The sequence below is a fragment of the Actinacidiphila cocklensis genome, assembly GCF_907177275.1.
In the GTDB taxonomy this organism is placed as follows: Bacteria; Actinomycetota; Actinomycetes; order Streptomycetales; family Streptomycetaceae; genus Actinacidiphila; species Actinacidiphila cocklensis.
In genome coordinates, this window is the sequence record NZ_CAJSLV010000074.1 from 1 (window position 1) to 56,531 (window position 56,531).

At 73.3% G+C, this 56,531-nt stretch carries 50 protein-coding genes and 2 pseudogenes (1 of these 52 running past the window's edge); 28 read left to right on the forward strand and 24 right to left on the reverse strand.

All coding sequences use genetic code 11. The features are described from left to right. Window positions 1-1,371: FAD-dependent oxidoreductase (locus NFU81_RS27405; protein ID WP_251495247.1), on the reverse strand; the 1,371-nt coding region annotated here is incomplete at its 3' end. Window positions 1,372-1,735: 364 nt separating this feature from the next. On the opposite strand from NFU81_RS27405, the gene NFU81_RS27410 reads away from it, so the two are divergent. From NFU81_RS27410 to NFU81_RS27450, 9 genes are all read left to right on the forward strand, one after another. Beyond that, window positions 1,736-2,863 carry a SchA/CurD-like domain-containing protein gene (locus tag NFU81_RS27410; protein ID WP_251495250.1) on the forward strand — a complete coding sequence of 376 codons (1,128 nt, stop codon included), beginning with the start codon at window positions 1,736-1,738 and terminating at the stop codon, window positions 2,861-2,863. Between the two features lie 79 nt (window positions 2,864-2,942). Continuing rightward, window positions 2,943-3,404, forward strand: coding sequence for a cupin domain-containing protein (locus NFU81_RS27415; RefSeq protein ID WP_251495253.1), 462 nt, complete (start codon window positions 2,943-2,945; stop codon window positions 3,402-3,404). Then, window positions 3,401-4,666 carry a beta-ketoacyl-[acyl-carrier-protein] synthase family protein gene (locus NFU81_RS27420; protein WP_251495256.1) on the forward strand — a complete coding sequence of 422 codons (1,266 nt, stop codon included), beginning with the start codon at window positions 3,401-3,403 and terminating at the stop codon, window positions 4,664-4,666. The genes NFU81_RS27415 and NFU81_RS27420 overlap by 4 nt, the downstream gene beginning before the upstream one ends. Beyond that, window positions 4,663-5,919: a ketosynthase chain-length factor gene (locus NFU81_RS27425; RefSeq protein ID WP_251495259.1), complete on the forward strand. Its 1,257-nt coding sequence runs from the start codon at window positions 4,663-4,665 to the stop codon at window positions 5,917-5,919. The genes NFU81_RS27420 and NFU81_RS27425 overlap by 4 nt, the downstream gene beginning before the upstream one ends. A gap of 65 nt (window positions 5,920-5,984) precedes the next feature. Continuing rightward, window positions 5,985-6,242, forward strand: coding sequence for an acyl carrier protein (locus NFU81_RS27430; RefSeq protein WP_251495262.1), 258 nt, complete (start codon window positions 5,985-5,987; stop codon window positions 6,240-6,242). Between the two features lie 3 nt (window positions 6,243-6,245). After that, window positions 6,246-6,716: an SRPBCC family protein gene (locus NFU81_RS27435; RefSeq protein WP_251495265.1), complete on the forward strand. Its 471-nt coding sequence runs from the start codon at window positions 6,246-6,248 to the stop codon at window positions 6,714-6,716. Window positions 6,717-6,783: 67 nt separating this feature from the next. After that, window positions 6,784-7,113 (forward strand): TcmI family type II polyketide cyclase, encoded by a 330-nt coding sequence (locus tag NFU81_RS27440; protein ID WP_251495370.1) that lies wholly within the window; start codon window positions 6,784-6,786, stop codon window positions 7,111-7,113. A gap of 188 nt (window positions 7,114-7,301) precedes the next feature. Beyond that, entirely contained in the window at window positions 7,302-7,778 is a 477-nt protein-coding gene (locus tag NFU81_RS27445; RefSeq protein WP_251495268.1) for a hypothetical protein, read from the forward strand. 155 nt (window positions 7,779-7,933) lie between these two features. Beyond that, entirely contained in the window at window positions 7,934-8,677 is a 744-nt protein-coding gene (locus NFU81_RS27450; RefSeq protein ID WP_422665300.1) for a class F sortase, read from the forward strand. 86 nt (window positions 8,678-8,763) lie between these two features. Here the strand turns inward: NFU81_RS27450 and NFU81_RS27455 are convergent, their stop codons facing one another. The 4 genes from NFU81_RS27455 to NFU81_RS27470 all read right to left on the reverse strand — a co-directional run bounded on the left by NFU81_RS27455 (window position 8,764) and on the right by NFU81_RS27470 (window position 15,122). Next, a complete protein-coding gene (locus NFU81_RS27455; protein ID WP_422665301.1) occupies window positions 8,764-9,837 on the reverse strand; it encodes a methyltransferase in 1,074 nt (357 codons plus the stop codon). 88 nt (window positions 9,838-9,925) lie between these two features. Further along, window positions 9,926-11,614: a right-handed parallel beta-helix repeat-containing protein gene (locus NFU81_RS27460; RefSeq protein ID WP_251495271.1), complete on the reverse strand. Its 1,689-nt coding sequence runs from the start codon at window positions 11,612-11,614 to the stop codon at window positions 9,926-9,928. Window positions 11,615-11,938: 324 nt separating this feature from the next. Then, window positions 11,939-13,312 carry a cellulose binding domain-containing protein gene (locus tag NFU81_RS27465; protein ID WP_251495274.1) on the reverse strand — a complete coding sequence of 458 codons (1,374 nt, stop codon included), beginning with the start codon at window positions 13,310-13,312 and terminating at the stop codon, window positions 11,939-11,941. Between the two features lie 205 nt (window positions 13,313-13,517). Continuing rightward, complete coding sequence (locus tag NFU81_RS27470; RefSeq protein ID WP_251495277.1) at window positions 13,518-15,122, reverse strand: cellulose binding domain-containing protein; 1,605 nt, start codon at window positions 15,120-15,122, stop codon at window positions 13,518-13,520. A gap of 223 nt (window positions 15,123-15,345) precedes the next feature. Between NFU81_RS27470 and NFU81_RS27475 the strand changes: the two are divergent. Then, window positions 15,346-15,771, forward strand: a pseudogene (locus tag NFU81_RS27475) (helix-turn-helix transcriptional regulator); the annotation flags it as partial. 48 nt (window positions 15,772-15,819) lie between these two features. Beyond that, window positions 15,820-16,245 (forward strand): SRPBCC family protein, encoded by a 426-nt coding sequence (locus tag NFU81_RS27480; protein WP_251495280.1) that lies wholly within the window; start codon window positions 15,820-15,822, stop codon window positions 16,243-16,245. 248 nt (window positions 16,246-16,493) lie between these two features. Here the strand turns inward: NFU81_RS27480 and NFU81_RS27485 are convergent, their stop codons facing one another. Continuing rightward, complete coding sequence (locus tag NFU81_RS27485) at window positions 16,494-17,432, reverse strand: LysR family transcriptional regulator (RefSeq protein WP_251495283.1); 939 nt, start codon at window positions 17,430-17,432, stop codon at window positions 16,494-16,496. 84 nt (window positions 17,433-17,516) lie between these two features. Here NFU81_RS27485 and NFU81_RS27490 point away from each other — a divergent pair, with 84 nt between their 5' ends. The 7 genes from NFU81_RS27490 (at window position 17,517) to NFU81_RS27520 (ending at window position 24,484) form a co-directional block, all read left to right on the forward strand. Further along, window positions 17,517-18,431 carry a serine/threonine dehydratase gene (locus NFU81_RS27490; RefSeq protein ID WP_251495286.1) on the forward strand — a complete coding sequence of 305 codons (915 nt, stop codon included), beginning with the start codon at window positions 17,517-17,519 and terminating at the stop codon, window positions 18,429-18,431. A 14-nt stretch (window positions 18,432-18,445) separates the two neighbouring features. Continuing rightward, window positions 18,446-18,994 carry a GNAT family N-acetyltransferase gene (locus tag NFU81_RS27495; RefSeq protein WP_251495289.1) on the forward strand — a complete coding sequence of 183 codons (549 nt, stop codon included), beginning with the start codon at window positions 18,446-18,448 and terminating at the stop codon, window positions 18,992-18,994. Between the two features lie 91 nt (window positions 18,995-19,085). Next, window positions 19,086-19,613: a DinB family protein gene (locus tag NFU81_RS27500; RefSeq protein ID WP_251495292.1), complete on the forward strand. Its 528-nt coding sequence runs from the start codon at window positions 19,086-19,088 to the stop codon at window positions 19,611-19,613. A 79-nt stretch (window positions 19,614-19,692) separates the two neighbouring features. After that, a complete protein-coding gene (locus NFU81_RS27505) occupies window positions 19,693-19,965 on the forward strand; it encodes a hypothetical protein (protein WP_251495294.1) in 273 nt (90 codons plus the stop codon). A gap of 463 nt (window positions 19,966-20,428) precedes the next feature. Then, on the forward strand, window positions 20,429-22,273 hold the full coding sequence (locus NFU81_RS27510) for a coagulation factor 5/8 type domain-containing protein (RefSeq protein ID WP_251495296.1): 1,845 nt from the start codon (window positions 20,429-20,431) through the stop codon (window positions 22,271-22,273). Between the two features lie 258 nt (window positions 22,274-22,531). After that, window positions 22,532-23,539, forward strand: a complete 1,008-nt coding sequence (locus NFU81_RS27515; protein WP_251495297.1) for a hypothetical protein — start codon at window positions 22,532-22,534, stop codon at window positions 23,537-23,539. 126 nt (window positions 23,540-23,665) lie between these two features. Next, window positions 23,666-24,484, forward strand: coding sequence for an SAM-dependent methyltransferase (locus NFU81_RS27520; RefSeq protein ID WP_251495299.1), 819 nt, complete (start codon window positions 23,666-23,668; stop codon window positions 24,482-24,484). 49 nt (window positions 24,485-24,533) lie between these two features. Here the strand turns inward: NFU81_RS27520 and NFU81_RS27525 are convergent, their stop codons facing one another. The 4 genes from NFU81_RS27525 to NFU81_RS27540 form a co-directional block, all read right to left on the reverse strand. Continuing rightward, window positions 24,534-25,436 carry a helix-turn-helix domain-containing protein gene (locus tag NFU81_RS27525; RefSeq protein ID WP_251495303.1) on the reverse strand — a complete coding sequence of 301 codons (903 nt, stop codon included), beginning with the start codon at window positions 25,434-25,436 and terminating at the stop codon, window positions 24,534-24,536. Window positions 25,437-25,519: 83 nt separating this feature from the next. After that, window positions 25,520-25,759, reverse strand: a complete 240-nt coding sequence (locus tag NFU81_RS27530; RefSeq protein ID WP_251495305.1) for a DUF397 domain-containing protein — start codon at window positions 25,757-25,759, stop codon at window positions 25,520-25,522. A gap of 265 nt (window positions 25,760-26,024) precedes the next feature. Then, complete coding sequence (locus NFU81_RS27535; protein ID WP_251495307.1) at window positions 26,025-27,380, reverse strand: M20/M25/M40 family metallo-hydrolase; 1,356 nt, start codon at window positions 27,378-27,380, stop codon at window positions 26,025-26,027. A 123-nt stretch (window positions 27,381-27,503) separates the two neighbouring features. Further along, window positions 27,504-29,684: an alpha-galactosidase gene (locus NFU81_RS27540; protein WP_251495309.1), complete on the reverse strand. Its 2,181-nt coding sequence runs from the start codon at window positions 29,682-29,684 to the stop codon at window positions 27,504-27,506. Window positions 29,685-29,834: 150 nt separating this feature from the next. On the opposite strand from NFU81_RS27540, the gene NFU81_RS27545 reads away from it, so the two are divergent. Together NFU81_RS27545 and NFU81_RS27550 are read left to right on the forward strand one after the other, a co-directional pair. Beyond that, window positions 29,835-30,998: an ROK family transcriptional regulator gene (locus NFU81_RS27545; RefSeq protein ID WP_251495312.1), complete on the forward strand. Its 1,164-nt coding sequence runs from the start codon at window positions 29,835-29,837 to the stop codon at window positions 30,996-30,998. A 47-nt stretch (window positions 30,999-31,045) separates the two neighbouring features. Then, the gene (locus tag NFU81_RS27550; RefSeq protein ID WP_251495314.1) at window positions 31,046-31,693 is read left to right on the forward strand and encodes a DinB family protein; all 648 of its coding nucleotides are present in this window, start codon (window positions 31,046-31,048) and stop codon (window positions 31,691-31,693) included. Window positions 31,694-31,777: 84 nt separating this feature from the next. On the opposite strand, the gene ligD is transcribed toward NFU81_RS27550, so the two are convergent. Further along, window positions 31,778-32,674 carry a non-homologous end-joining DNA ligase gene (ligD, locus tag NFU81_RS27555; protein WP_251495316.1) on the reverse strand — a complete coding sequence of 299 codons (897 nt, stop codon included), beginning with the start codon at window positions 32,672-32,674 and terminating at the stop codon, window positions 31,778-31,780. Between the two features lie 38 nt (window positions 32,675-32,712). Between ligD and ku the strand changes: the two genes are divergently transcribed. From ku to NFU81_RS27580, 5 genes are all read left to right on the forward strand, one after another. Further along, the gene (gene ku, locus NFU81_RS27560) at window positions 32,713-33,666 is read left to right on the forward strand and encodes a non-homologous end joining protein Ku (RefSeq protein ID WP_251495319.1); all 954 of its coding nucleotides are present in this window, start codon (window positions 32,713-32,715) and stop codon (window positions 33,664-33,666) included. 76 nt (window positions 33,667-33,742) lie between these two features. Further along, on the forward strand, window positions 33,743-35,353 hold the full coding sequence (locus NFU81_RS27565; RefSeq protein ID WP_251495322.1) for a DHA2 family efflux MFS transporter permease subunit: 1,611 nt from the start codon (window positions 33,743-33,745) through the stop codon (window positions 35,351-35,353). Beyond that, window positions 35,350-35,961 carry an acyl-CoA-like ligand-binding transcription factor gene (locus tag NFU81_RS27570; RefSeq protein ID WP_251495325.1) on the forward strand — a complete coding sequence of 204 codons (612 nt, stop codon included), beginning with the start codon at window positions 35,350-35,352 and terminating at the stop codon, window positions 35,959-35,961. Before NFU81_RS27565 ends, NFU81_RS27570 begins: the two co-directional genes overlap by 4 nt. Window positions 35,962-36,109: 148 nt before the next feature. Continuing rightward, complete coding sequence (locus NFU81_RS27575) at window positions 36,110-36,841, forward strand: GNAT family N-acetyltransferase (protein WP_251495328.1); 732 nt, start codon at window positions 36,110-36,112, stop codon at window positions 36,839-36,841. 23 nt (window positions 36,842-36,864) lie between these two features. After that, window positions 36,865-37,785, forward strand: a complete 921-nt coding sequence (locus NFU81_RS27580) for an NADP-dependent oxidoreductase (protein WP_251495331.1) — start codon at window positions 36,865-36,867, stop codon at window positions 37,783-37,785. A 32-nt stretch (window positions 37,786-37,817) separates the two neighbouring features. On the opposite strand, the gene NFU81_RS27585 is transcribed toward NFU81_RS27580, so the two are convergent. The 9 genes from NFU81_RS27585 to NFU81_RS27625 form a co-directional block, all read right to left on the reverse strand. Next, on the reverse strand, window positions 37,818-38,852 hold the full coding sequence (locus NFU81_RS27585; protein WP_251495334.1) for an aldo/keto reductase: 1,035 nt from the start codon (window positions 38,850-38,852) through the stop codon (window positions 37,818-37,820). Next, on the reverse strand, window positions 38,849-42,772 hold the full coding sequence (locus tag NFU81_RS27590) for an ABC transporter ATP-binding protein (RefSeq protein ID WP_251495336.1): 3,924 nt from the start codon (window positions 42,770-42,772) through the stop codon (window positions 38,849-38,851). Before NFU81_RS27590 ends, NFU81_RS27585 begins: the two co-directional genes overlap by 4 nt. Continuing rightward, window positions 42,769-44,154, reverse strand: coding sequence for an LLM class flavin-dependent oxidoreductase (locus NFU81_RS27595; RefSeq protein WP_251495339.1), 1,386 nt, complete (start codon window positions 44,152-44,154; stop codon window positions 42,769-42,771). Before NFU81_RS27595 ends, NFU81_RS27590 begins: the two co-directional genes overlap by 4 nt. Then, window positions 44,138-44,986, reverse strand: coding sequence for an ABC transporter ATP-binding protein (locus NFU81_RS27600; protein ID WP_251495342.1), 849 nt, complete (start codon window positions 44,984-44,986; stop codon window positions 44,138-44,140). Before NFU81_RS27600 ends, NFU81_RS27595 begins: the two co-directional genes overlap by 17 nt. Then, window positions 44,962-45,861, reverse strand: coding sequence for an ABC transporter permease (locus NFU81_RS27605; RefSeq protein ID WP_251495345.1), 900 nt, complete (start codon window positions 45,859-45,861; stop codon window positions 44,962-44,964). The genes NFU81_RS27600 and NFU81_RS27605 overlap by 25 nt, the downstream gene beginning before the upstream one ends. Continuing rightward, window positions 45,858-46,925 carry an ABC transporter substrate-binding protein gene (locus NFU81_RS27610; protein ID WP_251495347.1) on the reverse strand — a complete coding sequence of 356 codons (1,068 nt, stop codon included), beginning with the start codon at window positions 46,923-46,925 and terminating at the stop codon, window positions 45,858-45,860. Before NFU81_RS27610 ends, NFU81_RS27605 begins: the two co-directional genes overlap by 4 nt. 74 nt (window positions 46,926-46,999) lie before the next feature. Beyond that, the gene (locus NFU81_RS27615) at window positions 47,000-47,503 is read right to left on the reverse strand and encodes a flavin reductase family protein (RefSeq protein ID WP_251495350.1); all 504 of its coding nucleotides are present in this window, start codon (window positions 47,501-47,503) and stop codon (window positions 47,000-47,002) included. Window positions 47,504-47,930: 427 nt separating this feature from the next. Then, the gene (locus tag NFU81_RS27620; RefSeq protein ID WP_422665302.1) at window positions 47,931-49,202 is read right to left on the reverse strand and encodes an ROK family transcriptional regulator; all 1,272 of its coding nucleotides are present in this window, start codon (window positions 49,200-49,202) and stop codon (window positions 47,931-47,933) included. A gap of 320 nt (window positions 49,203-49,522) precedes the next feature. After that, the gene (locus NFU81_RS27625) at window positions 49,523-50,143 is read right to left on the reverse strand and encodes a TetR/AcrR family transcriptional regulator (RefSeq protein WP_251495378.1); all 621 of its coding nucleotides are present in this window, start codon (window positions 50,141-50,143) and stop codon (window positions 49,523-49,525) included. Between the two features lie 114 nt (window positions 50,144-50,257). Between NFU81_RS27625 and NFU81_RS27630 the strand changes: the two genes are divergently transcribed. Beyond that, window positions 50,258-50,965, forward strand: a complete 708-nt coding sequence (locus NFU81_RS27630) for an SDR family oxidoreductase (protein ID WP_251495354.1) — start codon at window positions 50,258-50,260, stop codon at window positions 50,963-50,965. A gap of 159 nt (window positions 50,966-51,124) precedes the next feature. On the opposite strand, the pseudogene NFU81_RS27635 reads toward NFU81_RS27630, so the two are convergent. The 3 genes and pseudogenes from NFU81_RS27635 to NFU81_RS27645 all read right to left on the reverse strand — a co-directional run. Beyond that, a pseudogene (locus NFU81_RS27635) lies at window positions 51,125-51,298 on the reverse strand (cytochrome P450); the annotation flags it as partial. A gap of 223 nt (window positions 51,299-51,521) precedes the next feature. After that, window positions 51,522-52,196 (reverse strand): uracil-DNA glycosylase, encoded by a 675-nt coding sequence (locus tag NFU81_RS27640; RefSeq protein ID WP_251495358.1) that lies wholly within the window; start codon window positions 52,194-52,196, stop codon window positions 51,522-51,524. 49 nt (window positions 52,197-52,245) lie between these two features. Next, entirely contained in the window at window positions 52,246-53,682 is a 1,437-nt protein-coding gene (locus NFU81_RS27645) for a dihydrolipoyl dehydrogenase family protein (protein ID WP_251495361.1), read from the reverse strand. A gap of 168 nt (window positions 53,683-53,850) precedes the next feature. On the opposite strand from NFU81_RS27645, the gene NFU81_RS27650 reads away from it, so the two are divergent. After that, window positions 53,851-54,447, forward strand: coding sequence for a histidine phosphatase family protein (locus NFU81_RS27650; protein WP_251495364.1), 597 nt, complete (start codon window positions 53,851-53,853; stop codon window positions 54,445-54,447). Window positions 54,448-54,619: 172 nt separating this feature from the next. Next, a complete protein-coding gene (gene lnt / locus NFU81_RS27655) occupies window positions 54,620-56,143 on the forward strand; it encodes an apolipoprotein N-acyltransferase (protein ID WP_251495367.1) in 1,524 nt (507 codons plus the stop codon). On the opposite strand, the gene NFU81_RS27660 is transcribed toward lnt, so the two are convergent. Beyond that, a protein-coding gene (locus NFU81_RS27660) for a Gfo/Idh/MocA family protein (protein ID WP_251495381.1) crosses the window boundary here: on the reverse strand, window positions 56,115-56,531 show its final stretch. The gene runs 483 nt beyond the window's last position; 417 of the gene's 900 nt are visible here — the last part of the coding sequence; the start codon falls outside the window, past its right edge; its stop codon occupies window positions 56,115-56,117. The two genes, lnt and NFU81_RS27660, sit on opposite strands and share 29 nt — an antisense overlap.

The window sequence follows — 56,531 nt, forward strand, 5'->3', positions numbered from 1 at the left end:
CGTCGGGACCGCGGGGCCGCCCGGGGGCGGCGCGGACGGGGTGTCGTCGTGCTCGGGGACGGCGGGGACGGCGGGAACGGTGGGGACGACCGGGCCGCCCGTGCCGCCGGGGCCGGGCGGGGGCGTGGGGACGACCGGGCGGTCGGGGTCGACGCCGACGACCGCACCGGCCGGGTAGCGGTAGCCGAGCGCCACGGTCAGCACCCCGCTCTGCCGGTTGCCGCCGACCGGGGCGGCGTCGTAACCGGGGTGGCTGTGCTCGGCCGAGCGCTCCGAGGCGCGGGCGCTGGTGGCGACCGCGACGGGCCGCCGCTCGGCGCCGTAGGTCTCCAGCAGGCCGGGTCCCGCCCAGCCGCTGAGGATCGCGGCGAGCTTCCAGGCCAGGTTGTGGGCGTCCTGGATACCGGTGTTGGAGCCGAACGCACCGGTCGGCGACATCTCGTGGGCGGAGTCGCCGGCCAGCAGCACCCTGCCCTGCGAGTAGCGCTCCGCCACCCGTTCGGCGGCATGCCAGGGGGCCTTCCCGGTGATCTCGACCTCCAGGCCCGGCACCCCGACGGCGGTGCGGATGTGCGCGGCGCACCGCTCGTCGCTGAAGGCTTCGAGCGGCTCGCCGCGCTCGGGGTGCCAGGGCAGGTGGAAGACCCACTCGGCCTCGTTGTCGACCGGCAGCAGCGCCCCGTCGGCGTCCGGGTTGGTCAGGTAGCAGGCGATGAAGTGCCGGTCGCCGACGACCTCGGCGAGCCGCTTGGCCCGGAAGGTGACGCTCACGTTGTGGAACAGCTCGCCGGCACCGGTCTGGCCGATGCCGAGGCGCTCGCGCACCGGGCTGCGCGGCCCGTCCGCGGCGACCAGGTAGTCGGCCCGCACCGTACGGGTCTCGCCGGTCTCGCGTTGCAGCACCTGCGCGGTGACACCGTCGGAGTCCTGCTCGAAGGACAGCAGTTCGACGCCGAAGCGGATGTCGCCGCCGAGCGCGCGGGCCTCCTTGAGCAGCACCGGCTCCAGGTCGTTCTGGCTGCACAGGCACCAGCCCGACGGGCTGAAGGCGGCCAGCCCGCCGCCCGGGTCGATCTCCCGGAAAAGCCAGCGCTGGTTGTCGCCGGTCAGCGACTCGGCCTGCAGGATGCCGTGGTTGCGGGACAGCACGGACGCGGCCGTGCGGATCGCCGGCTCGATGCCCGCGGTCCTGAACAGTTCCATCGTGCGCACGTTGTTGCCGCGGCCGCGCGGGTGGTGGGAGGTCGCGGCGTGCTTCTCGACCAGCAGGTGGTCCACGCCGAGCCGGGCGAGGAAGAGGGAGGTCGACAGCCCCACCAGGGACCCGCCGGTGATGAGGACCGGTACCCGGTCGTCTGACGTCGGTTGCATCTGTTGCTCCAGCCTGTACGGGCACGCGAGGCGCGGCGGCGGTCGGCCGCCGGTGCGGCGGGGGCCTGCCGTCGGGTGCGACACGGCCCAGGGGGCCGGCACACCGTCGTCCGGTCCCGCTTTCCTCCATGCCCGGTCGGCGCCGTACGGCGGTGTCCTGGCGGAGCATTCGCCCGCATGGACCGCAGATCTCGCGGCGTTGGTGGGATCGAAGCACGATCAGGCTCAGGGGCACCGGAAGCGCACATGGGTGCGTATCGGGCGTCCCTCGCTCTCCCGGCCGCGGCAGCGCGGACGGCTGGTGCTCACCGATCCCATATCGACATCGCATGTCCGACGTCGGAAGTCGAAGGAGAAGTACACGATGACGACCCTGTCCGAAGACCCGGGGCCGGCCGGTACCACGGCGGGCGCACAGGACACCGAGTCCGCGCGGCTTCGCGTGGTCCTGCTGCTCGACATCCAGAAGGGGGCGCAGGAGCGCTTCCTGGACGCGTACGAACTGCTGCGCAGCCAGGTCGCCTCGGTGCCCGGTCACGTCAGCGACCAGCTCTGCCAGTCCATCGAGGACCCGTCGCAGTGGCTGATCACCAGCGAGTGGGAGAGCTCCGAGCCGTTCCTGGCCTGGGTGGACAGCCCGGAGCACCGCGAGATGGTCAAGCCGATGCACTCCTGCGTCAACGACACGCGCTCGCTGCGGTTCGACATCCTGCGCGAGACGTCGGTGGCCGGCCACACCGGGACCCGGGCGCCGCGTCCCGAGCGGGCCGGCGACGGCCGCATCCGGCACGCGATCACCTTCACCGTCCGGCCGGGCAGCGAGGACAAGGTCGCCAAGCTGCTGGCCGACTACGCCTCGCCGTCGGCGCGGGTCGACTCGGCCACCCGGCTGTGCAGGACGTCGCTGTTCATGCACGGCAACCGGGTGGTCCGCGCCGTCGAGGTCAGCGGCAACCTGGTCGCGGCGCTGCGGCACGTGGCGCAGCAGCCCGAGGTGCGGGCGGTCGAGGAGGCCATCAACCCGTACCTGGAGGAGGAGCGCGACCTGACCGACCCGGAGGCCGCCCGGGCGTTCTTCACCAGGGCCGGGCTGCCGTCGGTGCACGAGGCGGTGGCCGAGGCGGAGCGCACCGGCCAGGTCAGGCGGTACGCGCTGCACTACCCGGTACGCGGCGGCAGCGGCGCCGCTGCCGCCCGGGTGCTGGCCAGGTCCGACGAGCTGGCGGCGGCCGACCCGACCGGCTCGCTGGTGCGCAGCACGATCTTCCAGCGCGACGACATCGTCGTCCGGGTGATCGACCTGGCCGCGGCCGCGGACAAGGACCTGGCCCTGACCACCGGCACCGCCGACCACGACCTGGCGGCGGAGCTGGGCCGGCTGCTCGACCTGCCGGGCGCCGACCGCGACCTCGGCGACGACCGGGGCCGCAAGGAGCTGCTCGCGCACCTGGAGATGACCCTGGTCACCGACCGCCACGCACAGGACGCGTGACCCGGTTCCGCTTTCCCGCACGTGCGGGCCGGCCGCTACTCCCCAGCGGCCGGTGTGACTTCACCTGGAGGCACCCGTCATGACCGCTCAGCCCCCTCGGATCGTGCACGTCGATGAGATCGAGCCCAACCGGCGCCGCGGTGGTGATCTGCGCGCCATGCTCACCCCGACCCTCAGCGGATCGACCAGCGGTTTCATGGGCGTGGCGATCGTGCAGCGCGGTGAGCGCATCGCCGAGCACTACCACCCCTATTCGGAGGAGTTCGTCTTCGTCGTCAACGGCGACCTCGAAGTCGACCTCGACGGCACGCCCTACACCTTGAGCGCCGACCACGGGCTGCTCATCCCGAAGGACGTGCGCCACCGCTTCCGCAACGTCGGCGACACCGAGGCCCGGATGGTCTTCCACCTCGGCCCGCTCGCCCCGCGCCCCGAACTGGGCCACGTCGACACCGAGGACGCCGCCGGCAACCCGCTGGTCGCGGACGGCGCCCGGCCGAGCGCGGGACGGCCGCCGGAAGCGGCGGGGGCGGTCTCATGACCAGGCGGGTGGCGGTGACCGGGGTCGGCGTCGTCGCCCCGGGCGGAGTGGGCGTGCCCGCATTCTGGGACCTGCTCACCGCCGGGCGGACGGCGACCCGGGCCATCACCCGGTTCGACGCCTCCGGCTTCAGGTCCCGAATAGCTGCCGAGTGCGACTTCGACCCGGCCGCCTGCGGCCTGGACCCCGGGCAGCTGGCCCGCGCCGACCGCTACGTGCAGTTCGCGATGGCGGCGGCCGACGAGGCACTGCACGACGCGGGGCTCGACACGCGGGCCGAGGACCCCTGGCGGATCGGGGTGTCCCTGGGCACCGCGGTCGGCGGCACCACCCGGCTCGAACAGGACTACGCCCTGGTCAGCGCAGGCGGCGAACGCTGGGATGTGGACGACAGGCAGGCCCTGCCGCATCTGCACCGGGCGTTCACCCCCAGCGCGCTGTCCGCCGAGGTCGCCGAGCTGGTCGGCGCGCACGGCCCGGTGCAGACGGTGTCCACCGGCTGCACCTCCGGGCTCGACGCGGTCGGCTACGCCTTCCAGAGCATCGAGGAGGGCCGGGCGGACATCTGCATAGCCGGCGCGTCCGACTCGCCGATCTCGCCGATCACGGTGGCCTGCTTCGACGCCATCAAGGCGACCTCCCCGAACAACGACGACCCTGAGCACGCCTCCCGCCCCTTCGACGCCGACCGGGACGGCTTCGTCCTCGGCGAGGGCGGCGCGGTGCTGATCCTTGAGGAGCTGGAGCACGCTAGGGCGCGCGGCGCCCGGGTGTACTGCGAGGTCAGGGGCTACGCCTCGTTCGGCAACGCCCACCACATGACCGGGCTGACCCGTGAGGGTCTGGAGATGTCACGGGCCATCGACCGTGCACTGGCGCACGGCAGGATCGACCGGACGGCCGTGGACTACGTCAACGCGCACGGCTCCGGCACCAAGCAGAACGACCGGCACGAGACCGCGGCCGTGAAGCGGTCGCTGGGCGAGCACGCCCGCAAGACCCCCATGAGTTCGATCAAGTCCATGGTCGGGCACTCCCTGGGCGCGATCGGCGCCATCGAACTGGCCGCCTGCGCAATGGCGATGGAGCACGGCGTGGTGCCTCCGACCGCCAACTACGAGACCCCCGACCCCGAGTGCGACCTCGACTACGTGCCGAGGACCGCGCGCGAGCTGCCGCTGCGGACCGTGCTGTCCGTCGGCAGCGGCTTCGGCGGATTCCAGTCCGCCGTGGTCCTCAACCGGGAGGAGCCGAGCCGATGACCACCAAGCCGAGCAGGCCGGACGAGCGCCGTACGGTGATCACCGGCATGGGCGTGATCGCCCCCACCGGGATAGGCGCGGACGCGTACTGGAAGGCCACCAAGGAGGGTGTCAGCGCGCTCGGCCCGGTCACCAGGGAGGGCTGCGGCGACCTGCCGCTGGCCGTCGCGGGCGAGGTGCACGGCTTCGACCCGGCGGCGCTGGTCGAGGAGCGCTTCCTGGTGCAGACCGACCGCTTCAGCCACTTCGCGATGGCCGCGGCCGACATGGCGCTGCGTGACGCGGCCCTGGACGCCGCGGGCGCCGGCGAGTTCGCCGTCGGCGTGGTGACCGCGGCGGGTTCGGGCGGCGGCGAGTTCGGCCAGCGCGAGCTGCAGCAGCTGTGGGGCCGCGGACCGAAGTTCGTCGGGCCCTACCAGTCCATCGCCTGGTTCTACGCGGCGAGCACCGGCCAGATATCCATCCGCGGCGGCTTCAAGGGTCCCTGCGGGGTCGTCGCAGGCGACGAGGCGGGCGGTCTCGACGCCTTCGCCCACGCGGCCCGCAGCATCCGCGGCGGCACCGACGCGATGGTCGTCGGCGCCACCGAGGCGCCGCTCGCGCCGTACTCGATCGTCTGCCAGCTGGGCTACCCGGAGTTGAGCACGGTCCGCGAGCCGCAGCAGGCGTATCTGCCCTTCACCGACCGGGCCTGCGGCTTCGTCCCCGCCGAGGGCGGCGCGATGTTCGTGGCCGAGGAGGAGACGGCGGCCCGCGAACGCGGCGTCACCGCCCGGGCGGTGATCGCCGGGCACGCCGCGACCTTCACCGGCTCCGCGGACTGGGCGGCCTCGCGTGAGGGCCTGGCACACGCGATCCGCGGCGCTCTGGACGAGGCCGGGCTCGCTCCCGAAGAGGTCGACGTGGTCTTCGCCGACGCGCTCGGGGTGCCCGCGGCCGACCGCGCCGAGGCGCTGGCGCTGGCCGACGTGCTCGGCCCGCACGCGGCCCGGGTCCCGGTGACCGCCCCCAAGACCGGTACCGGGCGTGCCTACTGCGGCGCCTCGGCGCTGGACATCGCCTGCGCGGTGCTGGCGATGGAGCACGGCGTGGTGCCGCCCACCCCGAACGTCACGGACGTGAGCGGCGGCCTCGACCTGGTCACCGGCCACGCCAGGCAGGCCGACCTGCGCACCGCCCTGGTGCTCAGCCGCGGGCTGCTCGGCTCGAACTCGGCGCTGGTACTGCGGCACGGCGCCGACGCCCGCCCCTGATCCCCCGACCGCACCACCCACTTCCCCACTCCCCGTATCACCCCCCTCCTCGTAAGGAGCCGCACATGCACACCGAACTCAGCTACGCGGAACTGGCCTCCCTGATGGAGCGCAGGGCCGGCGTCATCGTCGACCCGGCGGACCTGGAGCTGCAGTCCGACACGCCGTTCGCCGACTTCGGCCTCGACTCGCTGGGCCTGCTCGGCATCGTCGGCGCGCTGGAGAACGAGCACGGCGCCACCATCCCCGCCGACGCCGACGCCTGCCGGACCCCCCGGGAGCTGCTCGACGTCGTCAACGACGTGCTGAAGGCGAGGGCCTGAGCCATGGCCGCGCACACCGAGAACGAGATCACCGTCAAAGCCCCGCTCGACCTGGTGTGGGACATGACCAACGACCTGGAGCACTGGCCTCAGCTGTTCAGCGAGTACGCGTCGGTGGAGGTCCTGGAGCGCAAGGGCCGCAAGACCACCTTCCGGCTGACGATGCACCCGGACGAGAACGGCACCGTGTGGAGCTGGGTGTCCGAGCGCGAGCCGGTGCCCGAGACCCGTACGGTCTCCGCCCGCCGGGTCGAGACCGGCCCGTTCGACTTCATGGAGATCTTCTGGTCCTACCACGAGGTCCCCGGCGGCACCCGGATGCGCTGGGTGCAGGACTTCGCGATGAAGCCCGAGGCGCCGGTCGACGACGCCGGGATGACCGAGCGGATCAACGCGAACTCGGCCGTCCAGCTGGAGCTCATCAGGGACAAGATCGAGCAGCGCGCCCGCGAGCAGGTCCCGGTCGCCAACTGACCCCGTGCCCGGGCGGGCCGTGCCTGCCCGGGCCTCCCCCGCCAGGCAAGCAGGAAAGGACGTGACAGTGCACCGCGCTCTGATCGTCGCCCGTATGGCACCCGGCTCGGCGGACGACATCGCCGAGGTCTTCACCGAATCCGACCGCGGCGAGCTGCCGCGGCTGATCGGGGTGAGTGGCCGCAGCCTGTTCCAGTTCGGCGACCTCTACTTCCATCTGATCGAGGCCGACGGCCCGCCGGGGCCCGCGGTGGCCCAGCACGCCTCGCACCCGGAGTTCAAGAACATCAGCGAGCGGCTGTCGTCGCACGTCAGCGCCTATGACCCGGCGACCTGGCAGTCCCCGAAGGACGCCATGGCCCGCGAGTTCTACCGCTGGGAGCGCACCCGCGGCTGACGGCGGGCCACCGCCGCGAGGTCCCCCGAGCGGCGCAGCGCGCCACCCGGAGGGCGCAAGGATCCCCCCTTGCGGCCCTCCCGAGTGGCGTGCCGGTCGTGCATGACTGACGGTGAACACGTCGCTACTGCGCACCCTCGGCTGACGAACGGTCATCCGACGCATGCGCGACGGAAGGAACCCTCACCATGCGCACTGCCCGCACCCTCTTCGCCGGAGCTGCCCTCTCCGCAGTCCTCGCCATCGCCGCCCCAGCCGCCCACGCGACGGGTGCCGTCAACGCGTACGACCCGAGCAGCCAGGGTTCGTCGCACTCCTCCTCCACCCACTCGGGCAACACCAGCAACGGTGCCGCCTCCTCCTCGCAGCACGGCGCTGCCGGCACCGGCAGCAGCACCGACAGCAGCACCGACGCCAGCACCGACGCCAGCACCGACAGCTCTGCCGTCACCGGCGACAGCGCTTCGGACGACGCCACCGCCCAGCAGGGTGACGCTGGTTCGTGGCACGGCAAGCAGCCGCACGGCGGCGTGCACACCGGTGGCGGCGGCATGGCGCTGTCCGGCGGCGGCATGGCGGCCGGCTCGGTCCTGCTGCTCGGCGGCCTGGGCGCCGGTGCAGTGGCGCTGCGCCGTCGCCGTACGCCCGCGGGCATCGCGGTCTGACACCGACCTGCTCGGTGAACGGCTGAAAGTCCGCTGAACCAGTTCCGTGCTGTGTCCTGCCGTGGCCACCGCCGCTTCCCAGCGGCGGTGGCCACGGCAACATCCGGCCCCCGCGCCGCCCGCACTGTCCGCGAGCCGATGAAAGGCATCGCCCCATGTCCCAGCAGTACCCGCCGCCGCCTCCGGGCACGGCGGACGCCACGCCCGGCCCACGCCCCTCCCGCGTGCTGCGCTGGGCGGTCGCCTCTGCGGCCCTCGGCGCCCTCATGATCTACAACTCGGTCGACTCCTCGGGTACCGGTCTGCCCGGTCCGCCGCCGTCCGCGGCGGCGCCACCCGTCGTCACGGCCAACACCCCGGCCATCGCCATCGGTCCCGCACCGGCCACCGCGACCCCCGCGGCCCCCGCTCCGACGGTCGGCCTGCCGGGCATGCCGCACGCCAACCCCACCCGGCTGACGATCAAGACCATCGCGGTCAGCGCGCCTTTCACCCCTTTGCACCTGGACGCGGCGGGCAATCTGAACGCGCCGCCCGCGGGCAACACCAACCTCGTCGGGTGGTACGCGGAAGGCCCCACGCCCGGTGAGCGCGGCCCGGCGATCGTGGCGGGGCACGTCGACACCAAGACCGGGCCTGCCGTCTTCCTGCTGCTGCGCCTGCTCAAGCCGGGCGCGACCGCGGACATCACCCGGGCGGACGGCACGGTGGCGACCTTCACCGTCGACTCGGTGGAGATGTTCTCCAAGGGCCACTTCCCCGACCAGCGGGTCTACGGCACCACCCCGGACCCGCAGCTGCGGATCATCACCTGCGGCGGCAGCTACGACCGCTCCAAGAAGGACTACACCGACAACGTGGTGGTCTTCGCGCATCTGACCTCCTCCCGGAAGGCCTGACGGCGCGGCGGACACCGCGGACAGCGAGGCGACGGCCGGCCCGGATGACCGGGCCGGCCGTCTTGTGCGCACCGCGGGCGCGGGTGTCAGGAGCCGCGGACGGTGCTGTCGAACGCGTGCAGGTACGGGTTGACCGGCCGCACGTCGCCGACCTCGAGGCCGGCTTCGGTCATCCGCGTGACCAGGCTCTCCCTGGTGTGCTTCTGACCGCCGACGTTCAGGAGCAGCAGCAGGTCCATGGCGGTGGTGAACCGCATGGACACGCTGTCGTCCACCAGGTTCTCGATGACCAGCACCCGGGTACCGGGGCGGGCTGCGGCGACGACGTTGCCCAGTGTCCTGCGGGTGCTGTCGTCGTCCCACTCGAGAATGTTCTTGATGATGTACAGATCCGCGTCCACCGGGATCTCCTGCCGGCAGTCGCCGGGCAGCAGGGTGGCGCGGTCGGCCAGGGCACCGCCCGCGCGCAGCCGCGGGTCGGCGTTCGCCACGACCTTGGGCAGGTCGAGGAGGGTGCCGTGCAGTGCCGGGTGCTTCTCCAGCAGACCGGCCAGCACATGGCCCTGGCCGCCGCCGATGTCGGCGACCGTGGTGGTGCCCGTGAGGTCGAGGCTGTCGACCACGTCGCGGGCCGACTGCATGCTGGAGCGGGTCATCGCCTTGTCGAAGACGGCGGCCGATTCGGGCGCGTCGTCGTGCAGGTAGTCGAAGAACCGCTTGCCGTACAGGTCGGCGAAGACGTCCTGGCCGGTACGGACCGCGTCGTCGAGGCGCGGCCAGGCCTCCCAGGTCCACGGCTCCGTGCACCACAGGGCGATGTTGCGCAGCGAGTCGGGCGCGTCCTCGCGCAGCATCCGGGACATCCCGGTGTGCACGAAACGCCCGTCGGGCTGCTCGGCGAAGATGCCGTAGCTGGTCAGCGCCCGCAGCAGCCGGTTCAGCGGCCGAGGCTCTGTCCGCACGGCGGCGGCCAGCTCCTCGGCGGTGGCCGGCTGCTCGTCGAGCGCGTCAGCGACGCCCAGCCGGGCCGCGGCCCGGATCGCGGCGGCGCAGGCTGCACCGAAGACCAGCTCACGCAGCCGCATCACCGACTGGTCCGGCGCGTGCTGCGGCTGCGCCGGCGTGGGTGCCGGAGGCGCGGCCGCGGCCGGTTGGGTCATGGTCATGTTCGGCCCTTCTGGTCATGCCGGGTCGGCGGCGGGATCGGGCAGGGGCGTGGTGCGCGCGGCGGGCCTGCGGACCCGCAGGTCAGCAACGGCCGGCCGGCTCGGACACGCTGCACGAGTTCGCGCTGAAGGTGTTGCCCGACCCGTTGGTGTCGCGGTCGGCCAGGTCCGCCGGGCTGTTGCCGGACAGGACGTTGCCGCTGACCTTGTCGCGCTGGTTGGCCACGCCGACCTGGCTCGCGAAGAGCACGACGCCGCCGGACATCGGGGAGGTGCCGGAGTTGCCGGTGATGGTGTTGTCGGTGACCCGGGTGTCCTCTGCACCGGTCAGCAGCACACCGGTGCCCTGGATGGCCGGCAGCCGGTCGGTGGCGGCGCAGAACTTGTTGTTGTCGGTGATCTTGTTCTGCCGGACGTCGAGGTCGCCGGCCTTCGGGTTGTTCTCGTCGCCGACCACGAAGACGCCGCCGCAGTTGCCGGTGACGGTGTTGTTCTCGACCGTCAGGACGCGCGCCCGGCGGACGGTCACACCGATGCGGTTGCCCGACAGGGTGTTGCCGGCGACGACGGTGCCCTTGGTGTCGAGGGCGCCGCCCTCGGCGTTGACGAAGTTGGCGACGAAGATGCCGGACTGGCCGTTGCCGACCGCCTCGTTGTCACGCAGCACCGCCCGGGTGGACTTCTCCTGGCTGATGCCCTGCTGGCCGTTGTTCTTCACCGTCACCCGGCGGACGACCATGCGGTCGGTGCCGGACGCGTCGATGCCGTTCGCTCGGAAGCCCGCGACGGTGAGCGACTCGATGCGGACCGCGGTCAGCGCGTGACCGTCGGCGCCGGTGACGCAGATGCCGTGCCCGGCGGCCGCGCACGCCGCCTGGGTGGTGGTGGCGGTGGTGGTCGTGCTGGTCTCGGTCTTCGTGGCGGCCGGGGCGGTCCCGTTCGGGGTCGCGGCGGGCGCGGCGGACTGGGTGCCGGCCGGGCTGGTGACCGGGGCCGTGCCGGGAGCCGTACCCGGCGCCGAGGCGTGGGAGGTGCCCGGAGCCGTGGTGTGGGACATGCCCGGGGCCGCGGCGTGGGAGGTGCCGGCGGTCGAGGTGTGGGACGACGTGGCGTGGTCGGCGGCGTGGTCCGCTTCGTTGCCCGTGGTGTGGTCCGCGGCCTGGCCTGCGCCGCTGCCCATGGCGTGGTCCGTGGCGTGGTCGGCGACCGGGGCCGCGTCACTTCCCGTGGTGTGGTCCGCGGCCTGGCCTGCGCCGCTGCCCATGGCGTGGTCCGCCGCGTGGTCCGCGACCGGGGCCGCGTCACTTCCCGTGGTGTGGTCCGCGGCCTGGCCCGCGCCGCTGCCCATGGCGTGGTCCGCGGCGTGGTCGGCGACCGGGGCCGCATCACTGCCCGTGGCGGGGGCCGCGTCAGCGCCGGTGGCGGGGGCCGTCGCGGGAGCGGTGCCCGGGGCGGGCACGGCCGGCGCGGGAGCGGCAGGGGCGGAGGGCGCGCCCTGGCCGGCCGGGGCCGTGATGGTGACCTGTCCGGCGGCCACGCCTTCCAGCGTCACGTTCTTGGTGATCTGCACACTCTCGCGGTACGTGCCGGGCATCACCAGAACGGTGTCGCCCGCGCGGGCCGCGTCGATCGCCGCCTGGATCGACTGTCCCTGGTGCACCAGCTGCACACGGGACTGTGCTGCGTTTGCCGCGGGGGCCATCGCGGCCCCCGTGCCGAGCGCCGCGATCGTGATGACTCCTGCGATGTACCTGCTGTGACGTACGGGCATCGCCCTGACCTGCCTTTCTCGACCCGGCAGGGCATCAGCCCGTGACGGGTCCCAGTACCTGATTTTCGGATTGCACTCGTCAACGCCCCGTCAAAATGGGGGCGATGCCCGCGCGATTCGAAGTTATGGTCGGCCTGGGTGACCCGCCATTTCTGCTCCGGCATCCGGGGTGCGGCCACCGGAGTCCCTTCGGGCACACCGGACGGCCGTCCCGTACGCAGCAACGGGACGGCCGTCCGGCATCACTCATGGTGACGATCACGGACGGCCGATCGCACTGGGCACGCCGAAGAGGAACCGCTGTTCACACCGTTCCGCGGGGCGTCACCCCGATGCCGTACACGTCGGGGTGCCGAGGCTCTGGTCGGAGCCGTTGAGCGTCATGCCCCAGGAGGTACTTGCCGACGGGGCGAGCGTGCCGTTGTAGGCGACGTTGCGCAGCGTGGTGGCCGGTGCCGACGTGTCGACGGCGGCGTTCCAGACGTTGCTGATCGTCACGCCCGACGGCAGGGCCAGCCCGACGGCCCAGCCGGTGGTCTGCCGGGTGCCGGTGTTGAGCACCGTCACGTCGGCCTGGAAACCGCCCGACCAGGAGTTGGTGACGTGTACGGCCGCGCTGCAGCCGCCGGCGCCGGAGGTCGGCGGGGTGGTGGGCGGAGTCGTCGCAGGCGTGGTCGGGGGCGTCGTGGGCGGGGTGGTCGGGGGCGTGGTCGGCGGGTTCGTGCCGCCGCCCGTGGTCGTGTAGTCGACGCCGGTGTACGGCTGCGAGCAGGTGCCCGAGCACGCGGCGGGCAGCGAGAAGTCGTAAGTGCGGCCGCCGAAGACATAGCTGTCGGTCACGTCGCGCACCCGGATGCGGAAGTCCGTGCCGCCCGCGGTGATCGGGTCGAGGACGAACGACTGGCCCATGTCGCTGTTCATCGTGGCGTCGTGCCAGGCGCCGCCGGAGTAGTACTCCACGCCGTGGACGCCGTTGGGCAGGTGGGAGACCGAGATCGCGCCCCAGTAGCGCTGGGCGCCCTGCAGGAAGCCGATCTTGATGTCCCCCGTGTAGCCGGGAGCCGGCACGTAACTCCACGACACGTGGCGGTTGTTCCAGTGGTCCGCGAGCCCGGTCACCGCTGCGCCGTTCCTGGTGAAGTGGCCCAGCGAGGCGGTGTCGAGGTCCAGGTGGTTCGGGTCGTCCCGGCACCAGGCGTTGGCGTCCGCGCAGCTGTCAGCGACCAGCATGGTGAGGGTGGCGCCGTTGTAGGAGTCCTGGGTCCAGCTGCCGTTGCGGCAGAAGGGCTGGCCGGGGGCGCCGTCGTTGGTGCCGTTGCAGTAGTCGCCGATGGTCACCTGGACCCAGCGCCCGCAGTTGTGGCCGTTGTTCCAGGCGCCGATGATCGAACTCTGCGCGGGCGGCACGGGGCGCGGGTAACTCGCGTAGTCACCAGGGGTGTTGAAGACGTTCAGCGCGACGAAGTCCTGCGAGTCCAGCTGGGACTGCGGCATGCCGCAGCCGCCGTAGGGCTGGCCGAGGCCGTCGAAGTGGGTGGCGTTGCCGACGACGTCGGCCTGGGCGGCACTCGGGGTGGCCGCGGGCGCCGGCATCATCGTCAGCGCGTAGACGAGCACCGCGGCGGCGGCGGTCGCGAGCGCCGCGAGCAGTCTGCGGGGCGGTCGGTGCGAGCGGTCGGGGTGCGCGGATCTGCGCATGGACGGCTCCTTCACGTGGGGGGATGGGAGCGCTCCCATACTCCGGCGCCGAGTGGGCGGCGTCAACGGGCGGTCGGCTGTGGAAATCCGATGGCTGAACCGGGTAAGTGCTCCGCCCGCCCGGGCCGTTGACGGCAGGGCGCGGCTGCGGCCCCCCGCTGCCGTCGGGCGGCGGGGAGCCGCGGCTGGCTGCGGGCGTCCGGGGTCAGGACACCGTGCAGGCCTTGCCGTTCAGGGTGAAGGCGGCCGGGACGGCGTTGGTGCCGGCCGTCGAGGTGGCGCTGAACCCGAAGTTGACGGTGCCGCCGGCCGGAACGCTCCCGTTGTAGGGGGCGTTGGTGGCCGTGACCTGCTTGCCGCTCTGGGTCTGCACGGCGTTCCAGATGTTGGTGATCTGCTGGCCGGCCGGGAAGCTGAAGGCCAGCGACCAGCCGTTGAGCGCGGCGCCCCCGTTGGTGATGGTGACGTCCGCGTTGAAGGCGCTGCCCCAGTCGTTGATGACGTACGCGACCTTGCACGCACCGGTGGGCGGCGTGGTCGGGGGCGTCGTCGGAGGTGTGGTGGGCGGCGTCGTCGGCGGGGTGGTCGGGGGCGTGGTCGGCGGGTTCGTCGGCGGGGCGGTGTCACCGCTCTTGGACTTGTTCACCTTGGAGTGCGCGGTGAAATAGGTCAGCGCCGCGTCGCCGTGCATCACCCCGTAGTTGCCGTCCTTGCTGGTGTTCATGTACCACCAGAAGGCGTCGGCGTCGCCGTTGCCCGCCTCCATCGTGCTGTAGATGGCCGGCCAGTAGGTGCTGCGGGTGCCCGCCGAGGTGTTGAACTCCCCCAGGAAGAAGGGCTTTCCCGCGCCGGTGTGGGCGTCGGTGATGTACTTGGCCACCAGCGACTGGGTGGCGCTCACCGACAGGTTCGCCCAGCCCTCGGTCGGGTAGATGTGCGCGGAGCAGAAGTCGATGTACTGCGACTGGCACTCGTAGGTGTACGGCACCCCGTTGTCGCTGCCGTAGCCGTACGCACTGCCCTGCCCCTCGATGCCGTTGTCGACCATGTGGTTCGGGTCGATGTTCTTGATGTACGCGCCGACCTTGTCCTCCCAGGCACGGAAGGTGGCCCCGACGGTGTTGTCGGCCGGGTTCACGTCCTGGTAGCGGGGCTCGTTCATCATCTCCCAGGAGAAGATGGTCGGGTCGTTCTTGTACGCGACGCCGGTGTAGTGGTTGACCCGGTTGAGCGCGTAGTTGACGTAGAACTCGTAGTCGGCCAGGCAGCCGGGGCACTTGGTGGAGTCGAAGAAGTAGCCCGAGTTGGCGGTGGAGACGCCCTCCCAGCCGAGCACCGCGTTGACGCCGCCGTAGGCGGTCCAGTAGTTCTCCAGCGCCGGCACGACGCGCAGGCCGTGCTGGGCGGCGGAGTAGAGGATGTAGTCGAACTCGGCCCACTGCTGCTCGTTCATGGTGTTCTTGGCGGGCTCGAAACCGTGCCAGGCCTCGTGGTCGAACATCCAGGTGCGGACGACGGTGACGCCGTCCGCGGCCATGTCGGCCATCTCGCTGTCGATGGCCGCCTTGTCCATGTACTGCGTCTCGGTGTCACCCGAGCCGCTGCCGAAGGTGAAGAGGTCGTAGGAGTTGGCGCCGGCGAAGTAGGCGGTCTTGCCGTCGACACAGAAGTGCGTGCCGCAGCGCTGGACGAAGCCGGCTCCCGCGGCCCGGGCGGGGCCGGGGGCGGCGATGACGAGCAGGGCCATCATCAGAGCCGTCGTCACCGCGGCGAGGGCCGCCAGCCATGTGCGTCGTACTGGGAGTCTCATGCATTCTCCTCGGAATGTCCGGACGTTCCCTGACAGGAAGGCTGCAAAGGCGACAGCGGAGCCGGATGGCGACCCATCGCTGTACCGGTTAAGCACCAAGAAGCTACCGGGGGCTGACGGGTTGTCAAGGCCCTCGGTCTGTTCGGCGACGCGGAACTCGCCGACCCGGAGGCGCTGCCGTTCGGCCCGACCACCGGCCCCGGCGGAGCGGTGTTCGTCGTACCCGTCGCTGCTCGACACGCTGCTGCTGTACGTCCTGCGTGCGTGGTACGACGACGCGCCGCTGCGGGACGGCGCGGGCACGACGGGCTGGGCGGCGGCGCTCAACGACCCGCCGGTGGCGGCCGGCCTGCGCGCGATGCACCGCGCCCCTGCGGCGCCTTGGACGGTCGAGCGGCTGGCGCGCGAGGCGGGCCTGTCCCGGGCCGCCTTCGCCCGCCGCTTCGCCGCGCTGACCGGGCGGCCGCCGCTGGGCTATCTGACCTGGTGGCGGATGACGCTGGCGGCCAGGCTGCTCGCGACGTCGGCGCTGCCGCTCGGGTCGGTCGCCGTGCAGGTCGGCTACACATCGGAGTTCGCCTTCGCACACGCCTTCAAACGGAGGTGCGGGATGGCACCGGGGCGCTACCGGCGGGTGCACGGTCAGTAGGGTGGACGGCGTCCCGGCACGATGCGGTGCCCGGCACGGAGGGAGTTCATGGTGCCCGCCTACGCGTACTCACTGACCGTCGACGCCCCGGCGCCGCGGGTCTGGCAGGTGCTCACCGAGGTGGAGCACTGGCCGGAACTGACCGCGTCCATGACGTCCGTACGCGGGCTCGACGGCCCGCGGCCGGTGCTCGGCGCGCGCTTCGAGGTCCGGCAGCCCAGGCTCCGGCGGGCGGTGTGGACCGTCACCCGCCTCGACGAAGGCACCGCCTTCGACTGGGAGTCGCGCGCCCCCGGCGTCCTGTCCCGAGGCACCCACCTCCTGGAGCCGGACGGTTCCGCCACCCGCCTCACCCTGGCCATCGACCAGACCGGCATCCTCGCCTGGCCGATCGCCCTGCTGGCGGGCACCATGATCCGCCGCTACGTCGCGATGGAGGCCCGCGGTATCGCTGCCGCGAGCACAAGGCGATAGCCGCTCCCTGGGCACCCGGTCCCCCGGGGGTGCCTATGGACCCGGAGGGCGACTACGGCCATCCGGTGCTCGGCTTCGACGTCGCGGCCGATCGAGTCGTCCTGCTCGCAGACCCGCTGGTCAGGTGACTGCGGCAGACGGCTGGGGTTTGTGAAGGATCCGTCGCGGAGCATCGCGCAGCGGACGTCGGCCCGGCGTCGGGCGAGGCGGAGCAGAGCCTGGGAAGCCCCGCCGGCGGCCCGGCCTCCTCATCGCTCGGCGCCTCCCGCCCCGGCCACTCCCCTTCCCGCGCTGTGCAGGAAGGCGGTCAACTCCCGTACGAGCGCGGTCGGTCGGCGGCGGTGCAGGATGCTGATCTCGCGCGCCGGGGCGAGGCCGCGCAGGCGGCGGACCGCGACGCGGGAGTGTGCGGCGCCGGCGAGTACGGACTGCGGGACCAGCGTGATGCCGAGCCCGGCGCCGACCAGCGCCAGGATGGCGTGGTAGTCGGCGGACTCGTAGGCGACACGGGGTGAGACGCCGGCCCGGCCGGCGATCGTCTCCAGGCAGACCCTGTTCGGGGTGCCCGGTCCGCCGGAGATCCACGTGTCGCCGCCGAGCCGGTCGAGGCCGACACCGCCGCTCGGGGCACCGGCGGCGAGCCGGTGGTCGGCGGGTAGCGCCAGCACGAGCGAGTCGCTGAGCAGCGGCTGCTTGTCGAGCCCGGGGTGCGGGGTCGGCGGCACCCCGGGGTAGCGGTGGGTGATCAGCGCGTCGAGGTCGCCCGAGGCGACCAGCCCGTAGCCGTCGGGCGGTTCGAGATCGACGAGCGACAACTCGGCACGCGGGTAGCGACGTTGGAGCGACGCCAGCGCCGCGGGCACCAGCACCTGGCCCGCCGTCGCGAAGGTGCCCAGCGCGAGCCGCTGCGGCTGGTCCCCCAGCGCCGCCTCGACCGCTGCACGTGCCTGCCGCAGTTCACCGAGCACCCGCTCCCCGTGACCCACCAGGACCTCGCCGATCGGAGTCAAGGTGACGCCGGTCGGGCGCCGTTCCAGCAGCCGGGCGCCCAGCTCAGCCTCCAGCTTCGCTATCTGCTGCGAGAGCGCCGAAGGTGTGAAGGCCAGCCTGCGGGCGGCCTCCGCGATGGATGCGGCGTGTGCCACCTCCACGAGCACCCGCAGCCGGTTGACGTCCAACTCGCGCATCGCGCCTCCCCGCCGTAAGTGCTGCTAACGGTAGGTCATCTGCCGTTGCTGGCGCTTACGGCACGGTCCGCCGAGGATGGGTCCATGACCACCCGCACCCAGTTGCCTTCCGCCGCCGACGTCCTCGTGGCGGCGGACCGGATCCGTCCCCACGCGCGCCGCACTCCGCTGCTCGACGTGGAGATCGACGGCCGGCGCGTCCTGCTCAAGCTGGAACACCTGCAGCGCAGCGGCTCGTTCAAGCTGCGCGGCGCGCTGAACGCGATGCTGTCGGGACCCCTGGACGACCACATCGTGACCGCGTCGGGCGGCAACCACGGCCTGGCGGTCGCCACGGCCGCGTCGCTGCTGGGAGTCCAGGCCACCGTCTACGTCCCGGAGCCGGCTCCGGCGGCCAAGGCGCGGCGCATCGAGGCCGCCCGCGCGCGGCTCGTGCGGCACGGCGCCGACTTCGCCGAGGCGGCGCTGGCGGCCGCGGCGGCCGCGCAGCAGCCCGGACACCGGTTCCTGCACCCCTACGACGATCCGGCCGTGGTCGCCGGGCAGGGGACCATGGCCGCCGAGATCGTGGCCGACGCGCCCGACGTCGACGTGATCGCGGTCGCCGTCGGCGGCGGGGGGCTGGCCGCGGGCACGGCGCTGCCGATCGGCGGGCGGCGGATCGTGGCCGTGGAGCCCGAAGGCTGCCCGTGCCTGCACGACGCGCTGGCCGCGGGCACGCCGGTGGACGCGGCGGTGACGTCCGTCGCCGCCTCCGCGACCGGCGCGACCCGGGTCGGCGAGGTCCCCTTCGGCATCCTGACGTCCCACGACGTGGCATCGGTGCTGGTCAGCGACGAGCAGATCCTGAACGCCCGCGACCGCCTCTGGGAGGAGTGCCGGATCGCGGCGGAGCCTGCCGCGGCGGCCCCGTTCGCCGCGTGGCTGGCGGACCGGGTCCCCGGCGATCGGCCGTGCCTGGTGGTCTGCGGCGCGAATACCGACTGGAGCGCCGCGTGAAGGGGGCCGGGGCCGTGACGGTCGACGGGATCGGCGCTGAGGCCGGCTTCCGCCGGGCCACCGTCGCGAGCACGGACGTCGTCCTGGGCGTGCTCGACGAGGCGGCGCGGTGGCTCGGCAGCCGGGGTGTCAGCCAGTGGCCGCCGCGTTTCGAGGCCGCGTGGGTCGAAGGGGCGATTTCCCGCGGCGAGACGTGGCTGGTCGACGTGGCGGGCAAGGCGGCGGGAACCGTCACCCTGGACTGGTCCGACCCGCTGTGGGCGGACACCCCCGGCAGCGCCGCGTACGTCCACCGGATGGCGGTGTGCCGGTGGGCCGCGGGCCTGGGCGGGGTGATCCTCACCTGGGCGGCGGCGACCGCGCGCGACCAGGGCGCGGGCGCGCTGCGGCTGGACTGCGTGTCCTCGAACACCGGGCTGCGCGCCTACTACGAGGCAGCCGGCTTCACGCACCGGGGCGACGCGCCGGTGGGCGGCGCCCCCGGCCAGCGCGCGGACGAAGGCCCGGTCACCTGGGTGAGCCGCTACGAACTGCCCCTGGGAACCGACGGCTTGGCCGACTGACCCGGCCGGCTGCCGACCGCACGACGGAGTGACCTGGCGACGCGGGCAGCCGGCTCGCGGCCCGGCGCGGAGGCGTTTGTTAACGTGAAGCGTGACGGCTTGCACGGAATGCGGTTTCGCTTACGACCTCACCCTGGCTCCGACGGTCCCGGCGCTCGCCCGGGACGACGCGGAGGCCTACGCCGGCCTGCTGCGCGCCGAGCCGTCGGTGCTCCGGCGGCGCCCGGCGCCGGATGTGTGGTCACCCCTCGAATACGCCTGCCACGTGCGCGACGTGCTGCTCGTCCAGCGCGAAAGGGTGCTGGCCGCCCGACGGAACGACACGCCTGTCGCCGAGCCCATGGGGCGCGACGAGCGGGTCGAGCACGACGGGTACGCCGGCCAGCATCCCGCCGATGTCGCCCGCCAACTCACGGACGCGGCACTCCTGTTCGGCAACGCTCTGGACCAGCTGTCGCCCGCCGGCTGGGAGCGCACGCTGATCTACACCTACCCCGAGCGCCAGGTGCGCTCACTGCGCTGGCTCGCCCTGCACACCCTGCACGAGCTGCGCCACCACCTGCTGGACATCCGTCGCCAACTGCACGGCCACGACGGGAACGTGCCCGACGCCGCCTGACAGTTTCGGGCAGGCCGACGTCCGCCGTGACCGAGAACGCATCTTCCTCAACCGATCGGCCCTCATGCAGCATGGGACGGTGTCCACGAACCCGGCGGACGTCCGCCTGCTGACCACCGATCTCCCTCTTCAGGGCGAGCGCGTCTCGTTTTCGTGGATGGTCTGGAGCGGCGAGTGGGACACGGTGTCCTATGCCGTCACGGATCTCCAGAAGGTGGCGGCGCTCGACAACGCCGACGCCGTCATCGGCATCCGCATCGTCTCGCAGGTCCGGTACAGGGTTCATATGATCTCGGACAACGAGTACGAGCCGAGGTACACGGCGTACGGCACCGCCGTCACCTACGGCTGATCCCGTCGCGCCGCATCCGGCGCGGCTGGCCGCGGGCACCCCGGTCCGCGTTCGGACACCCGGGTTCCGCGGCCCGAGCGGCGTCCCCGCAGACCCGCCCGCGACCTGACGCACACGCAACAGTTACGACACCGTAATGGCGTGCTCCCACCCCGCGCACGCCCTCCCCGCGGCGGCCGCCACTCGCCGGACGCCGCCGCCTTCGCGCCGCGAAGCCGCACGTCACAGGCCCGCACGCGGCCCCGCGAGAGCCGCGGGAGAATCCCCGCCTCGCGCACCGGAAAGGCCGGCGTCGTGGCGCGTGTTGCGACTGTGAGGGGCGTGGCCAGGCATGGAAGAGAGCGCTCTCACAGATCTTGACAGCACGCCCGCCACCCCGCAGGGTACGTCTGCGAGAGAGCGCTCTCACGACGCCCACAATCCGTAGGGCTGCCGGCTTCAGGGTAGAAGGTGGTCATCGCTCATGTCTTCGTTCAGGGCCGCAGGAAGTGAACTCCCGGACCAGGAAACGCAGGACGCTCCCGCGGACAGCGCGCTGAGCCGGCGCTCGTTCATCGCCACGGCAGCCCTGGCGTCGGCCGTGCCGCTCGGCGCCGCCGCGGCTCCCGCCGCCGCGCGAAGCGGCCACGGGCGCCCGCCCGCCCCAGCGGAGCCGGACTTCGGCCCCAACGTCCGCGTCTTCGACCCGGCGACCCCGACCGCCGACATCCAGGCGGCGCTGGACGCCGCCGCCCAGCAGCAGGTCACCAGCGAGTTCGGCACCGGGCGGTTCGCGTTCCTGTTCAAGCCCGGCAGCTACGACGTGGACGCCCAACTCGGCTACTACACCTCGATCGCCGGGCTCGGCCTGTCCCCTGACGACGTGACCGTCAACGGCGCCGTCCGCGTCGAGGGCCGGCCGCAGCCCGGCGGCGGCGACAGCGCTCTGACCAACTTCTGGCGCTCGGCGGAGAATCTGGCGGTCAACCCGGCCGACGGCATCAACTGGTGGGCGGTGTCGCAGGCGGCTCCGCTGCGCCGGGTGCACATCCGCGGCCGGCTCTTCCTCTTCCCGCGCCAGGGCGGCTTCTCCAGCGGCGGCTTCATCGCCGACTCGGTGGTCGACGGCGATGTGGTCAACGCCTCGCAGCAGCAGTGGCTGACCCGCAACAGCTCGGTTTCCGGCTGGTCCAACGGGGTGTGGAACCAGGTCTTCGCGGGGGTCGCGGGCGCACCCGAGCAGTCCTTCCCCGACCCTCCTTACACCACGCTGCCGACCACCCCGATCAGCCGCGAGAAGCCCTTCCTCTACGTCGACGCGACCGGCCGCTACCGGGTGTTCCTGCCCGCCCTGCGGCGCGAGACGACGGGCGCGACCTGGAGCGCGGGGCACACCCCCGGCAGCTCGATCCCGATCGAGCAGTTCTTCGTCGCCAAGCCGTCCGACTCGGTGCACACCATCAACAAGGCGCTGGCGCAGGGCAAGCACCTGCTGCTGACGCCGGGCATCTACAAGCTGACCGGCACCATCAAGGTCAAGTGGGCGGGCACGGTGGTGCTCGGCCTCGGCTTCGCCACCCTCACACCGGCCGGCGGCGCGGTCGCGATGCGGGTGGACGACGTGCGCGGGGTGCGGATCGCGGGCCTGCTCTTCGACGCGGGCGAGACCGAGTCGCGGTCACTGCTGGAGATCGGCAGCGGGCACGGGCGGCGCAGCGACCCGCAGGACCCGACGTCGGTGCAGGACGTCTTCTTCCGGGTCGGCGGCGCCGGCCCAGGACGTACCGGCACCGCGCTGGTGGTCAACAGCGACAACGTGCTGCTCGACCACATCTGGGCCTGGCGTGCCGACCACGGCAGCGGGGTGGGCTGGACGGTGAACACCGCCGAGTCCGGCGTCGTGGTCAACGGCGACAACGTGCTGGCCACCGGCCTGTTCGTGGAGCACTTCCAGAAGTACAACGTGGTGTGGAACGGCGACCACGGGCGGACGATCATGTTCCAGAACGAGCTGCCGTACGACCCGCCGAACCAGGCGGCCTACGGCCACCACGGCGTGGACGGCTACGCGGCCTACAAGGTCGGCGACCCGGTGCGCCACCACGAGGGCTGGGGCCTGGGCAGCTACTGCTTCTTCACCGTCGACCCGACGATCCACGTGTCGCACGCCTTCGAGGCGCCGGTCAGGAAGGACGTGCGCTTCCACGACCTGCTGACGGTGTCGCTGAACGGCGCGGGCGTGATCGACCACGTGATCAACGACCACGGCGGCGCGGCCCAGGGCACCGCCACGGTGCCGGTGGACGTGGTGGGCTACCCGGTCGGCTGACCGGCGGGGCGGCCCACCCGCGAGGGGGTCGACGGCGGCGGCCGTCGGCCCCCTTCGTCATGTCCGCGCCCAGCCGGGGCAAAGCGCCCGAGCGGATATTCTCCGGACCGGCTTGAACTGTCGGGCGAGGCGGAGCAGACTGCGTTGGCAACGTTGTCAACACGACGTGGCAACGTTGTCAGACTCCGCTCGTCCCATCCCCCGAGGGGCGGGCGGAGTCCCCTGTGCCTGCGCCCATCACCCACGCTCGCCACCCTCATGTCCCTCATCACGAACGGAGCGGTGCCCATGCCGAAGAACCCGACGTCCCTCAGCAGACCCGGCGCCGCGGCGGCCCCGGTGCGTGCGGCCCGGGTGGAGCGGTACGGCGGCGCGGCGGTCGGGACCGGCGCACCGGGCGGGGCGCGCGGCGACGCCTACCGGCGGGCGGTCGAGGACCGCCTGGGCGCCTCGGCGTCGGCCCAGGAGCTCTCCCGCAAGGCGCAGTTCGTGGACTACGAGAGCATGCGGGCGATGTTCGAGGCGTGGAACACCCGGATGTGGCGCGGCGCCGGCACCCTGCACGCCGCGCTGCCGCACCCGGCGCTGCACACCCCGGTGTGGCCGGTCGGCGGCCACGGCCTCGACATGGGCGGCGGCTACTACGGCGCCCGCAAGGGCTGCGAGCCGCTGCACGTCCAGGCGGACCCGCTGGACGGCACGGTGCTCGCGGCGAACCACACGGGGTCCGCGGTACGGGGCGCCACGGTCGCCGCGCAGCTCTACGACCTGGGCGGGCGGCCGATCGGGGAGCCTTCGCGGCACACCGCCGACCTGCCGGCCGGGGCTGTGACCGCGGCCTTCGCGGTGCCCTTCGCGCGGGCGCTGCCGGCCACCCATCTGCTGCGGCTGCGGCTGACCGGGGCGGACGGGCGGCTGCTGTCGGTCAACGACTACTGGCGCTACCGCACGCCGACGGACATGCGCTCGCTCAACGGCCTGCCGTACGTACGGCTCTCGGTCGCGGTCCGCCCCGCGGGCGACGGGGCGGTGACCGCGGCGGTGGCGAACACCGGGGGGGCGCCGGCGGCGATGGTGCGCCTGGCGCTCGCCGCCTCGCCCGGCGGCCCCGCACTGCCCGCGCCGGCCGACGACAACTGCCTGTGGCTGCTGCCCGGAGAGTCCCGCGACGTCACCCTGCTCCGGTGGCCCGCAGCCGGTGGCGGCGCCGGGGAGATGCCCACCGTGGTGGCGCAGGCGTACAACTCCCTTCCTGCCGAGGGCTGATGCCCGCGGGCGTTACGCGCTGTCGTGACCGCCGTCTCGACCGTGACGGGTCGGCTCCCTAGGATGGGAGTGCTCCAGATCACTCCCAACCCGCCTGTAACAGGCCGACGCTGCGTGAGGAACCCGATGGACAACGGGGACGTACCGCTGACGGACAAGATCGACGTGACGGTGCCGAGCGTGGCGCGCATGTACGACTTCCTCATGGACGGGAAGGACAATTACCCGGCCGACCGGGCGGCCACGGAAGAGCTGCTCAAACAGGTGCCGAGCACGAAGGTGCTGGCGCTGAACAACCGCGCGTTCCTGCGCCGGGTGGTGCACAGGCTCGCCGAGGACTACGGGATACGCCAGTTCGTCGACCACGGCTCCGGCCTGCCGACCCAGGACAACGTCCACGAGGTGGCCCAGCGGATCGACCCCGCCTCCCGGGTGGTCTATATCGACAACGACCCGATCGTGCTGGCGCACGGCCGGGCGCTGCTGGAGCAGAACGAGAACACCGCGGTGATCCACGCGGACATGCGCGACACCGAGAAGATCTGGTCGAGCCCCGAGGTCACCCGGCTGATCGACACCGCCGAGCCGGTCGCGGTGCTCTTCGTGTCGGTGCTGCACTGCATTCCCGACCGTGACGACCCGGCGGACGTGGTGCGGCGGGCGGCGGCCAGGGTACCCCCCGGCAGCTTCCTCGTGGTGTGCCAGCTGGTCAGCGAGGACGAGGAGACCAGGCGCGGCGTCACCGAGTTCATGGACCGGAGCACCGGTGGGAACTGGGGCGAGGTCCGGCGCGAGCAGGACGTGCTGAGGTTCCTCGAGGGCACGGAGATCCTGGAGCCCGGGCTGGTGGAGGTGTCCACCTGGCGCCCGGACACCGAGCTGGCGCCGAAGCAGCCGAGCATGGAGTGGATCGAGTTCGGCGGCGTCGGCCGCATCGTCGGCTGAGCCGCGGACCCCGGGGGCTCCGGACCCAGGAGGCTCCGCGCGCACCGGTTCACCGGTAGCGGCGCAGGGCCTCCTCCAGGATCGTCCTGCTGTCGGCGGGAGTTGCGGCGAGCGCGCTGAGCTCGTCCAGTGCGGCACGGTAGCGGTCGACGTCGTCGAGGCGGTCGAGGTAGACCGCGCTGGTCATGTGCTCCAGGTAGACCACGTCGGGCAGGAAGCCCTGGGCGAACCGCAGATAGGTGACGGCGGCCCCGGGCGTGGCGGCGGCGCTCGCGGCGTAGGAGGCGACCTGCAGCCGGACGCCGGGCTGGCGCAGGACGTCGAGCAGGTGCTGCAACTGCTCGCGCATCACCTCGTTGCCGCCGACCGGGCGGTAGAGCACTCCCTCGTCGATGAGCGCCCACAGCACCGGCGCACCCGGTTCCGCCATCCTGCGCTGGCGTTCCAGGCGCAGCTCCACCCGCCGCGCGTTCTCCTGAGCGGCGGCGAGCCGGTGCCCGCTGTCCACCACCGCCCGGGCGTAGGCGACGGTCTGCAGCAGGCCGGGCACGAACTGGGTCTCGTAGGTGCGCACCAGGTGCGCGTCGCGCTCCAGGCCGATCAGCGCCTGCAGCCAGTCCGGGACGACCTCGCCGTAGGACTGCCACCAGTCGGGGCCGGCAGCGCGCTGCACCATCCGGGCGATCTGCGCGCGCTCCTCGTCGCCCACGCCGTAGAGCTGGAGCAGCTCGTCGACGTCGCGCACCTTGAGGGAGACGTGGGCGGTCTCCATGCGGCTGATCTTCGAGGCGTGGGCGCGGATGTGGCTGCCGGCGGCGGCCGGGCTGAGACCGCGGCTCTCGCGCAGGGCTCGCAGATGGTTGCCGAGCACCCTGGACATGGCCCGTGCGCCCATGTCCGGACGGCGTTCGAACAGCGGTAACGGCGATACGAGCTGCGCTTGAGCGGACATGCGGGCTCCCGAGTCATACTGGACAGGCCAGTATTGCACCGCGAAGCCCGCAGTTCGCCCTCCTGGACGTCAAACGGCCGGCTTCACGCCGTAAAAGCGTCGAAGTCACCGTCCTTGGCCCCCTCGACGAATGCGGCCATCTCTGCCCGCGTGTATATCAGAGCCGGTCCGTCCGGGTAGCGCGAATTGCGAACGGCCACGCCGTCGCCGGGCAGTTGGGCAACCTCGACACAGTTGCCACTCTGGTTACTGCGGGCGCTCTTGGTCCATTCCACCCCGGAAATGCTGCTGGCCTGCACTCCGTTGCCGATCGACTGGTCCACGGTGCATCGCCTCTCTCCTGAGTCCACCGGGCTCATCCGTCGCTTCAGCACCGCTGACCGCGGCACTCACACACACCTCTACCCGGCAACTGCATCTGCAATTCCCGATGCAATTGCATTCGTTGGTTGCAGCACCAGGCAAGAATCGCCCGAGTGGGACAAATCCACAGATCAGGATGAATAGCACGGCACGCGGCGGCAGGACGAAACGCGGGTACCGCCGTCCGCGGTCAGCGGCCGGCCCGAGCTGCCGGGGTCGCGCGGCTCACCGCCTGCCGCCCGCGGACCGGAAGGCCGCGGCGTACTCGCGCAGGAAGGCGGCCTCGGCGATCACCGCGCCGCGCAGTTCGGAGAAGAGCACCCGCTCGTTGGGGGCGTGCAGGTTGCACATGCTGTCCTGGGCGCCGAAGAGCAGCACCTCCGCGTGCGGTACGGCCCTGGCGAGCCCGTTGACCAGCGGGATGGAGCCGCCGCTCGCCGCGAACTGCGGCTCGGTGCCCCAGCCTTCGCGCAGCGCGGTGCGGGCGGCGCGGTAGGCGGGGCCGCCGGTCGCCGCCTCGAAACCGGGGCCCGCGTCGCTCGCTGCGACCGTCAGCTCGATGCCGTACGGGCGGCTCTCGCGCAGGTGGCGGACCAGCGCGTCGGTGGCCTGCCGCGGGTCCTGCTGCGGGTGGACCCGCAGGTTGAGCCTGGCGCGTGCGTAGGGGACCACCGCGGAGGCGGCACCGTCCACCGCGGGGGCGTCGAGGCCGATCACCGTGATCGCCGGTCCGCTCCACAGCCGCTCCCCCAGGCTGCCGCTGCCGGTCAGCGGCATCCCGTCGGCCACGGTGGCCAGTTCGCGGAACTCCTGCTCGGTGTACGACGCCCCCTCCCACTCGTCCCGGCGCAGCCCGGGCACCGCCACGTCGCCGTTCTCGTCGTGCAGCCCGGCCAGCGCGCGGACCAGGGCCAGCAGCGCGTCGGGGGCGGCGCCGCCGTACCCGCCGCTGTGCCGCGCCTCGGCCAGGGTCCGCACCTCCACCACGACCTCGGCGACACCGCGCAGCCCGGTGGTGAGGGTCGGGGTGCCGGGACGCAGGTTGCCCATGTCGGCGATCACCATGGCGTCGCAGGCGAAACGCCCGGGGTCGGTGGGCGGGTACTCGTCGAAGGCGCTGCCGTACTCCTCCTGGCCCTCGATGACGATCTTCAGCCCGGTGGGCGGCCGGCCGCCGTAGGCCCGCAGCACCCCCAGGTGGGCGATGACGTTGGACTTGTCGTCCGCGATGCCGCGCGCCCGCAGCCCGCCCTCGACCGGGGTCGGCTCGAAGGGCGGGGACAGCCACAGCGACTCGTCGCCCGGCGGCTGGACGTCGTAGTGGCCGTACAGCAGGACGGTCGGCGCGTCCGGGTCGGGCGGCGGGACCTCCGCGTAGATCACCGGCGAGGTGTCGGGCAGGTCGATGCGTTCGACGTGCCCGACACCCGCCTCCCGCAGCAGCTCCACCAGCAGGTCGTGCGCCCTGAGGACCTCGGAGCGCGGATAGCCGGGGAAGGCGATCGAGGGGATCGCGGCGAGCCTGGCGAGGTCGGCGGTGAGGCCGTCCATCAGGCCGTCCACGGTGCTGGTGAGGTCCATCCGGTGCGCTCCCTGGTCCGTCGTCCGGCCGGGACCTCCGCGCGGATCCCCTCCTCCAGCACCCTGGCCAGCCGGCGCCGGCGCCGCAGCCGGGGTGGGCCGAACGGACCATCTCACGGCGGCTCAGGCCGCGCGCACCTCGATCAGCAGCGCGTGCCCCGGGTTCAGCGTCGGCATCGGCAGCCCGGCCCGCGCCAGCACCGCCCCCGGCAGCTCCACCCAGTCGTCGAGCGCGGCGGTGAACCAGGCGGGACCCGCCGTCTGGTGCAGCGACGGCAGCCCGAGCTCGGTACGGACCCGGACCCGGTAGCCGGCCTCGGGCGCAAGGCCGGGCAGCCGCACCCGGCCTGACTGGCCCTCGGGCGAGGTTGCCAGCCGCGCCCAGCAGTAGAGCGCGGCCGAGGAGTCGGCGGCGACGGCGCCGTACAGCAGGACGGCGTCACCCGGCAGGTCGGCGCGGACCTGCCGGCCGCTGTGCAGCAGCGGGCGCAGCTCGCGGTACAGGGCCGTCCACGCGGTGATCCTGGCCAGCTCGCCGTCGTCGCAGCGGGTGAGGTCCTGCTCGATGCCGGGGTGGCAGAACAGGCTGGTGGCCATCCGGAAGGTGTCGGCGGTGACCCGCCCGGTGGTGTGGCTCTCCGCCGCCCCGATGTGGGCGCCGATCAGCTCGGGCGGCAGCAGCTGCCCGGTCCAGCGCTGGATGGTCTGCCGCTCCACCGGGTCGTTGCAGTCCGAGGTCCACACCCGGTCGGTCCTGGCCAGGACGCCGAGGTCGATCCGGCCGCCGCCGGAGGCGCAGCTCTCGATCTCCAGTGCCGGGTGCCGCTCGCGCAGGGTGTCCAGCAGCCGGTAGAAGGCCTCGACCTGGGCGTGCCCGGCGGGCCGGTCGCCGGGGCCGTGCACCGCCTCGTGCAGCTCCCGGTTGTGGTCCCACTTGATGAAGGCGATGCCGTACTCGCCGACCAGGGTGTCGAGCCGCTCCAGCAGATACGCCCAGGCGTCGGGGTGCGAGATGTCCAGCACGTACTGGTTGCGCGAGGTGGGGCCGCGGCCGCGGGCCGGCCCCAGGATCCAGTCCGGGTGCTCGCGGGCCAGGTCGGAGTCGGGGTTGACCATCTCGGGTTCGAACCACAGCCCGAAGTCCATGCCGAGCGCCCGGACGTGGTCGGCCAGCGGCCCGAGGCCCTGCGGCCACACCTGCGGGTCGACGTACCAGTCGCCGAGCCCGGCGTTGTCGGCGCGGCGGCCGGTGAACCAGCCGTCGTCCAGCACGAAGCGCTCCACCCCGACCTCGGCGGCCCGGTCGGCGAGCCGGCGCAGCCGGTCCAGGTCGTGGTCGAAGTAGACGGCCTCCCAGCTGTTGAGCACCACGGGACGCGGGGTGCCCGGGTGGCCGGGGCGGGCGCGCAGCAGGGCATGGAAGCGGTCGGCGAGGCCGTCGAGGCCGTCGGCCGACCAGCCGAAGTGGCAGACCGGGGTGCGGTAGGTCTCCCCCGGGGCGAGGCGTATCTCGCCGGCGCGCAGCAGCTCGCCGCCGCCGAGTACGGCGGCGTGGACGCCGGCGCCCTCGGGGAGCTGCTCGACCAGGTAGCGCTGGTCGCCGCTCCAGGCGACGTGCACGCCCCACACCTCTCCGTCCCGGAAGCCGAAGCCGGGCACCCCGGCGGCCAGCAGGTACGGCGAGTCGAGGCCGGGCTTGCCGCGCCGCACCTCGCGCAGGTAGGTGCCGTGGCCCAGCGGGCGGCGCTGCGGCTGCCGCTCCCGGCTCCACTTGCCGGTGAAGTCCAGCACCTCGGTGGCCCGTGCGGGCAGCGGCAGCAGGGTGGTGACGCGCGCGAGGTCGTACGGAGCAGGGTCGGCGTCCGCCCTGCGGGTCAGTGCCGCGCCGGCGCCGAGCACTCCCGAGGGGTCGAGGCGGTAGGTGACGGCGATGTCGAGCCCGGCGGCGGCGTCCGTCAGGGCGAGGACGATCTCACCGCCGCCGCCGTCGAACTCCTGGTGGGTGCTGCCGGTGAGCACCGGTCCCGGCGCCGCGGCGCCGCCGTCGAGGTGGCCCTCGTGGGCGGGGGTGCCGGACCAGCCGTCGGCCTCGGTGGGCCAGACGGTGAAGATCCGCGGCCGGTCGACGGCGTTGTTCAGGACGGCGCCCTCAGCGGTGAGGCTGAGCGCTGCGGCGCCGGCGGCGGACAGCTCGCCGAGGTCGGCACCCCAGTGCAGGACCCGCGGCACCGGCCCGGTCAGCTCCACGACCAGGGCGGTGCCCGCCGCGCGCAGGGAGACGGTCCGTGCGGTGGCGTTCTGCATGGCGGGGTCCTTTCCTCGGGTTCGGCCGAATCTAGAGCGAGTTTCCTTCCGTGGTCAACATATTCACAGGCAACCGGTCACCGATGTCCATGGAGACAGCACGACTGCCAGGCACCTTGATGTTTTCCGGTGGAAAGGTAGGGTCCCCGTATGACGCTCGCCGGACGACCGCCGGCCGCCGCCCTGGTCTTCAGGACGCTGCTGGTGCACGGCCCCCTCACCCGGGCGGAGTTGGGGCGCCGCACCGGCCTGTCACCGGGCGCCGTCACCAAGGTCGCCGCTCCTCTGCTGGCCGACGGCTGGATCGCCGAACTGGGCCGCCCGGCGGGCGAGCGCGGCAGCGGCCGGCCCGCGACGCCGATGACCGTACGGGCGGAGCGCGCGCGCTTCGTCGGGGTCAAGGTGACAGGGGACGAGCTGATCGGGGTCCTCACCGACCTGACCGCCGCCCCGCTCGCCACCGGCCGCGCGCCGCTGGCCTCGCGGGACGTCGACAGCGTGGTGCGGGCGATCGCCCGGCTGGTTGCCCGGCTGCGGTCGCAGGGCGGGGCGGCGGCGCAGGCCGGCGCCGAGTCGCCGGGCGGGGTGCACGGCATCGGGGTCACCCTGGCGGGGGACATCGACGCACAGGCCGGCACCGTGCAGTTCTCGCCGTTCCTGGACTGGCGCCAGGTGCCGCTGGCCCGGCTGGTGGAGGCGGCCGCGGGCGTACCTGCGGTGGTCGAGAACGACGTGCGGGCGCTGACCGTGGCCGAGCAGTGGTTCGGCGCCGGCGCCGGGCTCTCGTCCTTCGCCCTGGTCACCGTCGGCGCCGGGATCGGCTGCGGTATCGCGGTCGAGGGGCGGGTGGTGTCGGGGGCGTACGGCGTCGCCGGCGAGGCGGGGCATCTGCCGGTCGGCGGCGACCGGGTCTGCACCTGCGGCAACACCGGGTGCGTCGAGGCCGTCGCCGCCACCCACGCGATCACCGAGCAGGCCCGGCAGGCCACCGGCGACCCGGACCTGACCATGGCGGCGGCAGTGCGGCGCGCGCACGCGGGCGACCCCGCCGTACGCGAGGTCTTCGCCCGCGCCGGGCGCGCGCTCGGCCTGGCGATGGCCTCGGTCGCCAACCTGGTCGGGCCGCAGCGCATCATCATCTCCGGCGAGGGCGTGGCCTCCTACGACCTGTTCGCCGACGCGGTCCGCGCGGCCTTCCGCGCCCAGGCCTTCGGTGCGGCGGCCGAGTGCGACCTGGTGGTGCGGCCACTGCCGTTCGAGGCCTGGGCACGCGGCGGCGCCGCGGTGGCCGCCCAGCGGATCTTCGCGCCCTGACGGCCCGCGAAGGGCGGGCACCCGGCCGGGAGTTGTACGGTCCCGGCATGACCTCCATACCGAAGCACCTCCCGGGACCCGTGACCGCAGACGACGTCGACCTGGCCGTACAGCTCGCGGTGGCCGCCTTGGGGGACGCGCCCGACGAGGGCTGGGACGCCCCGGCGGGCACCCTGGAGTGGACCTGCTGGCAGACCGCGGAGCACCTGGCGGACGACCTGTTCGCGTACGCCCTCCAACTCGGCCCTCGGGCGCCCTCGCTGACCACCCATGTGCCCGTCAGCTGGCGCCGGGAGACGCCCGGCGGGCCTGCGAGCACGATCTTCGTGGACCGCTCGGAGGGCGGCGCCGCCCTGCTCCAGGTGCTCGAAGCCTGCGGGGCGCTGCTCACCTCCATGGTCCGCACCACGTCGTCCGGCCTGCGCTCGCACCATGGCTTCGGGCCGGCGGACCCGGAGGGCTTCGGCGCGATGGGCGTGGTCGAGACGCTGGTCCACACCCACGACATCGCCACCGGGCTCGGATTGCCCTTCGAGCCGCCGGGCGACCTGTGCGCCAGGACCCTGCACCGGCTCTTCCCCGACGCGCCCGCCGACGTCGAACCGTGGCCGGCGCTGCTGTGGTCGACCGGCAGGACCGCCCTGCCGGGCCGCGAGCGGCAGGAGAGCTGGCGCTGGTACGGGGAGCCGCGGTAGCTCGCCGGGCTTCCCTGACATTTCCGGTACGAGGCGCTTGCCGACGCACGTCGTCCGGCGCCTCCGCGTCCTGGGCGGCCCCGCTCACCCTCCGTGCGGGGGGAGCGGGGCCGCCGCCTCCGGGGTCAGCAGCGCGGCGAGGAGGTCGCCGTGGGCGGTCAGGCGCGGGGGGAGGTCGGCGAGGGCGAAGGTCAGGTCGCTGGGGGTGCGGGCGGCGGCCACCTCGGACCAGGCCAGCGGCGTGGAGACCGTGGGGTGCGGGCGGGCGCGCACCGTGTAGGGCGTCGCGGTCGTCTTCTTCGCCGAGTTCTGCGACCAGTCGATGAACACCCGCCCGGTCCGGTCCGCCTTCGCCATCCGGGACACCACCCGCTCGGGATACCCGCGCTCCAACTCCTGCGCCACCCGCCGCGCGTAGGCGGACGCCTCCCGCGAGTCGGCGCCCCGCAGCGCGGCGTAGAGGTGCAGGCCCTTGGAACCGCTGGTCTTGGCCCAGGTCCGGATGCCGTCGGCGGCGAGCCGCTCGCGCAGCAGCAGCGCCACCTCGCAGCAGTCGACGACGGTGCGGCCGGGGCCGGGGTCGAGGTCGACGACCAGGCGGTCGGCGGTGCCGGGCGCGGCCGACCGCCACTGCGGGGTGTGGATCTCCACGCAGGCCAGGTTCGCGGCCCACATCAGCGTGGCCAGGTCGTTGATCTGGACCTGCGGCATGAGTTCGCCGCTGCTCCTGAGCGTCTCGGCGGTGGTCACCCACTCGGGCGTACCGGCGGGCGGCCGTTTCTGGAAGAAGCGCTGCCCCTGCACGCCGTCGGGCGTCCTGACGAAGCTGACCGGGCGTCCGGCGCAGTGCGGGATGAGGACTTCGGCGACGCTCGCGTAGTAGTGCAGCAGCTCGCCCTTGGTGGTTCCGGTCTCCGGCCAGAGGACCCGGTCGAGGTGGCTGAGCTTGATCTGGCGGCCCTCGACCTCGGTGATCGGCATAGCATAAAGATCCCATAGCCTGACAAAAAGGACACGCTATGCGCAGCGTCTGGAGCGGGAACCTGGCCTTCGGCCTGGTCTCCATCCCGGTGAAGCTCGGATCCGCCGTGTCGAGCCACAAGATCAGCTTCCGGCAGATCCATCTGGCCGACCAGGGCCGGATCCGCTACCAGAAGACCTGCGAGCTGGACGAGGAGGTGCTGACCACCGCCGACATCGGCCGGGCCTTCGAGACCCCGGACGACCAGCTGGTCGAGGTCACCGACGCCGACCTCCAGGCGCTGCCGCTGCCGACCGCAAAGACCATCGAGGTGAGCGGCTTCGTCGAGGCGTCCTCGGTGGACGCCATGCAGCTGGACACGCCCTACTTCCTGGCGCCGTCCTCACCGACGGCGAACAAGCCGTACGTCCTGATGCGCGAGGCGCTGGCGCGCTCGGGCAAGGCAGCCGTGGGCAAGTTCGCGATGCGCAACTCCGAGCACCTGGCGCTGATCACCGCACGTGACGACATCCTGCTGCTGCAGACGCTGCGCTGGCCGGACGAGCTGAACTCGGCGGCCGACGCCGTCCCGCGCGGCAAGGTCAACATCAGCGACAACGAACTGCAGCTCGCCGACACCCTGATCGAGGCGCTCGGCGAGGCGGACCTGGCGGCGTACCACGACGAGTACGCGGCGGCCGTCGAGGCGCTGGTGACGGCGAAGCTGGAGGGCGCGGAGCCGCCGGCCGCCGGCGGCGAGGGCGGCGGCGGCCAGGTGGTGGACCTGATGGCGGCGCTGCAGGCCTCGGTGGACCAGGCCAAGGACAGCCGCGGCGAGGAGGGGCGGCACGCGACCGTCACCGAGCTGAGCTCGAAGGGCGAGGGCGCGGGGGGCAAGCGCACCGCCAAGAAGACCACCGCGAAGAAGACGGCCGCCAAGAAGACCACCGCGAGGAAGACCGCGGCCAGGAAGACCGCGAAGAAGGCGGCGGGCCACCGCAAGGCAAACTGAAAGTTCACTTTCATTTGACTGATGACCACCGCATGGGAGTTACTGTCTTTACGCAGTCGACTTCCAGGAGGCCGTCATGTCCGCAGCAGCACCCGCCCCTCCCCCGCTCGCGAACTCCCCGCGCCGCTGGTGGGCGCTGGCCGCCCTGACGCTGAGCGTGCTGATCATCGCCCTGGACGGCACCGTGATCACCGTGGCGCTGCCCACCCTGTCCGGCGAACTGGGCGCAGACAGCGCCCAGTTGCAGTGGATCAACGGCGGCTACCTGCTGGCGCTCTCGGTGGCGATGCTGCCGGTCGGGCTGCTCGGCGACCGCTATGGCCACAAGCGCGTCCTGGCCTGCGGCATCACCCTGTTCGGCCTGGCCTCGCTGGCCGGCACCCAGGCGGGCTCGCCGGGGCAGCTGATCGCGGTGCGGACCGTGCTGGGCCTGGCCGCGGCGATGATCATGCCGGTGTCGATGGCCGTGCTGCCGCGGATCTTCGGCCCGGCCGAGCTGCCCAAGGCGATCGGCGTGTGGACCGCGGCGACCGCGGTGGGCATGCCGGTGGGGCCGCTGGTGGGCGGCTGGCTGCTCAACCACTTCTGGTGGGGCTCGGTCTTCCTCTTCAACGTGCCGGTGGTCGTCCTGGCGCTGATCGCGTCCCTCTGGCTGCTGCCCGCCGACCGGACGCGGGACCGCGGCGCGGCCGTCCCGTTCGACACCGTCGGCACGGTGCTCAGCGCGCTGGGCATCACCGCGCTCGTCTACGGCACCATCCTGGTCCCGGACGACGGCTGGGGCAGCCCCCGGGTGCTGGGCGGTGTCCTCGGCGGCGCAGTCCTGCTGGTCGCCTTCGCCGTGTGGCAGCGGCGGTACCCGCACCCGCTGGTGGACCTGCGGCTGTTCGCCGACCCCCGGTTCCGCTGGGGCACGCTGGTCGCGGTCTTCGTGAACTTCGCGCTGATGGGCATCATGTTCGTCGTCCCGCAGTACCTGCAGGAGGTGCTCGGGCACGACGCGTTCGGCACCGGGCTGCGGATCCTGCCGCTGATCGGCGGGCTGATGGCCGCCGCCACGCTGGGCGAGACGCTGGTACCTCGGCTGGGGGCGCGGGTGGTGGTCGCGGCCGGGCTGCTGGTCTTCGCCGCGGGCACGCTGGTCGGCGCGGTGACCGGCGGCGGCGATGGATACGGGTACGCCGCGCTGTGGCTGACCCTGACCGGCTTCGGCTTCGGACTGGCCGTGGTGCCGGCGACCAGCCTGGTGATGTCGTCGCTGCCCGCCGAGGCGTCGGGCCGGGGCACCAGCCTGCTGGAGACCGTGCAGCAGGTCGGCGCGGTGCTCGGGGTGGCCGGTCTCGGCAGCCTGCTCAGCGCCGGCTACCTGGCGCGGCTGAGCACCGCGGGGGTGAACGGCCCCGACGCCGCCGCGGCGCGCGACTCGGTGAGCGGCGCGGGCGCGGTGGCGGCGCGGCTGCACGACCCCGGGCTGCTGGACTCCGCGCACCGCGCCTTCGTCCACGGCATGAGCCTGGCGATGCTGGTGTGCGCGGCGATCGCCCTGGCCGCGGCCGTCCTCGCGGCGCTGTTCCTGCCCGCCAAGGCCCCGGCCGGCGGCGAGCCGAAGGCGGGGGCGGGCGGCCCGGTCCCGCCTGCGCGCGAGGTCGCCACATCCACCGCCGACAGCGGACAATCGCTGGCATGAACGCCAAGGAGACCCCGACCGCACCGCAACCGGGCCTGCGGGAGCGCAAGAAGCAGCGCACCCTGCAGACGATCAGGCGCGAGGCCTACCGCCTCTTCGCCGCCCACGGTTACGAGGCCACCACCGTCGACCAGATCGCCGACGCGGCCGAGGTCTCGCCCAGCACCTTCTTCCGCTACTTCCCGACCAAGGAGGACGTCGTCCTGCGCGACGAGTACGACCCGGCGCTCGTGGCGGCGCTGCGCTCCAGGCCGCCCGGCGAGCCGATCATCGACTCGATCCGGCACGCGCTGACCGACTCGCTCGGGCAGATGCTGGAGGCCGACCACGACGAGCTGCTGCTGCGGACCCGGCTCGGCTTCACCGACCCGGCGATCAGGGCGCGTTCCTGGGACGAGCTGCAGCGCAGCCAGGACGTGGTGGCCGCGGTGATCAGCGAGCGCACCGGGCGCGACCCCGACGACCTGGACGTGCACTGCGCGGCCGCGGCACTGATGGCCGTGTCGACGGCGGTGGTACGGCACTGGGTGCAGCGCGACGGCGAGGTGGACCTGGTCGCCCTCTACGACCGGCAGTTCGCCCTGCTCGCCCAGGGCATCCGCTTCTGACCTGCGCGGCGGCCGGGCCGGCGGGGACGCGGCGCGAATATTCCCAAGGACTGATACGGGGGCCGGGACGGGATTTTCCCGCGGACCGATCGGGTTGCCACCGGTGAGCGCCGACGCCCCGGCGCAGAAACGGAGCAGCACCGCGATCATGTCGACCCGTCTTGAGCCCTCGCACCCGCTGCCGCACCGGGACCCCGCGGAAGCGCACGTGCTGGACAACGCCGCCTGGGCGTCGCTGAACGGCCCGCACCGGCACCTCGCGCAGACCGTCGGTTCCGCCGCCCGCTACCGGACCGACGTATCGCCCTTCGTCGCGGTCGCCGACCCCGGGCAGCCGCAGTCCTGGTCGGACCTGGCCGCCCTGGTCGGCGCGGGCAACTCCTTCGCGATCGCCGGGGTGCCCACGCTCCCCGACGGCTGGGCGACCGGCCAGTCGGGGCAGGGCGTGCAGATGGTGGCGACCGCGGTGGAGGCCCGCACCGACCCCGAGGCGGAACCGCTCGGCCCCGCGGACGTCCCCGAGATGCTGGAGCTGGTCGAACGCGCCAAGCCCGGCCCCTTCCTGCCCGGCACGGTCGAGATGGGCGCCTACTACGGCATCCGCCGCGGCGGCCGGCTGGTCGCGATGGCCGGGGAGCGGCTGCGGCCGCCGGGCTGGACGGAGATCAGCGCGGTGTGCACCGACGAGGAGCACCGCGGCCAGGGGCTGGCGTCCCGGCTGGTGCTGCACACCGCGGCCGGGATCGGCGCCCGCGGCGACACGCCGTTCCTGCACGCCGCCGCGGTCAACACCGGTGCGATACGGCTGTACGAGACGCTCGGCTTCACGCTGCGCCGCAGCACCCTCTTCCACTTCCTCCAGGTCCCCGGCGACCGCTGACCCGCACATCCGAGGAGCACGCCATGCCCACCGCCTACCTCCACACCGCCTTCGGCGGCCCCGAGACCGAGGCCTTCGCCGACCTGCCTCGCCCGGTGCCGGGACCCGGCCAGCTGCTGATCGCGGTACGGGCCGCGGGCGTCAACCCCGTCGACTACAAGCGGCGCAACGGCTACCGGCGGGCGGGCGGCCCGCCGACCGACCTGCCGTCGGTGTTCGGCAGCGAGGCCGCCGGCGTCGTGGAGGAGGTCGGTGCCGGCGTCGAGGGCTTCGCGCCCGGCGACGAGGTCCTCGGCAGCACGGACACCGGCGGTTACGCCGAGCTGACCCTGCTGCCCGCGGCCGGCACCGCGCACAAGCCGGCCGGCCTGTCCTGGACGGACGCGGCCACGCTGCCGGTCGCGGCGGCCACCGCCTACGACGCCCTCGTCCAGCTCGCCCTGCCGGCCGGGGCGACGCTGCTGGTCAACGGCGTCGGCGGCGGCGTGGGTGTCGCCGCCGCCCAGATCGCCCGGGACGCGGGGCTGACGGTGATCGGCACGGCGAGCGCGGCGAAGGCGGCCTTCGCGCAGTCGCTGGGCGCGGTCCACGTCGCCTCGGGCGAGGGTGTCGCCGAGCGCGTCCGCGCGGTGGCCCCCGGCGGTGTGGACGGCGTGCTCGACCTGGTCGGCGGTGACTCGCTGCGCGAGCTGGCCGGGCTGCTCACCGACCGGTCGCGCCTGGTCAGCGGTGCGGACAAGGCGCTCGCCGCCGAGCTGGACGGCAGCGCGATCGTACGGGCCCGCACGGGTGCGGTGCTCGACGCGGTGGCCGCGCTGGTGGTGAAGGGCGCGCTCGACCCGCACGTGACGCGCACCTACCCCCTCGCGGAGGCGGACAAGGCCCTCCGCGCGGTGGAGGAGGGCCACACCCAGGGCAAGCTGGTCCTCACCGTCGGCCCGTAACCCGTAACCCGAAGGAGAAGGTCCGGGCAGACTCAGGCCGCGCGCCGGCGCAGGGTGGGGTCGGTCAGGGAGGGCGGGGTGTAGCCGCTGTCGCGGGCCGACAGGTTCACCCCCGGCGGCACGATCTCGTCGATGCGGTCGAGGATCTCCCGGTCCAGCGTCACCTTGTCCGCACCGAGCTGGCCCTCCAGCTGTTCGAAGGTGCGCGGCCCGATGATCGCCGAGGTGACGCCGGGGTGCTGCAGCACGAAGGCCAGCGCGAGCTGGACCAGGGTGAGCCCGGCCTCCTGCGCCAGCTCGGCCAGCGCGTCGGCCGCCGCGAGCTTCGCCGCGTTCTCGGCCGCACCGATGTCGAAGCGCGCGGCCTGCCGCTGCGAACGGCTGGAGGCCGGCTGCCCGGCACCCCGGCGGTAGCGGCCGGAGAGCCAGCCGCCGGCCAGCGGGCTCCAGGAGAGCACCGCCAGGCCGTAGCGCTGGGCGACCGGCAGCACCTCGCGTTCGATGCCGCGGGCCAGCAGCGAGTACGGCGGCTGCTCGGCGACCACCCGCTCGCGGCCGCGGCGCTCGGCGGTCCACTGGCCCTCGACGATCGCCGACGGCTCGAACGTCGAGGTGCCGATGTAGCGGATCTTGCCCTGGTGGACGAGGTCGGACAGCGCGCCGAGCGTCTCGTCGAAGTCGGTGCCGGGCTCCGGCCGGTGCACCTGGTAGAGGTCGATCCAGTCGGTGCCGAGCCGGCGCAGGCTGTTCTCCACCTCGCGGACGATCCAGCGGCGCGAGTTGCCCTGCTCGTTGGGGTCGCTGCCACGGCTGCCGTGGAATTTCGTGGCCAGTACGACGTCGTCCCTGCGGCCGCCGGCGAGGGCCTTGCCGACGATGGTCTCCGACTCGCCCTCGGAGTAGACGTCGGCGGTGTCGACGAGGTTGATGCCGGAGTCGAGGGCGTGGTGGATGATCCGGATCGCGTCGGCGTGGTCCGGGTTGCCCCGGTGGCCGAACATCATGGTGCCCAGGCACAGCGGGCTGACCTGGACGCCGGTGCGTCCGAAGGGGCGGTACTGCGTCATCGTGCTCTCCCGTTGACGAGATGGTCGGTGGTGGGGTCGGCGGGCGGTGCCGCGGCGGGGGCCAGCTGGTCGACGGTGGCCGCCGCGCCGGTCTGCCGGAAGGCGTCCCAGAGCCTGCGGTACGGGCCGTGGGCGGCCAGCAGCGCGGTGTGCGGGCCGGTCTCGACGACGGTGCCGCGGTCGATGACCACGACCCGGTCGGCGCGGGCGGCGGTGGTCAGCCGGTGCGCCACGACGAGCGTCGTACGCCGCCGGGTCAGCGCCTCGGTGGCGGCGGCGACCCGGCTCTCGGTGGCCAGGTCGAGCGAGGCGGTGGCCTCGTCCAGCAGCAGGATGTCGGGGTCGACGAGTTCCGCGCGGGCCAGCGCGAGCAGTTGGCGCTGCCCCGCCGACAGGTTCCTGCCGCGCTCGCCCACCGGCTGGAGGTAGCCGAGCGGCAGGGCCGCGACCATGTCGTGGGCGCCGACCGCACGGGCGGCGGCCTCCACTTCCGCGTCGGACGCGGCGGGCCTGCCGTAGGCGATGGCGTCCCGTACGGTGCCGCTGAACAGGTGCGCCTCCTGCGGGACGACGCCGAGCCTGGCGCGGAAGGCCGCGAGGTCGAGGTCGCGCAGGTCGTGCCCGTCGACGAGGACCGCCCCCGAGGTGGGGTCGTAGAAGCGGGCGATGAGCTTCATCACGGTGGACTTGCCGGCGCCGGTGGCGCCGACCAGCGCGACGGTCTCGCCGGGGGCGATCCGCAGCGAGACGCCGTGCAGCACCTCCTGGCCGCCGCCGCCCGCGTATCCGAAGGACACCTGCTCGAAGGCGATCTCGCCGCGGAGCGCGGCGACCGGCAGCGGGGACGCGGCGGCCGGGGTGCCGGTCGGGGTGCGCATCAGCGTACGCAGCCGGCCGAGGCCGACCACGGCCTGCTGGTAGCCGTCGAAGACCTGGGACAGCTGCTGGATCGGGGAGAAGAACAGGTCGACGTAGAGCAGGAAGGCGATCAGGGTGCCCGCGGTCAGTGCCCCCGAGCGGACCTGGCCGGCGCCGACCGCCAGCACGGCGGCGGTGGACAGCACGCCGAGCAGCTCGACGAAGGGGAAGAAGGTGGCGATGTAGCGCTGGGCGCGCAGCCGGGAGTCGCGGAAGGCCCAGGCGAGCGCGGCGAAGTCGCGGGCGTTGCGGTCCTCGCGGCGGAAGGCCTGGGTGACGCGGATGGCGGTGACGTTCTCCTGGAGGCAGGCGTTGACGGCACTGATGCGCTCCCTGGCCTCGTGGTAGGCGGGCACCGAGTGGCGGCGGAAGAGCGCGGTGCCGCCGACCAGCAGCGGCAGCACGCACAGCAGCACCACGGCCAGGCCGGCGTCGATGACCAGCAGGGTGACCAGCACGCCGAGCACGGTCAGCAGGCTGACGACGGCGGTGATCAGGCCGGTCTGCAGGAAGTTGGACAGCGCGTCCACGTCGGTGGTCATCCGGGTCATGATCCGGCCGCCCAACTCGCGCTCGTAGTAGTCGAGTCCGAGCCGCTGGAGCTGGGCGTAGGTCTTCACCCGCAAGCTGTAGAGCAGCCGTTCGCCGGTACGGCCCGTGGTGCGGGCCTGGGCGATGCCGACGACCCAGTCGGTGCCGACGACGGCCGCCGCCGCGCCCGCCGCGACCAGCAGGACGGTGCCCGAGTGGCGGGCGACGCCGTGGTCCACGCCGTGCCTGACCAGGATCGGCACCGCGATCTGCGCGACGGCGTCCGCGGCGACCAGCAGCAGCCCGAGCAGCAGCGGCAGCCGGAAGGGGCGGATCAGCGCCCGCAGCCCGAAGTGCGGGTCTGCGGCCCTGGTCCGGTCGGCGGGGACTTCGGGGTCGGCGTCGGGCAGCGGCATCCGGGCCAGCCCGTCGAGGAGTTCGGCGGTCGGCGGCGCGGCGCCGAGCACTCCCGCGCCCGGCCCGCCGCGCCCGCGTCCGGCGGTGGCCGCGCTGAGCGCCATGGCCTGGGCGGCCTTGAGATCGGCGTCGTCGCTGCGCTGCTCCGCGTCCGTCCCGGTGCGCCGCCACAAGCCGGCGGTGACGGCGGGCGGTGCGGTGTCGTCCTCGGCGGCGGGGACGTACTCGGCCGGGCCGCCGGCCGGCGCGTCGGTGCCGGCCCCCTCCGGCTCGGTGACGTCGGCCGCCGACAGCAGGCTGCGGAACAGCGCGGACCTGGAGCGCAGTTCGTCCATGGTGCCGGTGTCGACGACCCGGCCGCCGTCCAGGACCGCGATGCGGTCGGCCAGTTCGAGGGTGGACCTGCGGTGCGCGACGATCAGGGTGGTGGGCCTGCGGGTCGCGGTGCGCAGCCCCTCGTGGATCTCGGACTCCACCCGGGCGTCGATCGCGGACGTGGCGTCGTCGAGCACCAGCACTGCGGGGTCGCCGAGCAGCGCCCTGGCCAGCGCGACGCGCTGCCGCTGCCCGCCGGACAGGGTCAGGCCCTGCTCGCCGACGACCGTGTCGTAGCCTTGCGGCAGCCCCTCGACGAACTCGTCGGCGCGGGCGATGCGAGCGGCCCGGGTGATCCGCTCCTCGGACACGTCGGGGTCGCCGTAGCCGATGTTGGCCCGCACCGTGTCGGACAGCAGCAGGCTCTCCTCGAAGACGTAGCCGACGGCGCCGCGCAGCGAGTCCAGCCGCAGGTCGCGGACGTCGGTGCCGGCGACCTTCACCGCACCGGACGCCACGTCGTAGAAGCGCGGCAGCAGGGCGGCCGCGGTGGACTTGCCCGAGCCCGCGGGGCCGATCAGGGCGACGGTCTCGCCGGGTGCGACGTCCAGGGTGAAGCCGCGCAGCAGCGGCTCGTGCCCGCCCCCGTAGCCGAAGGTGACGTCCTGCCAGCTGAGCGCCGGGGGACCCGCGGGCAGGTCCACCGCGCCGGGCGCGTCGGCGATGACCGGGGCCTCGTCGATGACCTCCAGTACGCGCTCTGTGCCCGCCCTGGCCTGCTGCCAGACGGTGAGCAGGGTGGCGACCTGGCGGACCGGGGTGACGAAGGAGCCGAGGTAGCTGGTGAAGGCCAGGAAGGTGCCCAGCGAGATCCGGCCGTGCAGCGCGAGCCAGCCGCCCAGCGCCAGCACCGCGACCTGCCCGAGGGCGGGGACGGCCTGCAGCGCGGGGGTGTAGCGGCTGGTGTAGCGGACCACCCGCAGCCGGGAGGAGAACAGCCTCCTGGCCTTGCCCTCCAGGGCCGCGAGTTCGCGCTGCTCCTGCCCGAAGCCCTTGACGACCCGGACACCGGTGACGGCCGCCTCGACGGTGGAGGCGACCTCGGCGGCCTCCTGCTGGGCGTGCCAGTTCGCCGGGAAGAGGTCCTTGCGGCTGCGCAGCGCGATCAGCCACAGCAGCGGGCCGACGACCAGCGCCACCACGGTCAGCAGCGGCGAGAGCAGCGCCATGAAGACCAGCGAGACCAGGAACATCAGCGCGTTGCCGGTCATGTTGGGCAGGAACTGCAGCAGCGTCTGGATCAGGGTGATGTCGGAGATCGAGCGGCTGACGACCTGCCCGGTGCGCAGGTCGTCCTGCTGGGCGCCGCCGAGCCGCAGCAGGGCGGCGAAGGCGTCGCCCCGCAGGTCGTACTGCACGCCCAGCGACAGCCGGCCGGCCCGGTAGCGGCGGGTGTAGCCGGCCGCGAAGCGGATGAGGCCGAGCCCGGCGAGCAGCGCGATCCACCAGCCGAGCGGGCCGCCGGTGCCGCCCGCGACGGCGTCGACGACGTGCCGCAGGACCAGCGGCAGCACCGCGGTGGCGACCGCGGCGACCACCGCGCCGGTGAAGGCGGCGAGCAGGTCGCCGCGGTGCCGCAGGCAGTAGCCGCCGAGCCGGCGTGCCCAGCCGGCCGGCGGCGCGGCAGGGCCGGCCGCGGTGGCGGCCGGCCCGGAGGCCGCCGTCCTACAGCCGGTCACGAAACCTCCGTGAGTGCGATGCCGAGGTGTCCCGCCGCGGCGTCGACGGTGTCGAAGAGGCGGTTGGCGGGGCGCGGCAGCCCGTAGTGCTCGCGCAGGGTGCGGCCGGTGTACTCGGTCCTGAACAGGCCGCGCTCCTGGAGGATGGGCACCACCCGGTCGACGAACAGCTCAAGTCCCGAGGGCAGCACGGCGGGCATGATGTTGAAGCCGTCGGCGGCGCCCGCGTCGTACCAGTGCTCGATGGTGTCGGCGACCTGCTCCGCGGTGCCGGCGAAGGTGCGGTGGCCGCGCCCGCCGCCGAGCCGGCCGATCAGCTGCCGTACGGTCAGCCGCTCGCGCCTGGCCAGCTCCACGATGAGGGTGAAGCGGCTCTTGGCGCCCTCGATCTCGTCCTCGCCGGGGATGTCGGCCGGGAGCTCCCTGTCCAGTTCCAGGGTGGCCGGGTCGACGCGCAGGGTCTTGGACAGCTGCCGCACGGCGTACTCGGGCCTGATCAGCCGGTCGAGTTCGTCGTCCAGCGCCCGCGCCTGCTCCTCGGTGTCGCCGATGACGGGCACGATGCCGGGCAGGATCTTGATGCCCTCGGGGTCGCGGCCGAAGCCGACCGCGCGCTGCTTGACGTCCTTGGAGAAGGCGACGGCCTCTTCGAGGGTCTGCTGTGCGGTGAAGACCGCCTCCGCGTAGCGGGCGGCGAAGTCCTTGCCGTCCTCGCTGGAGCCGGCCTGCACGAGCAGCGGGTAGCCCTGCGGGGAGCGCTGCACGTTCAGCGGTCCGTCCACCCGGAAATACCTGCCCCGGTGCTCGAACCTGCGCACCCGGTCGGCGCGGGCGTGGACGCCGGACTCCTTGTCGGCGATCACCGCGTCGTCGGCCCAGCTGTCCCACAGCTTGGTGGCGACGTCGACGAACTCGGCGGCCCGCAGGTAGCGGTCCCGGTGCAGCGGGGTGTCGTCGAGGCCGAAGTTGCGGGCGGCGTCGGCGCCCGCGGTGGTGACGATGTTCCAGCCGGCCCGGCCGCCGGAGACATGGTCGACGGAGGCGAACCTGCGGGCCAGGTTGTACGGCTCGTTGTAGCTGGTGGAGGCGGTCGCGATCAGGCCGATGTGCTCGGTGACCGCGGCCAGCGCGGTGAGCAGCACGGTGGGTTCCAGCTTGTTGGCGGGGCGGCGGCCCGGGTCGCCCATCAGGACCGGGCTGTCGGCCAGGAAGAGCGAGTCCAGCCTGCCGCGCTCGGCGATCCGGGCGAGGTTCTGGTAGTGCGCGATGTCGGTGCCGCCGGACGCCGGGCTCTCCGGCAGCCGCCACGCGGCCTCGTGGTGCCCGACGGACATCAGGAACGCGTTCAGGTGCAGCGGCTTGCGGTCAGGCCTGCGGGTCATGGGGGTCCTTCTCCTTGTGCGGCTGCCCGGCGGGGGCGTCGGCGGGGTGCGGTTCGGGGTGCACGGGGTCGGCGGACGCGTCGTGCTGGTCGACGCCGAGCGCGGTGAGCAGCGTGTCGCGGTACTGCTGGAAGCGCGGGTCGCGGCGGCTGCGCGGGGTCGGCAGGTCGATGGCCAGGTCGACCGCGATCCGGCCGTCCTCCAGGACCAGGACGCGGTCGGCGAGTTCGACGGCCTCGTCCACGTCGTGGGTGACCAGCAGCACCGCGGGGCGGTGCCGCTCGTACAGCTCCCGCAGCAGGTCGTGCATCCTGATCCGGGTGAGGGCGTCGAGCGCGCCGAACGGCTCGTCGGCCAGCAGCAGTTCCGGGTCCCGGACCAGGGCTCTGGCCAGGGCGGCGCGCTGCTGCTCGCCACCGGACAGCTCGTGCGGCCAGGAGCGCTCGCGGCCTTCGAGGCCGACCTCGGCGAGCGCCTTGGCGCCGCGCTCCTTGGCGTCCCTGCCGCGTACGCCGAGCACCACGTTGTCCAGCACCCGCAGCCAGGGCAGCAGCCGGGAGTCCTGGAAGGACAGCGACACCCGCTCGGGCACGTCCAGCTCCCCGGAGCCGGCGACCCCGTGGTCGAGCCGGGCGACGGCCCGCAGCAGGGTCGACTTGCCGGAGCCGCTGCGGCCCAGCAGGGCGGTGAACTCCCCCTGCCCCAGGGTCAGGTCGAGTTCCCTGAGCACGTCCCGGTCGCCGAAGGAGCGCACCAGCCGGGTGGTGCGGACCGCGGCGCCGGCCCGTCCTGTGGGGCGCTCGGCGATCAGTCCGCCAGTGTGCGTCGCCATGACAGCACCCTCCGTTCTGCGGCGCGCACCAGCGCGTCCGACACGAAGCCGAAGATTCCGTAGACGACCAGGCCGACGATGATCACGTCGGACTGGGCGTACAGCTGGGCCTGGAACATCATGTAGCCCAGGCCTTTGGTGGCGTTGACCTGCTCGACCACCACCAGGCCGAGCCAGGAGGCGGTGACCGCGAGCCGCAGGCCGACGAAGAATCCGGGCAGCGCGCCGGGGACCACGACCTTGCGGATGAACTGCAGGCGCGACAGGTCCAGGCTCTCGCCCAGCTCGACGAACCTGCGGTCGATGCCGGTGAGCGAGGCGTAGGTGTTGATGTAGATCACGACCGCGACGCCCAGCGCGATCACGGTCACCTTCATCTGCTCGCCGATGCCGAGCCAGAGGATCATCAGCGGCAGCAGCGCGAGCGAGGGGATGGCCCGCTTGACCTGGAGGGTGCCGTCGAGCAGGTACTCCCCGATCCGGCTGAGGCCCGCGGCGACCGCGAGCACCACACCGGCGAGCACCCCGAACAGCAGCCCGAGCCCGGCGCGTTGCAGCGAGACGGCGACGTTGCTCTGCAGCCGCCCGCTCCTGATCAGGTCGACCGCGGTCGAGGCGACGTCGCCGGGTCCCGACAGGATGCGCGGGTCGAGGTAGCCGGAGGCGGACGCGGCCCACCAGACCAGCACCACCAGCACGGGGCCGGTCAGCCGGGCGAAGGGGATCGCCCTGCCGGGGCCGAGCCGCCGCCGGGTGCCGGTCGCCGAGGTCGCTGTACGGCGCTCCCTCGAAGCGGGGGCGGCAGGAGCGGCGGTCCGGGTGCGCGCCTCGGCCGCGGGCTCGGCGGTGCGGACCTGGGGCAGGATGTCGGTCATGACGCCACCTGGTACTTCGCCGGTACGGCCTGCGCCGCCAGCCCCTCGAAGCGGCGGTCGAAGAGCGTCTCGGCCTTGATCTTCGGTACGAAGCCGCCCTCGGCCATCAGGTCGGCCGTCTCCTGCTCCCACGCGACGGCCTTGTCCCAACTGCGCGGGAACTGCGGCTGGGAGAGCGAGGAGACGATGCGCTTGCCGTCCGCGGTGGTCACGCCCTGGTCCTTGACGTAATAGCTCCGGATCCACGCGTCGGTGTTCTCCCACGCCCACACCACGCCCTTGGCCCACAGCGGGATGAAGCTGCGGATGGCGGCGACCTTGGCGTCGTCGTTGAGGACCTCGGTGGGCGCCCACAGGATCGACAGCAGGTCCACCACGTCGGTGGTGACGGCGCGGGCGCCGTCCTTGCCGTACTGGCCCAGGTACTTGGTGAGCGACGGCTCGCCCAGCGGCGCCACGTCGACCTGCTTGGCCTGCAGCGCGGTCAGGAACTGCGTGCTGGGCAGCGGGATCAGCTGGACGTCGGAGTTCTTCAGCCCCGCCTCCTTCAGGGCGCGCAGCACCACCACACCCTGGGCCTGGCCCTGCGAGAAGGCGATCTTCCGGCCGCGGAAGTCCTTCGCCGAGGCGATGGCGTCGCCCGATCCGGGCGCGGTCGCGAAGCTGTAGATCGGGTGGTCGCGGCTCTGGACGGCGACGATACGGGCGCCGACCTTGATGGCCTCCGCCTGGATCGGCGGAATTCCGGCGTTGCTCGCGAGGTCGATGGAATGGGCGCGGAATCCCTGGATCACATCGGGTCCTGCGGTGAGGTTGGGCCAGCTGGAAACGGTGAACGGCAATTGCTTGTCGAGCCCCGAGTCCGCCAGTTGCAGCTGCGCGGTGTGAATGGATATCGCGAGTTTCGTGCCCGCGGGCGGCGCACCGGAGGGAAGTGCGCGGGTCGGGACGGTGTCGATCGACTCCGTCGAATTACGGGAGCAGGCGGCGAGGAGTGCGGCGCCTCCCGCGAGGGCGAGAAAGGACCGGCGTGGGACGATTCTGGCGGTGGGGCGTGTCGTCATGGTGAATTCCTGGGGAGAGGCCGGAGTGTCGTCCGGTCGCTGGTCGGGTGAGGTGGTGCCGGATACGGAGCCGGTCACAGCGAGTGGTAGCCGCCGTCGTGGAAGACCAGCGGGCTGCGGGCGCCGCCGGCCCAGGAGTCCTGGACCCGGCCGATCACGACCCGGTGGTCGCCGGCCGGCAGGATCTGCTCGATGTCCACCCGCAGCCACCCGGTCACCCCGTCGAGCACCGGGTCGCCGGCCGGCAGCCGGCGCCACCGGGTGGGCTCGGCGAACCGGTCGATGCCGCTGGTCGCGAAGGTCCTGGCGAGCTGCTCCTGGTCGGCGCCGAGGAAGTTGACCACCGCGCTGCCGGCCTGCTCGACGTGCGGCCAGGACGACGCGGTGACGCCGATGCCGAAGGACACCAGCGGCGGTTCGAGCGACAGCGAGGTGAGCGAGGTCGCGGTGAAGCCGGCCGGGCCGCTGCCGGCGTCCACGGTCACGACGACCACGCCTGCCGGGTGGTGGCGGAATATCTGCTTGAACCGCTCAGGGGCGATGCCCGTGGCGGGAAGGGACGGCACGGTGATGGTCAACGTCTCCCCCGATTCGCAATGGTGGGGCGGATTGTGCGCAGCGGAAAGCACCGCGTCGACGGCCGCACGGCATTGTGCGGCGCACTGCAGGCGCGGCTGATCACACAGCGGAACGCATGGGAAAATCGATGGGATCGGGAATGCAGGGACCGGTGCGGCGGCGATTACGCGGCGCGGCGGGTGCCCTGACAGGAACGGCATGCCGAAGGGGCGCCATGGGCGCTGCGGCGACAACACGCACATCGGGCAGTGTCACCGGCCGGCGTGGCGGGCGCGCGGAAGGAAAGCGCCGCACTCGGCGCCTGCTCCGGATTCCGCTGCTTACCGTTCATGTTTCCATTCTCGCTTCCGAGTTGCACCCGGGTCAACAATGCAACTGCCTGAATTAAGTCGGATATCCAGGCGGCGGGACGGGCGTGACGCCTGCTCAGCACACGGCGGGCAGCGCGGGCCACGGTCCGAGCGGGTCGGCGTAGAGCGCGCCGAGCGCCACCGCGGCGCCGGCGACCGGCAGGACCGAGCCGATGAAGCTGCTCGGCACCACCGCACGCTCCGGGTCGTCGCAGACCCAGGAGCGCGCGGCGACCTCGGCGCGCAGCACCCCCAGGCACTCCGGCAGCCGCCCGGCCCCCGGCTCGACGACCACCACGACCTCGGGGTCGAACATGTCGAGCAGCAGCGCGACCGCCCGGCCCACCAGCAGCGCCCGGCGCCGGAAGAGGTCGACCGCCCGCGGCTCGCCGGCCAGCGCCAGGTCGAGCAGCGCCCGGAAGTCGGCGACGGCCAGGCCGCGTTGTGCGGCCTGCCGTACGAGCGCGGGCTCGGAGACCTCGGACTGCAGGCATCCGGGAGTGCCGCACGTACAGGGCTCGGCCGACGGGGTGCCGGGGCCGACCGGCAGGTGCGCCACGCTGCCGGCCGCGGAGCGCGGGCCGCGGTGGACGCCGTCCGCGGTGGCGAAGGCGGCGTCCACGACGGCGCCGACGAAGAGCAGCACCGCGCTCTCCCGGGTGGCGACCGCGCCCAGCAGCTGCTCCGCGCGGGCCAGCGCCCGGGAGTGGCTGTCGACGTGCACGGGCAGCCCAGTGGCCGCGGCCAGCACCTCACGGGCCGCCACATCGCGCCAGCCGAGGCGCGGGTGGTCCACGATCACCCCGGCGTCGGGGTCCACCCACTGGCCGGTGGCGACGCCGAACCCGAGGACCGTACGGCCCTGGGCGTACGCCGCGACCAGCCGGGGCAGCCGGTCGGCCAGCCCGCCGAGCACCCGCTGCGGATCGGTGCCGCTGTGCGGCCTGCGCTCCTCCGCGACGATACGGCCGCGCAGGTCCATCAGCGCCAGGGTGGAGTGGGCGACGGCGATGTGGGCGCCGGCCACCAGATAGCGGCCGGTGTCGATCTCCAACGGGATGTGCGGGCGGCCGAGTCCGCGCGGACCGGTGGTCTCCTCGCTCTCCCTGACCAGCCCGCGGGCCAGGAACTGCGTGCAGTGCCCGCTCACCGCCGCGGGCGAGAGCCCGGTCAGCCGGGCGACGGTGCTGCGGGCCACCGGGCCGTGGTCGAGGATCGCACCGAGCACCGCACCGGCGGCCGGGGGGCGGCGGGGCGTGCCCGCGGGCGGCCGGACGTCGGCGCGGCGCAGCGGAGTCGGGGGCGGCGGGGCGGTGTCACGGCGATCGGGCGGCGGGAGGACTCCCACGGTGGCCTTCCAGGTGGTCGACGGCGGCGAGGCGTACGGTTGCGGCCGCACCGGTGGTGAACCGGGCGGGCGGGCAGCCTCGTTGGCGCTCCTCACGGAGCTGTGCTGTCAGACCTGGTGACACGCGGCGGAGCACACACGCTTGAGGTCGACATGACCCCGCGTCGTCAGGTGTGTGGTGCGCTGCATGCCGCGCAACGTAACCGGCGCGAGAGCGGCCGGTCAAACACCTGCCCACATGATGGACGGATTGACCACCGGGTGGACCGCCCTCGCCGGGCGCAGCGGGCGCCTCGCGACCACTCCCGGGACCGCGTCCTTCACCCCGCGATGCCCGCCGCGTCGATCAGGGCGGCGGCCGTGGTGACCGCGAGCCCTTCCAGGGTGTCCGCGCCGATCCCGGCCCTGGCACTGGCGCCGTCGAAGACCAGCGTCAACTGGCGGGCCAGCAGGTCCGGTTCCGCGGCACCACCGCGTACGGCCTCCGCCCGGAAGAAGTCGGTGAGCACCTGCTTGCCGCGGGCGGCGACCACGCTGGCGGGGTGCTCCGGGTCCTTCAACTCGACCTGGGCGGCAAGGAACGGGCAGCCGCGGTAGTCGGGCGAGAGCGCGGTCTGCTCCAGCCGCTCGAAGACGTGCAGCAGCCGGTCGCGGGGAGCGCCGGGACCGTCGGGCGGCGGCAGCACCAGCGCCTGGTAGCCGGCCGCGGACCGGTCGAGGGCGGCGGCCAGCATGTCGTCCTTGCCGGCGAAGAGCTGGTACATCGAGCGCTTCGAGACACCCGCGGCCTTGCACAGGGCGTCGATGCCGACGCCGACGCCCTGCCGGTAGGAGAGCGCGGACGAGGCGTCCAGCAGGCGTTCACGGGAGGACGCCTTCGCTGCGTTCCCTGCGGACGACGGCTCCCGGGCTGGTGGCGACTGCTTCGCGGTGGTGGCCATGAGTCGAGAGTACCGCGCGGGCTCGACATCGGAAACAGATCGGTTTACGCTGGTGGAAACCGATCGGTTTCCACCGTTCGGCGGCACAGCCACTCCCCTACCGAAGGAGCAGTCATGCAGATCAAAGGCGCAGTCGTCCTCGTCACCGGCGCCAACCGGGGCCTCGGCGAGCAGTTCGTGAAGGCGCTGCTCGACGCGGGCGCCGCCAAGGTCTACGCCGCCGCCCGCAACCCCGACTCGGTGCGGGTCCCCGGAGCGGTGCCGATCGCCCTCGACATCACCGACCCCGCCTCGGTGCGCGCCGCAGCCGAGCAGGCACAGGACGTCACCCTGGTCGTCAACAACGCCGGCAGCTCCACCGGAGCGGCCATCCTGGACGGCGAGCTGGGCGCGTACCGCACGGAATTCGAGACCCACGTGCTCGGCACCCTCGACGTCAGCCGGGCCTTCGCACCGATCCTGGCCCGCGGCGGCGGCGGCGCGATCCTCAACGTCCTGTCGGTGCTGTCGTGGGTCACGCTGCCCGGCAGCGCCGCCTACGCCGCCGCGAAGTCGGCCGAGTGGTCGGTGACCAACGCGCTGCGGGTGACGCTGGCCGAGCAGGGCACCCAGGTCACGGCACTGCACGTCGGCTACATGGACACCGACATGACGGCCGCCGTCACCGCGCCCAAGCTCGACCCCGCCGACGTGGCGCGCACCGCGCTGGCCGGCGTGGAAGCGGGGCTGCACGAGGTGCTCGCCGACGACCTCAGCAAGCAGGTCAAGGCCGGCCTGGCAGCCGACCCGACCGCGCTCTACCCGCAGCTCGCAGCGAGCTGAGCCGGGGGCGGCGGCCGCCCTCCCCCGAGGTGGACGCGCCGGGCCCGCGCGGGCACCCGTGCTACCGGACGAGGACGGGAAGTGCGGCCAGGCCGTGGACCAGGCGGGGTGGATGCCGTGGCCGAACGCCAGGTGGCCCGCGGCATCCCGATCCGGTTCCAGGCTCTCCGGTTCCTCGTAGCGGGCCGGGTCGCGGTTGGCGGCGCCGATCGCCACCTGGACCGGTGCGCCCGCCGGAATGTCGGTACCGCCGAGCGTGATCGGCTGGGTCGCGTACCGGGTTCCGGGAGGGCCGGCAGCTGCTGAGTGGCTGGGAGTGGGAGGCAGCGACACCCCGAGGCTGCGTGGGCAGCCGAGCGGCCTCCGGGTGGTGCACCAACCTACCGCGCCTGCCGCGGAGTTGCCGCTTGGTGCGAATCGCCGTCAGGGGCGGGCGTGTTCCAGGACTCAAGCAGCCGCAGGGGCTGTTCGGTCGGTGAGCCCGGTTCCACGTTGCAGACGTACAGAGTCTGTTCCCCGTCGCCGGGAGGCGAGCTGATCACACCCCTCGACGGGATCAACGTCCCTCGTACGAGGCGGCGTTGAACGCGGCGAGCTGCTCGGTGAAGGCGCGGGCGCCGCCCTGGGCCGGGTGGCGGAGAGGGGTTGCCTCGATCCCCGCGCGGGCCAGGGCTCCTTGCGCCTTGCGGCCCACCGCGAGGAACGCCGTGATGCCGAACGCCTCCGCCAGTGCGCGCGCGACCGGCGCGCCGGCGGCCACCTCGGCCGCCCGGGGCGCCCGGTTGGTCGCCGGACGCCCGGGCTCGTGCGGGTGGTTGGGGTAGATCGCCCACATCAGCGGGAGCGGTCCGCGCCACGCGGCCAGCGCCCGCCAGACGATCGCCGAGGACTGCTCCCAGTCCGCACCGGGATGCTCGGGCAACGCGAACCCGTCGCCCTGCGGAGACCCGGTGATGAGCCCGGGCCTGGCCGTCAGCTGCCGCATGCTCGTGAACGGCACCCCCGACACGGTGTGCCCGCGGTAGCCGGGTGCCTCACCGACCATCAGCACCCGCGGCCCGCCGTCGGCCATGGCGGCGGCCGTCAGCTCGTGGTAGCGCCGCAGATTGGATTCGCGAAGCCGCCCGTCCGGCTCGGGGCCGTACAGGAACTCCGCGTCGTCCGGCGTCGGAAGCGCACGCAGCAGCTCCCAGAACCTGCGGGTGTCGACGGTCCCCACCTGCTCCACCACGCTCTCTCCGCCCCGACGGCGACTCCCCACGGACGAGGTGGGTCCGCCCTCAGCCGCGGTACGTCTCCAGCAGGCGCAGCCAGATCTCGCTGATCGTCGGGTAGGCGGGGACCGCGTGCCACAGCCGGTCCACCGGCACCTCGCCCACGACCGCCACCGTCGCCGAGTGCAGCAGCTCGCCGACACCCGGGCCGACGAAGGTGACGCCGACCAGGATGCCGCGGTCCAGGTCGACGACCATCCTGGCTTTGCCGCGGTACCCGTCGCCGTACAGGCTCGCGCCGGCCACGTGGGCCAGGTCGTAGTCGACGACCTGGACGCGCCGCCCGGCCTGCTCCGCCTCGGCGGCCGACAGGCCCACCGCGGCGACCTCGGGGTCGGTGAAGACCACCTGCGGCACCGCCGCGTGGTCGGCGGTCGCCACGTGCGCGCCCCAGGGCGCGTCGTCCACCGGCTCGCCGTTGGCCCGGGCGCCGATCGCCGCCCCCGCCATCCTGCCCTGGTACTTGCCCTGGTGGGTGAGCAGCGCCCGGTGGTTGACGTCGCCCGCCGCGTAGAGCCAGCCGCCCTCCACACCGGTGACCTGGCAGGTGTCGTCGACCGTCAGCCAGCTGCCCGGCTTGAGGCCGACGGTCTCCAGGCCGATGTCGCCGGTGTGCGGGGCGCGTCCGACGGCGAAGAGCACCTCGTCGGCGCTGATCCGGGCGCCGCCCTCGAGGCCGATCCTGACCTCGCCGCCGGCGCCGTCCCGCTCCACCGACGCGACGTTCGCCCCGAACCGCAGGTCGACGCCCGCCTCGCGCATCGCGTCGGCGACCATCTCGCCGGCGAAGGGCTCGACCCGCTCCAGCAGCGCGCCGCCCCGCACCAGCAGGGTGACCTGGGAGCCGAGCGCCTGCCAGGCGGTGGCCATCTCGACCGCCACGACACCGCCGCCGACCACCGCGAGGCGCCGCGGGGCCTTCTTGGCGCTGGTGGCGTCCCTGCTGGTCCACGGGTTGACGTCGGCGATCCCCGGCATGGGCGGCAGGGCCGCGGTCGTGCCCGTGCACACCGCCACCGCGTGCCGGGCCGCCAGCCGGACGCTGCCGCCCTCCGGGGTCTCGACGACCACCTGGCGGGGACCGTCGAGCCGGCCGTGGCCGCGTACGAGATCCACGTCGACCGAGTCGAGCCAGGCGACCTGGCCGTCGTCCTTCCAGTTCGCGGTGAAGTAGTCGCGCCTGGCCAGCACCGCGGGGGTGTCCAGCGGTCCCTGCACGGCGTCCTTCAGCCCCGGCAGCCGGCGGGCGTCCGCCTGCGCCAGAGCCGGGCGCAGCAGCGCCTTGCTCGGCATGCACGCCCAATAGGAGCACTCTCCGCCGACCAGTTCGCTCTCCACGACCACCGTGCTCAGCCCGGCGGCACGCGCGCGGCCCGCCAGGTTCTCACCGACCGGGCCTGCACCGATGACGATCACGTCGTAGGTGCGGGGGGCGTCGTTCATGGCAGCTCAGCTCCTGTTGCTGTCGGCGCACGGCGGGGGCGGGCCTGGGGGGCGCGCGGTCATCGTAAGGCGCCCGGTGACCGGAAGCCTTTCCCGCCCCCCGCGTGTCATACGCGTGCGACGTATGATCAATTCGGGGAGCCGAACGGCGTCGCAGGAGGTGCAGCAATGGGCGAGCTGGTGCTGATCCGGCACGGTGAGACGGAGTGGAGCCTGACAGGGCAGCACACCAGTTACACCGACCTGCCGCTCACCGAGAACGGCGAGGCGCAGGCCCGCTCCCTGGCGCCGCTGCTCGCCTCCCGGCACATCTTCTGCGTCCTGACCAGCCCGATGCAGCGCGCCCGCGACACGGCGAAGCTGGCCGGTCTCGACCGCACCAGGGTCGATCCCGGGCTGCACGAGTGGGACTACGGCGGCTACGAGGGTGTGACCACCCGGGACATCCACCGCGAGCGGCCCGGCTGGGACTTGTGGACCGACGGTGTGATCCCCGGCCCCGAGGGCCATCCGGGTGAGACGCCGCAGCAGATCGGCGAGCGCGCCGACCGGGTCCTGGCCCGCGCCGACGCGGCCTTCACCAACGGCGACGGCGGCGATGTGGTGCTGGTCGCACACGCCCACTTCCTGCGGGTGCTGACGGCCCGCAGGCTGGGCCTGCCGCCCGCCGACGGCGCCCTCTTCCAGCTGGCCACCGGTACGGTCAGCAGGATCGGCTCCGAGCACGGCCGCCATGTGCTGACCTCGTGGAACCGCCAGCCCTGAGCCGTACGCCCGCCGCCTGAACGGCCGTACGCCCGCGGCGGACCCGGCACCCGACACGCCGGGCACCCCGCATGTCGCCGTCTGCCGGGGACGCGCGCGAGCGACGACACTGGTCGCTCCACACTCCCGTCCCCGTACGGGCCGGTGTGCGCCGACAGGTGAGGGAGCGCGTATGACGGTGACGGCACAGGATCAGCGGCCGCGGCTTGCGTCGCCCTGGACCCGCGGCGGCGCCGCGGCGCTTGCCGGGGCGCTGCCCGCGCTGGCCTTTCCCGCGCCGTCGCTGTGGTGGCTGGCCTATGTGGCCCTGGTGCCGTGGATGCTGCTCGCGCGCTCCGCCCCGAGTGCGCGGCGGGCCGCGCTCGACGGGTGGCTGGGCGGGGCCGGCTTCATGCTGGCCGTGCACCACTGGCTGATCCCGAGCCTGAACGTCTTCATCGTGGTGCTGGCGCTGCTGCTCGGCACGCTGTGGGCGCCCTGGGGCTGGCTGGTGCGCCGGCTGCTGGGCGCGGGCGCGGTGGGGCCGCCGCGGGTCGCGCCCGCGCTGGTGCTGCTGCCGTGCGGCTGGCTGATGGTGGAGCTGGCGCGGTCCTGGCAGTATCTCGGCGGTCCCTGGGGGCTGCTGGGGGCCAGCCAGTGGCAGGTGGCGCCGGCGCTGCGGCTGGTGTCGATCGGCGGGGTGTGGCTGGCCAGCCTGCTGGTGGCGCTGGTGAACACCGTCGTGGTCGCGCTGGTCGCCGTCCCCGAGGTGCGCAGGCCCGCCGTCGGGGCGCTGCTGGCCACCGCGGTGCTGACCGCCGCGGTCTGGCTGTGGACGCCGCGGCCGCACGCGGCGGGCAGCACCAGGATCGCCGTGGTGCAGCCCGGGGTGATCGCCACCGGCGACGCGCGGCTGGACCGGGAGGTGCAGCTGACAGCGCAACTGGCCGGCAGCCACCCGGACCTGGTGGTGTGGGGCGAGAGCAGCATCGGCGTCGACCTGACCGCGCGGCCCGACGTGGCGCGCAGGCTGGCCGCGCTGTCCCGGCAGGTCGGCGCCGACCTGCTGGTCAACGTGGACGCCAAGAGGGCCGACGGCAGCGGTATTTCCAAGACCTCGGTGCTGATCGGCCCACACGGGGCGAGCGGGCCGTCGTACGACAAGATGCGGTTGGTGCCGTTCGGCGAGTACATCCCGCTGCGGACGGTGCTCGGCTGGGCGACCTCGGTGGGCAAGGCGGCGGGCGAGGACCGGCAGCCGGGCAGCCGGCAGGTGGTGATGGACACCGGGCGGCTGCGGTTCGGACCGCTGGTGTGCTTCGAGACGGCCTTCCCCGACATGAGCCGCCATCTGGCGGGCGACGGCGCCCAGCTGCTGGTGGCCCAGTCCTCCACGTCGTCCTTCCAGCACAGCTGGGCGCCTGCGCAGCACGCCTCGCTGGCCGCGCTGCGGGCCGCGGAGAGCTGGCGGCCGATGGTGCACGCCACGCTGACCGGGATCAGCGCGGTCTACGACGCCGACGGCCGGCGGGTCGGCCGCAGGATCGGCACCGGGGCCGGCACCACGGCGGTCTACCAGGTGCCGCTGGCCTCCGGCCGCAGCCTTTACGTGCGGTTCGGCGACTGGGTGCCGCACCTGGCGCTGCTGCTGGTGCTGGCCGCGGCGGCCTACGAGCTGACCCGGGCGGTCAGGGGGCCAGTGCCCGTACCTCGGTGACGATCCGTTCGCACAGCTCGTGGGTGGCGAGGGCGTCCCGCCCGTCGAGCGGGGTGCCGGCGCGGACCGCGTCGAGGAAGGCCAGGGTGATCTGCTCTATGCCGCGCTGCCGGGCGACCGGCACCCAGTCGCCGCGGCGGCGCACCGTCGGCTGGCCCTTGTGGTCGACGACCTCGGCGAGGTTGAGCACCTGGCGCCTGGTGTCGGCACCGCTGATGTCGAGGCTCTCCTCGACCGAGCCGCTCATCCGGTTCATCGAGCCGATCGCGGTGAAGCCGTCGCCGGACAGCTGCAGCACGACGTGGTGCAGCAGGCCGTCCACGACCTTCGCCGAGACCCCGACCTGCTCGACGGCGCCCGGTGCGAGGAAGCGCAGGGTGTCCACGAC

Coding starts and splice junctions, on each gene's coding strand:
- NFU81_RS27410 (WP_251495250.1), top strand. CDS start 1,736: ATGACGACCCTGTCCGAAGACCCGGGGCCGGCCGGTACCACGGCGGGC.
- NFU81_RS27415 (WP_251495253.1), top strand. CDS start 2,943: ATGACCGCTCAGCCCCCTCGGATCGTGCACGTCGATGAGATCGAGCCC.
- NFU81_RS27420 (WP_251495256.1), top strand. CDS start 3,401: ATGACCAGGCGGGTGGCGGTGACCGGGGTCGGCGTCGTCGCCCCGGGC.
- NFU81_RS27425 (WP_251495259.1), top strand. CDS start 4,663: ATGACCACCAAGCCGAGCAGGCCGGACGAGCGCCGTACGGTGATCACC.
- NFU81_RS27430 (WP_251495262.1), top strand. CDS start 5,985: ATGCACACCGAACTCAGCTACGCGGAACTGGCCTCCCTGATGGAGCGC.
- NFU81_RS27435 (WP_251495265.1), top strand. CDS start 6,246: ATGGCCGCGCACACCGAGAACGAGATCACCGTCAAAGCCCCGCTCGAC.
- NFU81_RS27445 (WP_251495268.1), top strand. CDS start 7,302: ATGCGCACTGCCCGCACCCTCTTCGCCGGAGCTGCCCTCTCCGCAGTC.
- NFU81_RS27450 (WP_422665300.1), top strand. CDS start 7,934: ATGTCCCAGCAGTACCCGCCGCCGCCTCCGGGCACGGCGGACGCCACG.
- NFU81_RS27455 (WP_422665301.1), bottom strand. CDS start 9,837: ATGACCCAACCGGCCGCGGCCGCGCCTCCGGCACCCACGCCGGCGCAG.
- NFU81_RS27460 (WP_251495271.1), bottom strand. CDS start 11,614: ATGCCCGTACGTCACAGCAGGTACATCGCAGGAGTCATCACGATCGCG.
- NFU81_RS27465 (WP_251495274.1), bottom strand. CDS start 13,312: ATGCGCAGATCCGCGCACCCCGACCGCTCGCACCGACCGCCCCGCAGA.
- NFU81_RS27470 (WP_251495277.1), bottom strand. CDS start 15,122: ATGAGACTCCCAGTACGACGCACATGGCTGGCGGCCCTCGCCGCGGTG.
- NFU81_RS27480 (WP_251495280.1), top strand. CDS start 15,820: ATGGTGCCCGCCTACGCGTACTCACTGACCGTCGACGCCCCGGCGCCG.
- NFU81_RS27485 (WP_251495283.1), bottom strand. CDS start 17,432: ATGCGCGAGTTGGACGTCAACCGGCTGCGGGTGCTCGTGGAGGTGGCA.
- NFU81_RS27490 (WP_251495286.1), top strand. CDS start 17,517: ATGACCACCCGCACCCAGTTGCCTTCCGCCGCCGACGTCCTCGTGGCG.
- NFU81_RS27510 (WP_251495296.1), top strand. CDS start 20,429: ATGTCTTCGTTCAGGGCCGCAGGAAGTGAACTCCCGGACCAGGAAACG.
- NFU81_RS27515 (WP_251495297.1), top strand. CDS start 22,532: ATGTCCCTCATCACGAACGGAGCGGTGCCCATGCCGAAGAACCCGACG.
- NFU81_RS27520 (WP_251495299.1), top strand. CDS start 23,666: ATGGACAACGGGGACGTACCGCTGACGGACAAGATCGACGTGACGGTG.
- NFU81_RS27525 (WP_251495303.1), bottom strand. CDS start 25,436: ATGTCCGCTCAAGCGCAGCTCGTATCGCCGTTACCGCTGTTCGAACGC.
- NFU81_RS27535 (WP_251495307.1), bottom strand. CDS start 27,380: ATGGACCTCACCAGCACCGTGGACGGCCTGATGGACGGCCTCACCGCC.
- NFU81_RS27540 (WP_251495309.1), bottom strand. CDS start 29,684: ATGCAGAACGCCACCGCACGGACCGTCTCCCTGCGCGCGGCGGGCACC.
- NFU81_RS27545 (WP_251495312.1), top strand. CDS start 29,835: ATGACGCTCGCCGGACGACCGCCGGCCGCCGCCCTGGTCTTCAGGACG.
- NFU81_RS27550 (WP_251495314.1), top strand. CDS start 31,046: ATGACCTCCATACCGAAGCACCTCCCGGGACCCGTGACCGCAGACGAC.
- ligD (WP_251495316.1), bottom strand. CDS start 32,674: ATGCCGATCACCGAGGTCGAGGGCCGCCAGATCAAGCTCAGCCACCTC.
- ku (WP_251495319.1), top strand. CDS start 32,713: ATGCGCAGCGTCTGGAGCGGGAACCTGGCCTTCGGCCTGGTCTCCATC.
- NFU81_RS27565 (WP_251495322.1), top strand. CDS start 33,743: ATGTCCGCAGCAGCACCCGCCCCTCCCCCGCTCGCGAACTCCCCGCGC.
- NFU81_RS27570 (WP_251495325.1), top strand. CDS start 35,350: ATGAACGCCAAGGAGACCCCGACCGCACCGCAACCGGGCCTGCGGGAG.
- NFU81_RS27575 (WP_251495328.1), top strand. CDS start 36,110: ATGTCGACCCGTCTTGAGCCCTCGCACCCGCTGCCGCACCGGGACCCC.
- NFU81_RS27580 (WP_251495331.1), top strand. CDS start 36,865: ATGCCCACCGCCTACCTCCACACCGCCTTCGGCGGCCCCGAGACCGAG.
- NFU81_RS27585 (WP_251495334.1), bottom strand. CDS start 38,852: ATGACGCAGTACCGCCCCTTCGGACGCACCGGCGTCCAGGTCAGCCCG.
- NFU81_RS27595 (WP_251495339.1), bottom strand. CDS start 44,154: ATGACCCGCAGGCCTGACCGCAAGCCGCTGCACCTGAACGCGTTCCTG.
- NFU81_RS27600 (WP_251495342.1), bottom strand. CDS start 44,986: ATGGCGACGCACACTGGCGGACTGATCGCCGAGCGCCCCACAGGACGG.
- NFU81_RS27605 (WP_251495345.1), bottom strand. CDS start 45,861: ATGACCGACATCCTGCCCCAGGTCCGCACCGCCGAGCCCGCGGCCGAG.
- NFU81_RS27610 (WP_251495347.1), bottom strand. CDS start 46,925: ATGACGACACGCCCCACCGCCAGAATCGTCCCACGCCGGTCCTTTCTC.
- NFU81_RS27625 (WP_251495378.1), bottom strand. CDS start 50,143: ATGGCCACCACCGCGAAGCAGTCGCCACCAGCCCGGGAGCCGTCGTCC.
- NFU81_RS27630 (WP_251495354.1), top strand. CDS start 50,258: ATGCAGATCAAAGGCGCAGTCGTCCTCGTCACCGGCGCCAACCGGGGC.
- NFU81_RS27645 (WP_251495361.1), bottom strand. CDS start 53,682: ATGAACGACGCCCCCCGCACCTACGACGTGATCGTCATCGGTGCAGGC.
- NFU81_RS27650 (WP_251495364.1), top strand. CDS start 53,851: ATGGGCGAGCTGGTGCTGATCCGGCACGGTGAGACGGAGTGGAGCCTG.
- lnt (WP_251495367.1), top strand. CDS start 54,620: ATGACGGTGACGGCACAGGATCAGCGGCCGCGGCTTGCGTCGCCCTGG.